A 57,671-nucleotide genomic window follows, 5' to 3' on the forward strand; every position below is an offset into this window, starting at 1 on the left:
GGACTATAATAGATAGACTCAATTGGATTTAATCGGTTTTTAGTACGCATAAATAAACACCAACTTTAATGATTTATAAGTCTATTATAACTCATTATTACCGTTGGTGTTATTTATTCCGTGTAAGAAAAAAAAAGAGAGGCATGAACTCCTCTCTTAATAAATCATTCTTCTTCTTCATCCATCATTTCATCAAAGGCAGCGGAAACTTTATCAAATTCCTCATCGTTTTCGATGGCGGTGAAATCACCATCTTCATCTACCTTTAAAAAGAAGATATCGATATCTTCCTCCGTTTCTTCCTGTCTAACGTCATCGGCAAATGCAACCGCAACATAGTCATTTCCTTCAATCGTCATAACACCTAATACTTCTACTTCCTGCTCTTCGTTACTTTCATCACTAATGGTAAAGATTTCGCCTACTTCAATTTTGCTCACCTTAAACTCCCCTTTACTAAAAAAATAAATACTTAAGACAGTATCTCATAAAAGCATGTCCATACCAAATTGTACCCATTTTTATGGTAGTATAAAAGGTATTGAGCATTGATTTAAAAATTTATAAAAGCTTTGAAGGAGAAATACTAAAATGAATTCAAAAGAATTAGAAGAAAAAATAATTCAGCACTACCAAGGTGAAGAAAAAATGATGATTCTTGTTTTTGCCCAGTGGTGTGTGAATCATGACCTAGATCCCGAAGAATTATATTTAAGAGCTTATCCGAACCAATCGTCCAATCCGGCATTAAGTGAGGCGATCGAATTGACAGTACCAAAAGAGGAAGCAGGGGAAATTGCTGACCAAACACTGCTTGGTGTACTCTCATTATTCGGAAACGATGATCTTGCCTTTGTCGTTACAGAGGAAATACAAAAGAGGAAATAATGCTCAAAAATACCCTCAAATTTCAATTTGAGGGTATTTTTTTAATTTCTTTTATCATCTATACTAAGTCAAACATTCTAACAGCTTGGGTAATAATGAATGGGATGAAGATGGCGATGACGGTTGGAATCAGAAAGGCTAAGAACGTCCATTTCTTACTTTTCGTTTCTTTAAAGATATTTAATAGCGTAGTTCCGCATGGATAATGGAGAAGGGAGAATAACATCATGTTAAGTGCGGTAAGCCACGTCCAGCCATGGTCTAGGAAAATTTGTTTTAAATCAACTAAATTATCCACTTCCGTTAACGAGCCGGTTGATAGGTAGCCCATTAATAGGATTGGAAGAACAATTTCATTGGCGGGAAGCCCTAAGATAAACGCCATCATGATATAACCATCAAGACCAAGCGTTTTTCCAAACGGATCTAGAAAATTCACGGCGTACATAAGGATACTAGTGTCCCCAATATAAATGTTGGCAAACACCCAGGTCAGAATGGCCGCTGGAGCAGCGACTTTAACCGCACGCATTAAGACGGACCAGGACTTTGTTAAAGAAGAACGGATTACCGTATCCAAGATTTTAGGTTTTCGGTAAGGCGGCAGCTCTAACGTATAATGAGTAGGTATTCCTTTAAGGGCTGTTTTAGACAGCGCCCAAGAGACAAAGAAAGTCACGATAATCCCAAATAAGACAATCCCTACGATTACCCCGGTGGTAACCAATGATTTTAACCCTCCTGTAAAATTGGCAGCCATAAATAATGAAGCTAATACAATCAAAGTTCCCCAGCGTCCATTACAAGGAACAAAATTGTTGGTTAATATGGCAAGCATTCTTTCCCTTGGTGATTCTATGATTCTAGTCGAGATGACGGCGGCAGCGTTACAGCCAAACCCCATGGCCATCGTTAACGATTGCTTCCCGTGAGCTCCGACCCGTTTAAAAAGTCGATCCATATTAAAAGCAACCCTCGGCAGATAGCCATAATTCTCTAATAACGCGAAGGCTGGGAAAAAGATTGCCATTGGCGGCAGCATCACACTAATTACCCATGTTGTTCCGCGGTATAAACCTAACACTAAGATACCGTGGAGCCAATCTGGTGCATGAATTGCATGGAAGAAGGTTGTTATTTGCCCTTCAATCCACCCAAATAATTCTGCAAGCAAAGAAGATGGAATATTCGCTCCAGCAATGGTTAAGTAAAATAACACACCTAACATAGTAATCATAATCGGGAAGCCAAAGATAGGCGAAGTGAAAATGCTGTCAAGTTTTTCTGTCCGGGTATCCTGCTTGGATTTTGTATAGGAGATTCCTTCATTGCATAATTGACGGCTGCGATCATATAGCTGCTCGACAATGTCGTCACGCAATTTGGACGTCGATAAGGCCTGTGCCTCTGTATAAAGCTCTTGAATACTCATGTCTATACTACCTCCGGCACCAATCGTTTAGTGATTTCTTTTAAAAGTGTCTCATCTCCATCTAGTAATCTTAATGAAACCCAGCGAGAAGATATGTGATTGCCAACCAATTCACGGACCTTTGGTTCAATGATGTTTATCTTTTCTTCAATTTCATCCGGATATTTCATCTGTAAGGGATTGCATTCGATTTTTCCTGTTACTATTCGATCAATCGTATCAAGTAACATAGGAAAGCCCTTTTTATTTCTGGCCGAAATTTTTATCACCGGAACTCCTAACCGGTTAGTCAACAGCCGTTCATTGATGTGAATTCCCTGCTGCTCTGCGACATCAATGAGATTAATGCAAATCACAACATTTTTCGTCATTTCTAACACCTGCAAGGCAAGATTAAAATTCCGCTCCAATGAGGTTGCATCCAAGACCACAAGAGTAACATCCGGTTTTTCGAAGACTATATAATTTCTAGCAACCTCTTCATCTGTTGAATTTGAAAACAGGGAATAGGTCCCTGGCAAATCAATTAAATGGAAGATTTTATCCTTAAACGGAACACTGCCTTCCGCAAGGGTAACCGTCTTCCCTGCCCAGTTTCCAGTATGCTGTCTAAGACCTGTTAATGCATTAAATAAGGTGCTTTTCCCTGTATTCGGGTTACCTGCTAAGGCGATTCTGTATTCATTCCCCATTTGACAACAGCTCCCCTTCAATTCGTGAACTTTCCTCTTTCCGGAGGGCAATCGTCGTCTGGCTGACCCGGAAGGCAATCGGATCGCCCAATGGACTTTTCCGGACCACTTCTACTAACGCCCCTGAAACAAATCCTAAATCTAATAATCTTCTTCTCATGACACCTTCTATGTTTAAGGACGTAATTTTAATTACATTTCCTTTTTCCCCATTCACTAATTTAATTTTTTTAGGTTTATCCATCTCTCTTTCCCCTTTTCTAAAGTTTTTCCCGTGCGCAACTTTTTCTTTAATTATATGAGAATTTTAAGAATAATGTCACGAAAAATATAAAAAAAAAGCAGCCTTTTTTTGGCCGCTTTAAAACGTTCATTATATAATCCTAAATTGTCTCCATTCACTTGGCAATAACTGTTGATACTGCCTATGCAAGAAACGGTCATCGACTAAAACAATCGTCCCGTGATCCTGTTCAGAGCGAATCAATCTCCCGCCTGCTTGTAATACCTTATTGATCCCCGGATAGACATAAGCATATTCATACCCGTTTTTCCCCTGGGAGGAAAAATGATCCTTGATCATATTTCTTTCAAAACAAACCTGTGGTAAGCCAACACCAATCACCACTACTCCATTTAAACGATCACCCACTAAATCAACACCTTCTGAAAAAACCCCGCCTAGAACGGCAAATCCAAGCAATGTCTCTGTTTGGTTCGGCTTAAATGCTGCTAAAAAGTCTTCTCTTTTACTCTCCGTCATACTTGGTTCTTGAATGAGTGTCCGCGTGTTAACATCGATCTGTTTAAACTGTTCGTAAACGGCCAGTAAATATTGATAGGATGGAAAGAAAATCAGGTGATTACCTGGCTTTTTCTTTAGCATGGATTGAATAACGGAAATAATCTCATCCCTTGTTCGCTCCCGATCACGGTACCGTGTTGACAATGATTTGATCAAGACATCCACCTGCTCTTCATTAAAAGGAGAGGGAATGCTTAGTAAATAATCCCCTTCACTGCCGCCAAGAATATCTTGATAATAGGCCATCGGCGAAAGAGTGGCGGAAAAAAAGATCTTGGCGCGGTAGCCTTTACCCATTTGACGAAGGAGCGACGAGGGATCAATGCAAAACAACTTAATTTTTAGATCGTTTCGATCTTTTTCTGCATAAATGACAAAATGTTCATTGAGCAGTTCAGTTATTTTTAAAAATTGATTGACCATAAAATACGTTTCTAGTAATAATGGTGAGGTTTCTAATTGGAGAACTTGTTCTGCTGTTATGGCAAATTGGCGAGTTTGTTCTAAAAAGGCATCCTCCAGCTGTTCCAACACAAACTCCTTTTGGTTCTCGTTCATCTTCTTCATTTTAATAAACCAGGCATTTATATTGCTGGCAGTATCGTAAATGGTTGGGTTAACTCCCTTAAAGTCTTTTTTTAATTGAAGGAACGGCTCCTTATTTAAGGAAGCAGAAAACATCTCCCTGCCGCGGTCGACAAGATTGTGTGCTTCATCCACTAATAAAGCAGTTGATTTCTTTTGCTCTTCTAACAACCGTTTTAATGAGACCCGCGGATCAAAGAGATAATTATAGTCACATATAATTGCATCCACCGAATAGGCGAGATCGATGGAATATTCAAATGGGCAAACTTTATGCTTCCGTGCATATCTCTCGATCACCTCACGTGTAAGCTGATTATCATTTAATAAAATATCGAGAATCGCTTCATTTATCCGATCATAATAACCATTCGCAAACTCACAAAATTCTTTTTGACATTTGGTTTCCTCTTGAAAACAAACCTTGTCCTTCGCCGTAATGGTAACCGTCTTGGCAATTAATCCGCAGGAACCCATCCGGGCAAACGCTTCTTCCGCTGACGTACGGGTAATGGTTTTGGCAGTGAGATAGAAAACACGGTTTAACTGCCCTTCTCCGATTGCCTTCATAGCAGGAAAGAGTGTGGAGATCGTCTTTCCAATCCCTGTTGGGGCTTTCGCAAATAAGTTTTTATTGTCGACGATCGTCTTATAAACGGCTCCAGCCAATTTCCGCTGCCCATTGCGATACGATTTAAATGGAAATACTAGTTCTTTACAGCTTTCATCTCGTTCCTTACGATGATTGTGAAGTAGTTTGGCGTAGGGAAAATAGCCTTGGACAACCTCCCATGCAAAGCTCTCAAGCTCGGAAAATGTATAGTTTCGGATAAGTGATTTTTTTTCTTCCGTATCAACGTGGACATAGGTTAACTGAACATTAATGTCTTTAAGTTCCCTATCCATTGCCACGATATAAGCATACATTTTGGCCTGGGCCCAGTGTACAGGGTAGCCTTCTGGTTCAAGTTGATCAAGCGGCTGGGAAAAAGATTTAATTTCGTCTATGATAACTTTGTCATCGTGGAATAAAAGCCCGTCACATCTGCCTTCAATTAAGAAAGTGAGACCTTCATACCGAATCCCGGTGCTTAAAGTTACTTCCTTTTGGTCACCCTCTTGATAGGTCTTTTGAATTTTTTGATGGATCCTTGTCCCATCAATCATTGCAGTTGTTGAGCGGAAACGGGCATCTATACTGCCGCTCTTGAAAACATGTTCTACAAGTGTTCTTACTGATATTTGAATGTCTTCTGACACAAATTCACCAACTTACTATATGAGAATATATGTTTGTATTTAATTATACCAGAAGGTCAAAAAAAAATAGCGCATTTCTGCGCTATTTGCTAAAATTTATGATCTGATTTGACCTGTTCCCCGGACAATAGCCTTCGTGGTTGTTAACGCCTTAAGACCCATTGGGCCGCGGGCATGAAGTTTTTGTGTGCTTATCCCAATTTCTGCCCCATAACCAAATTGTTCTCCATCCGTGAAACGAGTCGACGCATTGTGATAAAGTACGGCTGCATCGATAGCTTGGAAAAATAAACGGACATTTTCATCATTTTCACCAATGATGGCTTCAGAATGCTTCGTTCCATATTGGTCAATATGAGTAATCGCTTCTCTAACATCGCTAACTTGTTTCACTGCTAAAATAGGGGCTAAAAATTCACTGGCCCAATCTTCCTCGGTTGCTGGTTTTACATACGAATAAGCTGAAACTAACGAATCATCACCGCGCAGCTCTACTCCTTTATCCTGTAAACGAGTTAATAATTCTGATGTATAAGGCCAGTTTTCATGAACTAAGACTGTTTCGGCAGCATTACAAACGGATGGACGATGTAATTTTGCATTGATGGCAATTTCAATCGCCATTTCTTTGTCGGCGGTTTCGTCAATAAAAACATGGCAGTTTCCAACACCTGTCTCCAATACAGGTACAGTCGCATTCTGAACAACTGTTTGAATCAATCCCGCCCCGCCGCGTGGAATGAGCACATCAAGATATTCATTTAGTCTAAACATTTCAGCAGCTGTTTCGCGGCTGGTATCTTCCAGCAATTGAACAGCATCCTCTGGAATCGCCGTCCCTTTTAAGGCGTCACGCATTACCTGAACAAGGGCCTTATTGGAATGAATTGCTGAAGAACTACCCCGCAATAGCACAGCATTTCCCGCTTTTAGACAAAGACTTCCGGCATCCACCGTAACATTTGGACGTGCCTCGTACACCATGCCTACCACTCCAAGCGGGACACGAATCGTTTCAATCTGTAACCCGTTTGGCCTCTCCCAGGCTTCTATTGTTTCTCCGATTGGATCATTTAACTGAACTAATTGCCTCACACCATCCACAATCTGTTCAATTCTTTCACCTGTTAAAAGCAAGCGATCAAGAAGGGATGATGAAAGTCCTCTGTTCTTGCCTGCCTCAATATCCTTTGCGTTTTCGCTCAAAATGAATTCTTTTTCCGTTAAAAGATGATCCGCTACTTTCAATAGTGCATCATTCTTTTCAACCGTTGATATCATTCCTAATTGTTTTGACGCTTTTTTTAATTTCTTTGCTTTTTCCAACAGTTCGCCCATTCCCCAATCACTCCTTTGGTAATTTAACCCAATTGTCTCGATGGATCACTTCAGCTTTTTTATTAATAGAAAAACTTTTCGCTTGTTCACTAGGTAAGCCTTTGACACTAATTAAATCCTCAGCTGAATAAAAAACCTGTCCTTTACCGACTAATTTCCCTTTTTGATTTCTAACTTCCACGACATCCAAGGCATTAAAGTCCCCATTCACATTCGTTACTCCGACAGGTAATAAACTTTTCCCATGGAAAAGAATTGCATTTTCCGCCCCATCATCGATTTCAATCACTCCGCCAACTTGGGAATGATAAGCAATCCACTGCTTCCTCATTTGCATTTGGGTATGGAAGGGTCCGCCAATATAGGTACCATCCCCTTTACCTGCAAGAATATCAGCAAGCTTTTCCTTCCCTTTCCCTGTACCAACAAAAACGCTGACCCCGAGGGATAGAGCCTTTTTAGCAGCCAGCAATTTTGATTTCATGCCGCCAGTGCCAACGGATGAACCACTTTCCCCAGCAAAACTGAGAAGCTCATCCGAAACCTCCGGGATGAAATTAAACTTTTTAGCATCCTTTGATACGTTGGGATTCCCATCATAAAGCCCATTAATATCTGTTAATATAATCAAGGCATTCGCATGTAAAAAGCCGCTGACGAGTGCAGATAGCAAGTCGTTGTCACCAAAGGTCAATTCCTCAATGGAAACCGAATCATTTTCATTGATAATCGGCAAAACGCCCCGCCCGAGCAGCTCATGAATGGTAGAAAATAGATTTTGAAATCTTGTTTGGCTGTAAAAATCTTCTCTCGTTAATAACATTTGTGCTGGCATCATCTTAAACTCTTTAAAAAGTTCAATGTAATGCTGCATTAAAAGCCCTTGCCCGACTGCAGCGGCCGCCTGTTTCCCAGCTGTCGTTTTGGGTCTAGTCGGATAGCCTAGTGAGCCAAATCCTGCTGCAACTGCACCGGATGAAATCAAAATGACTTCATGTCCTTGAGCTTTTAGGCAGGCAAGTGCCTCGACATGATCACGCATTTTTTCTTCGGAAATGGTTCCCTTAGCATTTGTTAATGAACTGCTTCCAATTTTTACGACCACCAGCTGTTTTTTCATTTAAGTACGACCTTTCATTTTTAAAAATAAAAAAAACGATTCTTCTGTCCTTAAAAAAGGACGGAAAAATCGTTTCCGCGGTACCACCTTCATTGATGCAAGTGCATCCTCTTCAACCCGTAACGAGGGGGACGGCTTATGTTTGCATAAGCAGCTTTCAAGGGCAGGTTCAACCATCTTTCCGTGAGAAACCTTTCAGCCTGTGGGTTTCACTCTCTAACACATTCCAATGATTTACTAGTCCCATACCATTTACTATTTTTATTTATTTGATTATCTATAGAAAAGGGCAAATTGTCAAGAAGGAAAACGAATATAAGCAAGATATTTTTTATTTTTTCAACTATTATGAATCTACCTTTTCGGCATCGTTATTTTTATGATTTAAAACTTTTCTGATTGTCGATGGTTTAAAAAGGATAGCTGCTGGACTTACTAGATTTGTAACCTTTACTAGATCTTTATAGATCAATTTATTTTTTGACGACAGTAAAAATATCTTTTTCACATACCATTGTAGAAACTTTAATCCTACTGGTTTTTTCCCTTTCACCCCATCAAATCGAAAATCCTCACAAAGGACCATAAACCAAGCAGGTGCAATGATTTTTGCCAATTGTTTCTGTAATTTTTTCAATTGGCTCGATGGGGAGGTTGAAGCAATGTAATCTCTAATTGCCAATGCTTCTATTGCTGCAATACTCATCCCTTGTCCAAACACTGGGTCAATGCGGCAGAGCGAATCACCCGCAACTAATTATCCAGCAGGTAGATTTACTCGCTCAAAATGGCGCCACATGATTTGAGGAACTTGATAAATTGCGGTTTCAGATTCAGAGGTACCTTTTTGTAATGCTTGATAGATATCAGGTAGTGGTAACATGGCCGTCTTATTAATAAAGCCCTGTACATCTTTTAGCTCAGCAGGATTTAAGCTATTTAAATAACCATTGAGCGTCACAATACATTGATTGTTTTCGACCATTGACAAGGTACCGCCAATTGTTTCCTTGCCGGGATTTGGGTAAATAATTTTTATTTTAAAATCATCTGGAGGCTCTGGGAGTGTAAATTTTCGTGTGGCATAACAAAGTCCTATGTCAACCTTTTCCTCAGGTACCGTTTGCCCCTGCTTCTCCAGCCATCCTTGCGTAAATGAAGCTGAGCCACTAGTGTCAATCACTAAATCTCCAATTAATGTTTTAATTTTATTTTCTTGCAGAACTTCTACACCATAGACGTGTGCTTGATCGTCCGCTAATAAAAAGGATTGTACCTTTGTTCCATATGTGTAAGTAATATTTGCAATTTGGTTTACCCTTTCCTCGACATAGGTTTCGAGCAAAGGTCTTGTCTGTAAGAGTGTTGTATCACCGCTTTTAAACCGCAATTTCCAAACCCCATGATGAAACCACGCAAGATCCCGAAGTGAATCTATTTTAATCGATCCTCGTTTTACCATATCTTTTTGAAACCCGGGAAATAATCTTTCTAATGCATGGTCACCTGCATGCAGGAGAGCATGGATGTGGTGGGCCTGAGGAACACCTTTTCTAACAGTGCTCTTATTTTCAGGCTGAGGATCCTTCTCCAAGATTTGAACATGATGAAAATAGGGGGATATTGCCGCGGCAATCAATTTCCCTGCCATTCCCCCGCCGATAATAATTACTTGTTCACGCTTCAACTTTCTTCTTTCCCCTTTTTTGTCTATATTTTTACTATAGCAAGTGGATCATTACTCTTTCGTTATAATTTGGTTTAAAAGATAATTAGAAACCTTCACCGACTCAAGTCTTGCTGCCACGTAGGGCGGCTGGATTTCCTTGGCTCCTTCTAACGGCAGACCCAGCCATAAAAGAGCCTCATCGATTATGATAAATGGAAACGGAAAAGTCTCAACAATTCTCTGCTCAGGCTGCAGGTTTTGCCATTGCTCGTTTGAAACCACGGTTAATTTTACTGATTTACTTCGACTTTTTAGCTTCTCTTCCCATACTGCGGTAAGTCTAGTTTGTGCTGGCAAAGATAGAACGATTGATTCCCTTACAGAATCAAGATCCTGGAAAACTTTTTCTAGCCTGCGAGCGTGCATCCATTGTAATTGAGGATGCTGATGTCTAATCCACGTTCCAATATCTTTTGTTTCCACCAATTGCTGTTTCTTAACCTGATGGTCCACAAGCTGTCTCAGAGTTTTCCCTTGAAAAACATGCCTGCGGATAAAGGACTGATTGCTGACATGGATGAACTTCCCTCTTGTTCGAGTAATAGCAACGTTTATTAACCGTTCACTATCCTTACCTGTTACGAGCATGCCTGCCCGAGTTTGCGGCGCCCCCTCGACTGTATCAAAGATCATAACATCCCGCTCGCTGCCCTGAAATCGATGAACCGTGGCAGCAATAATATCCGCGAGTCTACGCTCTTTTTCATATAAATCTTCAAGAATCAAGTCCATTAACTGGGCTTGGGCGCGATACGGAGTCACATAACCAATCGACCGCAGCCCACTCACATAAGACTCGTGAATTAGCTGAAACGATAACAACGACTGCCATATATTCATCCTTGATTGCGAGGTCCTCTCCGTTATACAATGTGCCCCTGTTAAACTGGTGTCAACCAGAGTCGAGGAACGGTTTGGGAATGGTGCACTTTCAACAATTTTATTCCGGCTCTTCCAAACACTTTCATGATCGCCAACTAGTGATTGATAGATATATTGATTAGTGAAGGCGGAGATATCTGGATGCATCCGGCGTTGTTCTTTCAGTAAGAATAAATGGGGGTGCAGCTTACCATCCTTTACCCAGTCCACAATACCCGCGCGGTGAAATATATCCTCTTTCAACCACTCCTTTACTAGAGGGTCTCTTGAAGCTGCAATTGGCGGAAGCTGCTTAAAATCACCGCAGATAATCACCCGTTTTCCAAGTGCAGCAGCAAATGCTGCCTGTGGGACATAAGCCATACTCGCCTCATCAACGATTACCACATCAAACGTTTTTTCAAAGATCGCTGGATCACTAGCAGCTTTGGCAAGAGTTGTCCCAACTACAAAGGCATCTTCAACAAATTGGATCTCCTTTTGACGTATCTTTTCAAGCACCCTGGCAATTTTCGTTTCAAGCTCTAATAGTTGATTGGTATCCCTTTTGCTGAATGAGCGTGCTATGTCCTGCTTTAAATGCTTCCGCTCTTCGAGTAATGTCACCTTCTCTTCGGCAAGACCCGGATCTTGCTTTTCGAGTAATTCGCTTGTCGTAACAGCTTCCCGATCGGCAAACTGTTCACTTGTTCCAAACCCATAGCGAAGGACATCGCCTTCTCGAAACCGATTTTTCTTTTTAATAAAATCGGATAGTTCACCAATTAGAACATCCACTGCCTGGTTGCTATGTGATAAAATAAGAACCCGCTTTTCTTGAAAATATCTATTTGCAGCCGTTCTGGCGAGTGTATAGGTTTTGCCAGTACCAGGCGGCCCCCATACAAAGGTGACCGGATTATATTTGGAACGCAGAACTAGCTCATGGACGGTGCTCTTAATTTTTTCAACAGGATGTGTGGCTGGCATAGAGGGATCTATTAATTTCTTAACTCGCAGCCGCTTTTGTTTATCTTTTTTGATTTCATCAAGTCGTTCTATCAACTGCTCCAGCAATTCCCACGGATCATGATACAAAGTGGCTTCTGAAATTAAGTCGCCAAACGATTGTTCCAGCGCTATGATGACCCCTATTCCTTCTGATGACAGGATCCGTCCATTTTGGGAAATCCCACCCCACTCGAGTCTAATAGTAGAACCAACTGGTATCCGTAATGATGACGATGTTTCAAAATAATAAGAAAAAGAACCATCCGTTGATAACAGCCGGCCATTGCTAACCAAGTATTTATTGCTGCCGAACTTTTTTAAATAATTGATTTCATTCTGGAGGGCTTGCTGCCACTCCTTTAGATAAGAAACTACTGTGGTCATTATTTCTCTTCCTTTAAGGGCAATTCCTTTAGATACTATAGCATGTTAGTTTGAAAAAGAAAAAAGCATCCGAATCCAAAACGAATGCTTTGATAGATTACAAGTTAAATGTCTGCCTTCAAATAATAATTCGCAAGGGTAATGATCATCGCACCCATTCGTTCATTTTCTGGTGCTAGAACGCGGTCAATTCCTTCTTCCGTAAGGGCTTCTAAAGTTACTTTTCCAACAGCAACGGCTAGTGTTTGATCCTTAAAAGCTCCAACGATTTCTTTATAACTATTAGTTTTCCTAGCATAATCGAAAAGGGAACGAACCTGAACCGCAGTTGTAAAACAAACGGCGTCACACTCCTCAGTGATAAGCTCCTTGCATAAGGTCTTGACGGTTTCCACTTCTGGTTCAATATGTTGATATGGCAGTATTTTTTGAACCACTGCACCTTGGTCTTCAAGGAATTGAGTTAGAACAGGTGCCGTTTCTCCATGAAGCTGAACCATGACTCGTTTTCCGCTAAAGTCAACTCCTTCAAAGGCACGAACTAAGCCTTTTGTTGTCCCGTCATCAGATGCAGCAAGCGGTTTGATTGTTAATTTTTTCAGAGCTGCCAGCGTTTTATACCCACGAGAAGCAACCTTTGCATTGCGGATTTTTTCGATAAAAGCTTCTTCTAATCCCAGCTTCGCTGCAATATTAACCAAGGTGTCTATCCCAATTCCTGTTGTAAAAATAACCCAGTCAGCACCGTTTTCGATAAATTCAAGCACATCCGGCTCAACTTCCTTTTCAGCTAAAAATACGGTCCCCTGCAGAGAACGTATAATAGGTATACCGCCTTGTTTTTCAATTATTGTACTCATTTCTTCAAGTTTGCGTGTACCGCCAACCACAATTCGTTTTCCTGATAGACCCTTTTCCATTTCTGTACCTCACAATTTTTTTTATTATAATGTAACATAAAAAATGAAGGAGAAGTGGCTCTCCCTCATTTTTTCTTCCACTAGTAATCAAATTTCCACAACTTGAAATTTCTAGGTTTTAGCCTCATTATGTTCTACCCTCATTTTTACATTTCTTTTAACAAAAAGGAAGATAAACAGTAACATCAGCTGTAAGATAAGTCCGATAATATTCCAAGTATAGAAAGAAAAACGTAAAAGATCCATGGTATTCTTAAACATTAAGATCGATAAATACCCAATAATAAAGGCAATAGGAAATAAGAACTTATTCGTGTTTCCCTTGTAAAGATAGCTAAAGCAGTGATTGATTGCATAAAGAAGAAAAGCAACCTTCGTAAAAATCGTTGGGAGCCACACTACAGTGATTACCAAATCGAGCCGATCAAGAAAATCGGTAATATTAATTTGTTGAATAAGCATAAGACTTGGATAGGTAGATTCGCGGATGATTCTTGTTCCTAAAACCGCCAAGGCCGAAAACAGTACTACAAAGAAAAGAAATAATCCAAGCCCTGTTCCAATAATGACAGCTCGTCGTGCTCTTTTAGCTGGATTGATGTTGGAAATAATGATTAAAAAAAATAAAATTTCCCCCATCCAAGAGAAGGTGACATAAAAGGCTCTTAGAATCGCCGGAATAGATTCCCATCCGAACAGGGGCTGCAGATTTCCGAAATTCCATTCATTCAATAGTAAGAAAGGCAGCATGGCCACAATGATAAATAATATTGAAAAAGTGATCCCGGTGACTCTAGCTACCACCTCAAGCCCAGAAATTGCGATATAAACAATTACTAACATGGACAGAACCATTAAGATATCATTTGGTGTCGTTGGTAAAAGGACTGTTGCAACAAAGTCTATCATTCCTCTTAAATCCCTGACGATGGTGAAAATAACAAACAGAAGGAAGAACATGATAAAGACCTTTTCAATCCATTTACTTTTACTACCAATTAAAAGAACGTTTTGTAACCATTCGATATTTTTGTTTTTCCCAAAAACAATAAAAATCAAAGATATTAATATGGGATACATGATAATCGGCACTATCCAAGCATTTTGATCACCTTGTTGTAAAATAATTTGTGGCAGGCTTATGACAGGCCCGGCAAAGATTAAATTGGCAACCAAGAGGGCCAATTGGACATCAGATATTTTTTGTTTCATAATTTCACAACCATTCTCGAAATGCCTTCAAATGTTACATTTAAAAATGTAGTGACGGTACTGAGTGATAGGTGAAATAAATCCAAGATGGACATAGCAAAAGCTATACCCACCCATAAGTAAACCCATTTTCGTTCTTTTTTACTGATAATTTCTTTTTTAAAGACAAATAAAACATAGAGCATGAGACATAACCATACAACAATCATCCCTATTTTCATACTGTCATTCCTTTTCAATGATTCCTATATTCGTTGTTCTTTGGATATCTGCATCTACTTTCACAGTTACTTTTAAGTTTGGCAGAGTTTTTGGCCAGTCATTCTTCCAATTATGTTCCCACTCTTGATGTTTATTTTTAAAAAGATACCAGCCGAACCCAAAAACATCTATACCTTGTGAGTGAGCATGATTTAAAATTGCTTGAATTTGTTCTTTGATTTGACTCTCCATTTTACTAATAATCAATCGATACGTTTTGGGATCCTCGATTCGATAGTTTGGCTCATTTTCAAATAAAACGCCTGCGGCCCTGACTGTCAGGAGGAAGGTGGGTTTTCCATCGACAATCTTCAAAGTGGGTTCCGTTTGATTCTCAAATATCTGCACCGAAATCTCCTCATTCTTTGCGACCGGAAAAGAGGCAGATTTCTTTTGCATTTTTTCAAATAACCATAATATACCTTCACTTTCATTGGAATTGGAAGAAAAGGCAAGCTTGTCTTCTTTAAAAACTGCAAAGCTCTCCATTTGAACTTCTTTTTTGTTTTTATCGTCCTTCGTTGTACCAGCAGCATTAACGATTGGAATGACTATGTCTTTCCCATCCCGATACAAATCTTGTAGAGCTTCTCGAGCTGTCATATTAATACTGTTTTTAGACATTTCTCTCATACCTTCACCCGAATATTGTTCCATTCTCGGCTGTGTCTTCAATAGTTTCACGGCATCACCCTTAGAGATGAGCAAAAAGGTTGAAATCCTTGACCGGGGCTGTGTAAAAATGGCATTTAAAGACTTCTTAATCCCCTCTTTAGCAAGCGAATCCCCGATAATATGAACTCTTCTATGTCCTAAATAAATCCTCCTGGACAACTTAGTTTGTATTTCCTCAATCCCTTGCCGTTCATTACCACCATTTCCTTGAGCGACTAAGTAGGGCCCTTCACCGCTTGTTCCCCCGCCACCGCCGCTTGATCCTGCCCCGCCCATAGAGCTAGGGAGCGGAATTTGTACGGAATAAAGGAATTTGTTCTTTTCCCCTTTATCTACACCAGTGGCGACAACAAATGCAATATCGTTAATCTCTGAGCGGTCCCAACAGCCTGTCAATAAAATGAGCGCGGTTATGCAAGGTAATAACAGACGGATTAATTTCATGACTCATCCCCTTCTTCGCTTCCTTTTCCGGGGCTTGGTTTTAAACCTTTCCCTTCTCGTGTCATATCCACTTTAACGGTTTGATTCGGACGTTGATTCATCGACCACCATGGAACCCGTATAAATACATCCTTGAGTCCTTTCATCGACATTGGAGATACGGGAGATAAATAAGGAATACCAAAGGATCTTAATTTGGATAAATGTGTTAGGATAATCAAGATACCCAAGACAATCCCAAATAAACCGAACATTCCTGCAAGAACAATAAATGGAAAACGCAGGAGCCGAACAGAAATCGCCATATTGAATCTTGGGATAGTAAAAGAAGCGATACCCGTTAAGGAAACGACAATAACCATAGGAGCCGAAACAATTCCTGCCTCAACAGCGGCCTGCCCAATCACAAGTGCTCCCAGGATACTTACAGCTTGACCAACAATTTTAGGCAGCCGTACCCCTGCTTCCCGGAGCGCTTCAAAGGAAATCTCCATTATCATAGCCTCGACAAAAGCTGGAAATGGGATGGCTTCCCTCGCTGATGCAATACTAAACAGCAGGTTAGTCGGAATCATCTCCTGATGATAGGTAGTCACGGCTACATAAATACTTGGTAAGGTAAGAGCAATAAATACAAAGATGATACGAAGCAAACGAAGAAAAATAGATATATGATAACGATGGTAATAATCCTCACTGGCTTGCATGAACTGCCAAAAGGTAGCCGGCATGATGAGGGCGAGCGGGGTCCCATCGATAATAATCGCCACTCTTCCTTCTAACAGATTGGCTGCAATCGTATCTGGGCGTTCAGTATTTTGGATTTGCGGAAATACACTCCAAGGGTTATCCTCAATTAATTCCTCAATATAACCACTTTCCAAAATACCATCAATTTTGATCCGATCGAGCCGTGCCTGAACTTCCTGTAAGAGTTCGGGTGATACCAAACCATCGATGTACATAATCGCAATTCCAGTTCTTGTTTCTTCTCCAACATCTTTAGAAATCGCCTTAAGTCGATTAGAGCGGATCTTATGTCTGACAAGGGCGGTATTCACTCTTAGACTTTCAGTGAGACCTTCACGGGGTCCACGGACAACGGACTCTGTTTCCGGCTCTGATACTCCTCTACGCTGTCCTCCCTTTGCATCAATGATAATTCCGGTTTTCACTTTATCAACTAAAAGGACAGTATTCCCTTTTAATATATTAGTGACCACATCATCAAGCTTGGTTATTTCTTTGACTGAGCTGGCTGAAATAATTCTCTCCAATAAAAAGTCCGCCGTAACCCGATCTTTTTCTACTTCTTTAAGAATCTGGTTTATTCCATGCAACTGGATGCTGTTGGCATCAATCAGACCATCTACAAACAATAGGCAGGCTTCCACCTCTCCAGCAATAATCTGCCGAAAGACGATATCAGAGCAGTCCGCAAAGAGGTGCTTTAATCGATCGATGTTAATGGATAAATTCGCTTCAATTTCCTTTTCCGTTTCTTCATTAGGTATTGACCTTTGTTCGTCTCTAAGTAATTTTTTGAATTTTTTCATCGAAAAACTCCGATTGGGTAAATTTTTAACATTCAGTTTCCAAGATTTCTTATAATAATTTGCTCCAAGGATTGAAAAATATTCCTGTTCTCCCTGAATTTTGACTTGATGTGCTTGGACATACTGATTAGTGTAGAAAAATTTATCGGCTGAAGGAGTGGAGTTAATGTCAGGGCAATTTAGTAATTTTATTAATGAGGTATCTATTCAAGCAAAGATGGAAAATATATGGGGCTTTACATGCAGGTCCTGGGAAAATTGCAATCAGGATACGATTCAATCATTTCTCTCTCAATGTATGGAATATAACATTGATCCGCAATACTGCATGAGCTGGGTAGAACAACATAGAGAGGAAATCCCTAATTGGCAGGAGGTTTCTGAAACCTCACTTGGCTGGGTGAACGAACATACATCGACGGGGTCAGCTATTTCAATTTCAGAACAATCACTAAGTTAGGTATCTATACACTCGGGCATTTGACAAAAAAATCCTAATCAGTCTACAAAGCTGATTAGGATTTTTTGTCTTCCTCCCCTATCGCGCGGGTTCTGAGGCTTCTACCAATTTAAATAAGAAATGATAGATTAACTGGAAGGACTCACCCATTGTCATATCCTCTCGAAAACCTTCTACATAATTCAATGCAAAGTTTAAATTCCATAACCCGTCATCATTACTAAACATTAAATCAAATTTTGCTTCCTCACCTGATAAATGCGTATTTAAATATTCCTTAAGCTGCTTCTCATATTTCTTCTGAAACTTTAACCCGAGCATGACGTCATAGGTTCCGAATACATCATCCACTTCAAGCGAGATCGCATCCACATTGACAAAATCAAACCATCTCGATTCGAAATAAATAAACTCATTTTTATGCTTCTTAAGATAATCAAGTGGTTCAGACAAAAATGCTGATGTTTCATTCTTTAACATATTTTCCGTTTCTTTATCACAACGTTCAATATAAGCGTCATCAAAACGAGTATTTGCATCCTTTTCGACTAAATGACTCTCACCTGCAAGCTGGTTTTGTTCTGCGAATTCTATTTCCTCTCTAAAGAGAACAACCCCTTCAGCAGTTGATTGGCTTTCTTTTTCCAATATGTACTTTTTTATCTTTTCTTTTAACATACTTACCCTCCTATTAGCTACATGTGTTAATATTAAATCACTTTTCAAAAAAAGCAAACTGCGAGAATCATCAAATTAAAGAGGACATAAATGAATGAACCCCCTAGTCATCAGCGGATTAGGGGGTCTTAATAATTCATATTATCTTACAACACTTTTTGAAACATCCCATATAACAAAGTATTTAGAATACTGTCTTGTCAACACGATTGCTTCATTCTCGTCCTTTAGAAAAATTAATCCCGAACCCATCTGCTCCTCAAATTCCCACCCTTTTGACTTCATAAATTCCTTAACTTCGAAAAGTGGGTTCTTTCCTTGGTTCGCGGCTAAATACATGCTCTGTTTTTCTGAATTAAGAAATTGAACGTAGTTAGAATCGGTAGTTTTCAATTTAAGGATAGATACTAGCAGGGGTACAGGGTTACCTTCCTGAAATAAGACAGGACCAAAGAACCCAATAAAAAGTCCAGCAGCGAGTGTCAAACTAAACATCAAAGTGATGATCATTTTTTTCAGCCAGCTCATCCATTTCCCCCCTGTAAAAACCTTCAATACATATGACGATCCAGGGGTGCAATTGGTTTCATTTGGAAGTATTACATTTTTATTACAATGGCTCCATTCTTTTTAAAAAGGTGAATCCACTATCATTCTACTAAATCTTATTTCTTTAAAAAACTACCTGGCATGACGACCGCAATTACTTCTCCACGAGCGCAAAGACCATTATTTGCAAATACTTCTGCCACTACTTTAAATTTCTTTGGATGAATTTCCTCAACCGTTCCTATTGCTTTTAACTGGACATCATGTGGAGTCGGCTTTAAGAACTCTACATTTAAGGAAGCGGTTACAAAACGAGGCGGTTCCTTCCCTTCACCCGGTTCAAAACCATTTTTCCGGTGTAAGGCCAAGGAAGCAGATCCTGTACCATGACAATCAATTAACGAAGCAATAAGTCCTCCATAAACAAATCCAGGCAGCGCCGTATGTTCCGGTTTCGGTGTATAAACCGTTACGGTTTTATCTTCTTCCCAGCCAGTTCGGAAATGATGGCCTGCACCATTTAGGCGGCCACAGCCATAACACCAGGCAAAATCATCTGGATACTCATCTTGAATTGCTTTTATTACTTTTTCCTCCATTGTCCAACCTCCCTTTTTAGTAAATTATAACATGTTTGATAACTTATGTTAAAATTTATAAGGGTGCTGCTAAATCTCTAGCAGCATCCTATACTTTTATTTTTTTATAAGACTTTGATAGGCTGCTGATGTTCTAATTTCCACCGTTAATTTACCTTTAGCGTATATCGTTTTAATTAAAAACGGAACACCGGTTGTGTTTTTAAAACGGAAATCTGGACCACCAAAGGATACCGTTGCATCTCTTCCCTGTGGAACATAGCCAACAGATAAGGAATGATGATGCTTTTCGACATAACTAACCCCAACCTGGTCAACCGCATTAAACAGCGTCGACGATGTCTGACAGATTCCGCCGCCAATGCCCATCACCATTTTTTTATTAACAATTTCTTTTGCCGGCTGGTAACCATGGGCAGCATCACTTGGGCCGACCGTTGTATTAAACGAAAAAATGTCGCCTGTGCCAACAATAACATTATTAATCGCATTTGCAGACAGCTCGATATTTTTTGAACGGCCCACTACTCCGCTGTTAAAATAAGTCGTAAAGGAACCTACTACCACTTCATTTAAATGGGCAGTGTCTTCCTGCTTATAGCCGCTTGCTGTTATAGTTATTGGAAGTTCGACATCGCCGCCCATAGCTGATGCGGTCATCACTCGATTCACTAATTCCGCTTCATCTAAAATGATCAAGGGCTTTCCTTTAACAATTTGTCCATTTGCATCGATTTTATCAAGGACCATCCGTTGATCATATCCCGCTGTTTTATCTGTTCCTCTTGCTAGCTCTTTGGCCCACTGCTCTATTTCCTGTTTATATGAATCTGGATTACTTGCATACCCTAAATCTTCTGGTAAAAAAGTTTTAACAATGCTTTTGGTATTGGGATCCATGACATTGACAACAACTGGTTTCCTATCTTCTTCCTTTTGCGATTGCTCCTGTGGCTTCTGAACTGGCTCCTTTTGTGATTCTGTCACTTTTTCTTTTTCATGGTCTGGCTTTTTAGTGGCTGCCTTCTCATTACATCCTGCTAAACCTAGTAAACTCCCAATTAATAAAACTAAAATGGCCCATCTTCTCTTTACCATGTTTCCCAACTACTCCTCTTTTTCTAAAGTGATTCAGTCAACTTCGCAAACGGATTGCCTCCATTCACCCATTTTATTCTCCTGAAGACAGCATTATTACTGGTTAGAAGCTAGTAAAAGAGAAGATTATGAACAAAAGCGCAAGCGCCTTGAACAGCCCCGACAAGCATAAGACGCTCAGGGAAAGAAGGCGTTCTTTGCCTTCATTCCCTGAGTAGCTGTAGACCATCGAGGGGATAGGCGCTGGAGCTGGACGTCGATAGTCTATTTATTAAGAGTTATCCGCAAGCGAAAATTTTATAATTTCTTTAACTATAAAAAAGCAGCCCTGAACCATTGTTCAAAACTGCTTAAAGGATTATTTATCATCTTGTGCCAGTTTTCGCCATTGGCTTAACAACCTTTGCCTCTGTTAAAACCGGCAGGTATTTTTTATAGGTATGCCAATAAGCCATCGCAATAAATATCGTACCGCCAACGGCATTGCCTAAAAAGACTGGGATAAAATTATGAATATATTCTATCCATGTAAAATGTCCTGCAAAGATGGCCGCAGGAATGACAAACATATTAGCCACAACGTGTTGGAATCCGATGGCAACAAACGCCATCGTTGGAAACCAAATACCTAAGATTTTTCCAGACATGTCATTTGCACCATATGAAAGCCAAACAGCAGATGCAACCAGCCAGTTACAGCCAATCCCGGAAATAAATGCCTGGAGAAAGGTTGCTTCCAGTTTGTGATCTGCAATACTGATGGTTTTTTCTAAAAAAGGAGCTGCTTCCGTTAAGCCGACAAGATGTCCAAAGAAGTAGGCAACAAAAATGGATCCTAAAAAATTACTGATGGTTACAAGGAACCAGTTATATAGTACCTTTCCTGTACTGATCCTATTTGCCATCTTTGCTAAAGGCACCGCCATCATATTCCCAGTCAAAAGTTCACCGCCTGCCAGTAACGTCAGAATAAGACCGATCGGAAATACGCTCGCACCAATCAAACTTCCTAATCCTTCTAAATTGCCGGTTAACGTAGCGGTTACACGGATAAATAACAGATAACCAAGGGCTATAAATGCTCCTGCTTCAAATCCTAATATGATGGTTTGAAGTGGTGCATACTTGGTTTTTTTAACTCCGTTTTCGACCGTAATGGCCATGATTTGATCAGGTTTACTAAAACCCATATTCTTTACACCTTCAATTTCTATTATTTGTGAAATAATTAACATACTCTTATTTTATAGCATTTTCATCCAGAAACCTGTGAATATTTCTTTAATAAATACGAAGCGCTTTCATTCGACAATTTTTTCGTCATGCCGATTTTACTGTCACATTTTGCGGTTAATTATGTGTTATAATATATACATGTGTTAAATTTCACTAGTAAAACACTTATCACCATCGCTTAATCCTATTTGCTTTGGTTTCATGATATAGTAATTATTAATTGAATGGATGTGTTACCATGGAAAATACAATTGAGACGGTTTATCGATTAGAAAATCCGGAGAAAAACATTATTAAATTTGCGACTGGCACACAGCTTCGTTATGAGGATGTTATTAAAGATGTTTTTGGCGTTGCTTGTATTAATGATTTACACATGATGCTTCAATATAACAAAAACTTTCAGACAAGCATCTGTAATAGCTATGGAATCAGCGAAAAGAAAATCACACTAGATAAGGTCATCCGCATCGCATCCAAATCAGATATGCTCACCTTAAAACAACATTTAATCTACGAAAAGAGCCATAATGACCTACAGGACGAGGATGCTCATCCTGCAGAAAACATTAACCATGTCAACCGCCCTTTTGACACCATCATCAAACTCCAAGAAGGAATCTACCAATGGGACGACAGCAATTACTCCTACAACGCTGTTACAAGTGGTGCCTGACACCAAGAGCCAGGTTCTTTTGCAACCTGGCTCTTGGTGTATTAATACATTTATCTTCTTTTTTTGTTATTATCTTTGTTAGATTTGGTCAATCGGCCTAATAAGAACGCTCCTGCTGCGACACCAATAATAGTGTTAGTTTTCTTATTAAATACTTGTTTAGCCACAAGATTTAAATTTTGTGGTCTTTCGGCTAAACGTCTCATAAAATATCCAAACCAATCATTTCCAAAAGGAACATAAGTGCAGAAATTATATCCCTCACTGGCTAAACTTAATTGAAGTTCATTCCTAAATCCGTACAGCATCTGGAACTCAAACTTGTTTTGTGGAATATTGTTTTGGTTAACAAACTCTTTTACGTGATTAATAATCCGATGGTCATGCGTCGCAATCGAAGTGAATTTCCCATTCAAGAGATGCCATTCAATCAATTTAATAAAGTTTGAATCAATATCCTTCTTATCTTGATAAGCGATTTCTTCTGACTCTTTATAAGCACCTTTTACAATCCGGATTCTATAGTTTTGATATCTTTCCAGGTATTCCAACGCTTTATGAAAATATGCCTGAATCACTGTACCCACATTATCATATTCAAGTGACATTTCATCCAATAGTTTAAAGGTCAACTCCAAATGTTTGAAATCTTCCATATCAATATTGACAAACATATCATATCGGTTCGCCTGCTGGACAATCTCTCTAATATTATTTAAACAAAAGGAATAATCGATATCTAATCCCACTTGTGTTGGCTTTAATGAAATATGTGCATCCACTTGATGTTCATGAATGGCTTCAATAACCTTAAGAATTTGTTCTTTTGCAGCTGTCGCCTCTTCTTCTTTAAAGACAAATTCCCCCAAATTGTCAACGGTACATGAAATACCTTGAGCATTAAGTTCCTTAATGCTTTTGATTACTTCCGGTATATTAGTCCCGGCGACAACACTTTGTGCCCCCATTTTTAGTCCATACTTTTTAGCGGCGTGATTTAAAAATTCATTTTGTGATAAACCGATGAAAAGATCCTTCAACATTCCGATTTCCCCTTGCTGATGTTTTATTTTCATTATAGCATACGCTTTCATTAAAAGTTATTTTGTGAATTTTTCGAAATAAAACGCTAACATTTTTCAATTTACCTTTCATTTTCGAAAACTTCCTAAATAAAAAAACTCATTTCTCCTAAAAGAAATGAGCACAAACAACGTATTTATAGCACAAATGGTGTCAGGCACCTTAGTTTTCTGCAAGTTTGGGTGATATCTTCTTATCGTTAGGTTTTGCTTGACTATTTTCTTCAAAGTCTTCACCTTGTCTAGAGCGTTTGATAAAGAAGGATAACACAAGTGCGATGGCTGCAATAAACGTTGCGATTAAGAAAGAAAAGTTAATACCATTTAACATCGATTGCATCATGATTTGCTGTTTCATTTCTGCTAAAGCGGCCTTTGATGGCGGCGCAGTTAAATGCTGCATGGCTGCCTTACCTAGTTCTTTAGCCTCTGATTCAGCACGGTTTGACATAATCGTAACCATTAATGCTGTTCCGATGGCACCAGCAACCTGGTTTAATGTATTGTTCATGGCCGTTCCATGCGGATAAAGACGTTTTGGAAGCTGATTTAGACCATTTGTCGATACCGGCATCATAACCATCGACATTCCTACCATCCGTACAGAATAGATAATAATCAAATGTGTATAGGTTGTATGGAGGGTTAACTTGCTGAAAGCATAGGTCGTCACAACAATAATCGTTAGACCAGTGACAGCTAAAATTCTCCCGCCTATTTTATCAAATAGTTTCCCTGTAAGAGGTGACATGAACGCCATCAAGATAGCCCCAGGCATAAGCAATAATCCTGCATCCATTGGAGAAATTCCCCGCAGGTTTTGTGTATAAATAGGCAGAAGAATCATCCCGGAAAACAAAGCCATGTTTACAACCATAGAAATGACTGATGATAAAGCAAACATTGGATACCTATAGATACGGAAATTTAACAGTGGTGCTTCTTGCTTTGTTTGGCGCCAAATAAATGTGAACAAGGAGATAATCCCAACCATAATCGTCCCATAAACTTCAGGGCTGTCCCATCCTTTACTTCCTGCAGAACTAAAGCCGTAAAGAATTCCCCCAAACCCTATACTTGAAAGAATCACGGATAAGAAATCTAAACGAAGATTAACCTTTTCCTTTTTATCTTTAAGCAAGAATAATCCAATCAAGAAAACAATAATCGCAATTGGTGTAATAAAGTGGAAAAGCATTCTCCAGTCATAATTCTCGACAATCCAGCCTGATAAAGTAGGACCGATCGCTGGAGCAAACATTAGAATTAGACCAAAAACTCCCATTGCCGCTCCTCTTTTTTCAATTGGAAAGCTAACGAGCATTACGTTCATTAACAACGGCATTAAAATTGCAGAACCAGAAGCCTGAAGCATCCGTCCGCCTAACAACACCGGAAAAACATGGGCAAATCCAGCGAGGACAGTTCCGGCGGTAAATAACCCTAAAGCTGCTAAGAAAATACGACGAACGGAGAATTTTTGAATTAAATAGGCACTAATCGGGATTAAAACTCCGTTTACAAGCATAAAGCCTGTTGTAAGCCACTGAACCGTCGCTGCCTGAATGTTTAAATCTTTCATTATTGAAGGCAGTGCAATGTTTAGTAACGTATTATTTAAAAATGAGATAAAAGCACCCACCATTAATACGGCAATAATACCGTAAGGTGGACGATTTGTATGTTTTTGTTTGGTTTGTTCCATTTAGTTTCCCCCTTGACACTTTGTTTGTCATTTTGTACGTTAATTCGCATAAAGTATATCTTATACTTTTAGTTCAATTAAAGCAATTGAAAAATACTTATTTTTCAAGAGTTTGTATCGTTCAAATCTTCCGTAACAATAATTTTATACATTGAGTACAACATCTCGACATCAATTATTTATCCATTACCCTTAATCAAAAACCTATTTTATAAATATTTTACATCTAAAACAGGCTAATTAATCGTTATTTTAAAATGATTAAAATAATCCATATCAGAACGCTATGTCGTAAGCATTAAATGATCACTCACAAAATAAAACACTCCCAATTCAAATAATATGAATGAGAGTGTTTACTATAAACTATCGTCTTCTATTCCGATTACGTAAAAATGTTGGTATGTCGAGTGAGTCCTCTTGTACCTGAGATGAACCATCGTAACTATGTTTTGGCTCATCGTGGTAATTTCTTTGTCCGCTGTGCTCCTGCTGAACTGCTGGCTCAAACCGTTCTAGTCGATTTTGCTGTGATACAGTTTCCTTTACAGGAGATGCTGCTGGTCTTTGGGACGGACTATATTCATCTGTAAAACCTGTTGCAATGACTGTAATCATAATTTCATCTTTTAAATTATCATTAATAATAGAACCAAAGATCATATTTAATTCATGGTCAGATGCTGATGCAACTAAGTCAGCGGCCTCTTGGACTTCAAAAAGACTTAAGTTACTTCCGCCTGTGATATTCATTAACACGCCTTGAGCCCCATCAATCGACGTTTCGAGTAATGGACTTGAAATCGCTTTTTTTGCTGCTTCAACGGCACGGTCTGGGCCTTTGGCTACCCCAATTCCCATTAAAGCAGTCCCTTGGTTCGTCATAATCGTTTTGACATCGGCAAAATCCAGATTAATTAGTCCTGGTACAGCAATTAAGTCAGAGATCCCTTGAACACCCTGACGAAGAACATTGTCTGCTTCACGAAATGCTTCGAGCATTGGCGTTTTTTTGTCGACAATTTGCAATAAGCGGTCATTGGGAATAATTATTAATGTATCAACAGCTTCTCTCATTAAATCAATTCCAGTGGCAGCATTTACAGCACGCCTTTTTCCTTCAAATCCGAACGGCCGTGTGACTACCCCAATCGTTAAAGCACCAAGTTCACGGGAAATTTCCGCAATAGCAGGTGCAGCCCCAGTTCCGGTGCCGCCACCCATACCAGCGGTGACAAATACCATATCGGCTCCCTCTAAAACCTCTTGCAGCTGCTTTCTACTCTCTTCTACTGCTCTCCTACCGACTTCAGGGTTCGCCCCTGCGCCCAGTCCTCTTGTTAATGTGGCACCAATTTGCATTTTAATCTCCGCCTTTGAAAGATTAAGAGCTTGTGCGTCCGTATTAACAGCAATAAATTCAACACCTTGGATTCCATCCTCAATCATACGGTTAACAGCGTTATTTCCTCCTCCGCCAACACCAATAACTTTTATTCTAGCAATTTGATCTATATTCATGTCAAGATCCCACATTCACTTTTCCTCCTAAACCACTATTACTTTATAATACAGAAAATTAACTTTAATGCAAAAAGTACTTTTTTCCCAATTATTCTACTTAATATTTTAGCAAAATAATAGGCTGGTTTGTATAGTACGACGTATTCATTTCAACAAAAAATTTTAAAGAAAGCTCAAAAATAAGGACATTTTCTAGCTATTTTGAACTTTTTTATACTGCGGTCTTTTTGGGTATATTGGACTATTAGCAGGTGAAAGGCTAATTGTGTCGAATTATGAGATGTTTAAAATATAAATGCAAGTGGGAGAAGAACGATCGCTATCGATCCAATAGCAATTATAAACCTTGTTGCTATCACTATGCTATTTTCGAGCTTCTCTATAGATATGACTGAGTTTTACTATCATTTTATCGAATGATTCTTCCATTCTTTCCGAATTAAACGGGGCCTACTACTTAAACAAATCATTTTATATTAAGATCTATTTATTTAAGTATTTGTTTTAAGAGTTATTGACTGTATTATCACTTTATGTCACTTTAAAAAGTATAAACATGACTTCCTATATACGAGGAGATTAAGACCATGAAACGAAAAATCATTGCTTATAACTTTGAATTAACCGAAGCTCTTGAAAAACTTAACGAACAGTTTGAGGTACAAGTATTTGATTGCATTAATCCTAAAACAGATCCTGTTTTTAAACAGGCACTAAAAAATGCGGAAGGGATTGTCGGACTCGCTCTTCCGGTCGATAAAGAACTACTTGACCAGGCGCCAAATTTAAAAATTGTATCGAATAATTCCACCGGCTATAATAACCTTTCCATTGAAGAGATGACAAAACGCGGCGTGATGGGAACAAATACGCCCGGCGTCCTCGAGGATACTACAGCGGATGCTATTTTCGGAATCCTCTTAGCCTCTGCCCGCAGGATTGCTGAATTGGATCACTTTGTGAAATCTGGAAATTGGAAAGGCCATTTAACTACTGCAGAATATGCGATAGATGTTCATCATAAAACTCTTGGGATCATTGGGATGGGGAAAATTGGATCTGCTATTGCAAAACGTGCTAACTTAGGATTTGATATGAAGATCTTGTACCATAATCGCAATCGAAATTTACAGGCAGAAGAAAAATATAACGCCAGTTATTGCGACCTTGACACCCTGCTAAAAGAATCAGACTTTGTCTGCCTCATGACACCGCTCACACCTGAGACGGAAAATTTAATGGGCGAACGAGAATTTAAACTAATGAAAAAATCTGCTATTTTTGTCAACGGATCACGTGGTAGAACGGTAAATGAAACAGCATTAATCCAAGCCCTAAGAAATAAGGAAATTCATGGAGCGGCTTTAGATGTTTACCAAATTGAGCCAATTAAATTGGATAATCCCTTGCTTCAGTTACCAAATGTTGTCACGACACCACATATCGGCTCATCTACCTATGAAACCGAACTTAAAATGGCTGAGCTGGCCGTTGAAAATTTACTTGCAGGCCTAACAGGAAAACGTCCTAAAAACTTGATTAATCCTGAAGTGCTGAATTAAGATGAATGAGAATATTACTTTAATCATAATCCTGAAGGAGTACAAACCATGGCCGCCCCGAAGAGTATAATTGAAAAATTAAACTTGCAGAAATACAAAAACAAACTTATCCTCCATAAACCAGAGCAAGTCAATGAATTTCAAGAACTAGAATATGATTCGTCGATACAAAAAGACAAATATGATCTTATCATGAGTTTCATTTTTAGCTTAGAGGAATTCATAAATGAACTACAAAATGTAATTAAGAACCAACTGTTAGAGGACAACGGCTATTTATACTTCGCTTATCCTAAAAAGAATAATAAAGTATATAAAGAATACATAGACCGAGACAGTTTTATTAGCGCCCTGCCTTCCGCTGAGGATGGTTATGTACTTAACAGCAATATCAAGTTTGCAAGAATGGTGAGCTTAAATGAAGTCTTTACGGTGGTTGGTTTAAAATCCACTCCAAAGAAATCGCAAAAGTCTTCTACTAATAAAAGCAGCCAATGTGTGGATGACTACATTAACAATATTGAAGATATAAAGCAATACTTGCAAAAAGATGAAGAACTTTTAAATAAATACAATGATTTAACTCCGGGCTATCAAAAAGATTGGGCTCGTTACATCTATAGTGCCAAAAGAAAAGAGACACAAGAAAAACGGCAGATGGAAATGGAGACAGTTTTAAGCGAAGGCTATAAAACAATTGAATTATATAAACAGGCTAAAAGATAATTCGTTCAAAAAAAAAGATGCCCGGTTGTAATAATCAACCAGACATCTTTTTATGTCTATTTTAAGTTTACATAATATTATTATATAGTAATTTTAATGAACTTCTGGTTATAAGGCTGGAGCTTCCATGCCAACCTGGCTCCATTCTTCTCTTGCCGGACCATATATTCCCGGAACCTTTAACCCTGCTTGACGCATTAAGACAGTCATTTGGCCGCGATGATGAATAATATGCTTAATTAATAGTGAAAGAGTGACCGCTTTAGGCATATTCATCCCAAACACATTTTGAATTTCCGTTAATGACTCATCTGTCCACTGCTTCTCTACCTGTTCCACAACATCCGCACTGACCTTTCTAAAAGTCTCAGCAATCTCTTGTGCAGAGACAGGTGTTGTGTCTGCGTTTTCCACATTGTTCATCTTAATGCCAAACTCATTGATCATGCCAGGCGTACTTGTCACGATATGCCAGGCAATCCTCCCTAATGTCCTGTCTTCAGAGGAAACTTCTTGTTGGAGTGACGCGTCCGTTAAGGCATCCAAAACTTTTTGGGTAGACGCCGCTTCTTGGTTCCATTCCTGGCTAAATTCATTAATAGAAGTAAACATTATATACTTCCCTCCGATTTCTTTAATCTTGTCCATACCTCGCCAAATTTTGGCAACTAAAGTATATCATGCACATCAATAAAGACAAAGTGAAATTAAAACACGATCCTCGTGAGGGTCGATCCAATTGATTCTTGAATAACAAAGGTATTTGGTGCAAAATCGTAAGGTGTATCTCCCTTATTAATGATAATGATCGGCACACCGGCACTTTTATATTGCGGGAAGGTGGAGAAAGGTGTTACTTTTAAACTGGTTCCTAATACCAGTAAACAGTCTGCTCCGCGAATCAAGTTAAGAATATGGTTAAAACCTTCCATCGTAAACCATTCACCGGTATCCCCAAACAAAACAACATCCGGTTTAATAAAGCGGTCCTCTTTCCGCTTTGTCTCACAATGATTACACAAGTAAAAGTCTTCCAGGGTTTCGATACGATTAATCATTTCACTAGTAGAATATCTCTTTCCACAGTTTTGACACGTGGCTGTTTTTATTGTTCCATGGAACTCTATCACATTTTTGCTGCCTGCTTTTTGATGAAGCCCATCGATATTTTGTGTAATAATAGAGCCAACCCTGCCTTCTGCCTCCCACTTAGCGAGAATTTGATGTCCTTTATTCGGTACAGCGTCAGGGTGGTATAAATTTTCAATTGCAAACTGATAAAATTCCTTTGGGTGTTTATAAAAATAATCGAGAGAAAGTATGTATTCTGGTGCATGTTCATAAATCCCTGTTTGCGAACGAAAGTCTTTGATTCCAGACTCTGTACTTATACCCGCACCAGTCAACACAACAATGTTCTTGGCATGTTTTAAAATTTTGGTACATGTTTCTAGTGTATTATTTTCCATGTAAAATTCCTCCTTCCAAGGCTCCCATACAGTTGCTAGAAATTTATATTAAACGATGTAAATATTATATGTCCTTTTAGAATTTTTCAACTAATATCTGGGATATTAATCTTATAATGAACGATTTTAGAAATAAACTAAAGGATGTTGAAAAAATGATTGAAATTCCAAGAAACCTATATTGTGAGCAATGCCAAAAGGAAACCGAACATATGGTACGTGAAGATACCCTAGAAATAGAGTATACCTGTACGGTATGTAATAAACATGAAGAAATTGTCAAATCGTTTTTCTAATGAGCTTAATGGAGACAACAAAAAAACTGAAACCTAGTGGCTTGAGTTTTTTTGTTGTTATTTCATTAGATTCCTTTATATGCTAAGCGATAGATTTCTGCTAATTCAGTTACTAACGGAAGCTTAGGATTTGCTGTTGTACATTGATCTTCAAATGCTCGATCTGCAAGTAAGTCTACTTTACTTTCAAATTCTGCTTGATCAATACCATTTGCGGCAAGACTCATCGGAACTTCCAATTCTAGGGCTAAGCGGATAATCGCCTGAACTAAGCTTTCTACACCTTCTTCAGTAGTAGCAGCAGGTAATCCTAAAGTTCTTACAATCTCTGCGTAGCGCTTGTCAGCTTTGAAGTGATTGTATTTAGGGAATGCAGTAAACTTCTTCGGTTTTGTTGCATTATAACGAATGACATGCGGTAATAGGACAGCATTAGCACGTCCATGTGCTATATGGAACTCAGCTCCCAGTTTATGCGCAAGGCTGTGGTTAATTCCTAAGAATGCATTTGCAAAGGCCATACCTGCAATGGTTGACGCGTTATGAACTTTCTCACGTGCTTCTTCATCATTTCCATTTCGATAAGCTCTAGGCAAAAATTCAAATACCAGCTGAATCGCTTTCATGGCTAAGCCATCTGTAAAATCATTCGCCATACAAGATACATAAGCCTCAATTGCATGAGTTAACACGTCTAAACCAGTGTCAGCCGTAATATGTTTTGGAACAGTCATAACGAACTGCGGATCAATAATGGCAACATCAGGTGTTAACTCATAGTCAGCTAACGGATATTTAATATTGGCTTGTTTATCTGTAATAACAGAGAAAGATGTTACTTCAGAGCCAGTTCCTGATGTAGTTGGAATCGCAACAAATTGTGCTCTTTGACCTAAATGAGGATATTTTACAATCCGTTTGCGAATATCAAGGAATTTTTGTTTTAAGCCAAAGAATTCGGCGTCTGGGTATTCATAGAACAGCCACATTCCTTTTGCAGCATCCATCGCAGACCCGCCGCCTAGGGCAATAATCACATCTGGCTCAAACTTAGCCATCATTTCCGCGCCTTTCATAACGGTTTCGATAGATGGATCTGGTTCTACATCAGAGAAAATTTCACAATGCACATAATCCGGACGTTTACGAAGGTAGTATAGCACTTTGTCTACATATCCTAATTTCACCATGCCTGGGTCAGTAACAATGAAGGCTTTAGAGATTTTCGGCATTTTTGCTAAATATTGAGTTGAGTTTTTCTCAAAGTAAATTTTAGACGGAACCTTGAACCACTGCATATTCACATTCCTTTTAGCTACTTTTTTGATATTAATTAAATGTACAGCCCCTACGTTCGTAGAAACAGAGTTACCACCATATGTGCCGCAGCCAAGTGTTAAAGATGGCATATAGGCATTGTAAATATCCCCTATCGCACCTTGTGATGATGGAGCATTAACAATAATTCTTCCTGCCTTCATCCGTATGCCATACTTGTTAATAACGGTTTGGTCGTTTGTATGGATGACTGCAGAGTGTCCTAACCCGCCAAATTCAAGCATTTCTTCCGCTCTCTTAATACCTTCATCAGTAGAGTTCACCTTATAGCAGGCTAAGACTGGGCTTAATTTTTCCCTAGATAGCGGATACTTAGGACCGACGCCCTTCAATTCTGCTACAAGGATTTTTGTGCCTTCTGGAACAGTCACTCCCGCCTTCGCAGCAATTTTATAGGCGGCCATACCGACAATTTCAGGATTAACCGCACAAGAATGTTCATTAATGACTAACTTTTCTACTTTTTCTTTTTCCTCTTCATTTAAGAAATAACAATTGTTTGCGATCATCTCATTTTTAACATCGTTGTAAATTTCTTTATCGATAATAACGGCTTGTTCAGAAGCACAAATCATACCATTATCGAATGTTTTTGAAAGAATTAAATCATTCACCGCTTGTTTAAGATTTGCTGTTTTTTCAATGTAGCACGGAACGTTTCCTGGTCCAACTCCTAGAGCTGGTTTTCCTGAGCTATAAGCGGATTTCACCATGCCCGCTCCGCCAGTGGCAAGGATCATCGAAATTTTACCATGATTCATTAATGCTTGTGTCGCCTCTAAAGAAGGTGTTTCTATCCATTGAATGCAATTCTCTGGAGCTCCTGCTTTAATAGCTGCATCCCTTAATACTCTGGCTGCTTCACTGCTGCATTTTTGTGCAGATGGATGAAAGGCAAAGATAATCGGATTACGTGTTTTAATGGAAATTAGTGCTTTAAACATTGTTGTCGATGTTGGATTAGTGACTGGTGTTACCCCTGCAACGACGCCCACAGGCTCAGCAATTTCAATCATGCCTTCATGTTCGTTTTCGTTAATGATGCCGACTGTTTTGTTATATTTAATGTTGTGGTATACATATTCGGTTGCAAACATGTTTTTAATAATTTTATCCTCGTAAACGCCTCTTCCTGTTTCTTCGACAGCAAGTTTTGCTAACGGCATATGCTGATCAAGACCTGCTAGTGCCATTTGCTTAACAATTTCATCAATTATTTCTTGCTCAAAGCCTCTAAATACCTCTAATGCTTTTAAACCTTTTTCAACTAAGCCATTAATCATGTCTGTTACATTCTGTTTTTCTTTTACTGACTTTTCTACTACTGCCATGATATTCCCTCCAATTATTATATATGTGAAGTAATTCACATAGATTTGTAAAAAAATTAGATTTCCGAATTTAGCATAAATTGAAATGCTATATTGTGAGTAATTTCACAAGATTATTTAAAAATCAATGAAATGACTATTCACACACTGGATTGCGCGGGATTTTTTCAAATAAAATTTCTGTTAATACTTTGGAGTATTTTTTAACAATGACTACATAATTTACTGTCCAAATACAACTTGGAATCTCCTCATTTTCTTTCATCAGCATGACTTCAAATGGGTCACCAACTATTTCTTCGAAGAGGTCTTGGGTATAAGTTTCAGCATCTGTTGAGAAGGTTTGCCATTCACAAATCATCATGTCTTATCGCTCCTTGTTTCTTTATGGTTACATCATAACACGGAAAAACGATAATAGTTTGTGAAATATTGAACAATCTTTGAACATTAGTTACATTTACTATTTTTAGTTCTATAGTACTAACTAATCCATTTTTCGATACCAAACAATACCTTAGAGTTTTAATACCTGTAAACGTTTTCAATCTAAATATTATATTAATATATCAATGTAAAAATTGACTACTATAAGCATATTACTTATATTATTAAAGATTTTTGGTTAAAATTCTAATAGAAATGGAGGAAAATCTATGTTTCGTTTTCTAACGATTATAATTGCTATTTTTTTAATACATTCTTCATGGCCTTTTATAGAAAAACAATTTGACAATACCAGTCTTTCCAATAGTATTTCCGAAGTGAAGACTTTAAAAGACAACCCTGAAGTCAAAACAACCATTCAAACCATATACACTGAAATCCAAACTGCCTTGAAACAGCTTGGCGTTCTATTAGATGATAGTACTAAACAGAAACAACAATCAACTGGATCAAATAATGAGTCAAAGGTAGAATTAAATACACCTGCACAACAGGACTTCTCTATTTTTAACATTGAATTGGGCGATAGTAAAGATGACGTTATCGAAAATCTAGGGACGCCTAACCGTTCTACCTTTAATGAATATGGGACCACTTGGAATACCTATCATGATAATTACCAGAATTTCTTCATGGTCATGTACGATAATGAAGATAAAGTGGCTGGCTTATATTCCAACCAAGACTTAATTGCCTCCAAAAAGGGAATCAAATTAGGGACAGCAAAAGAAACAGTTCGTAACCTGCTTGGAAATCCCCTAACCAGTATTCAAAAAGGGCTTGTCCTTTACAAATTACCTGAACAGGAGGACTATGATATTTTCTTGAGAGATAATACCTATGTCACCGTTTTTTATGATAAACATGAAGGCAATACTGTTACAGCAGTTCAATTGATTAGCAAAGACCTAGAAAATAAGAAAGTAGACTTTTATACAAAACCAAGCTCGCAGTTAAAAGAAGGCTTTGAGTATCAGTTATTTGACTTAACCAATGCTGCCCGGGTTGAACACCAGCTTCCGATCCTTACGTGGGATGAGCATGTACAAGGAACCGCCCGAAAGCATAGTTCTGATATGGCCGTTAATAATTATTTTGACCACACCAATCTAAAGGGGCAATCACCGTTTGACCGGATGGCAGCGGATGATATCGTGTATCAGCTGGCGGGTGAAAACCTGGCTTATGGCCAGTTCAGTAGTATTTTTGCCCATGAGGGATTGATGAATTCACTAGGGCACCGGGAAAATATCCTGCGTAAGGGGTACACGTATCTCGGTGTAGGCGTTGCCTTTAATAATGAGTCACAGCCATACTATACGGAAAATTTTTATGCAAAATAAGTGATAAGAACAAAAGCGCAAGCGCCTTAAACAGCCCCGGGCAAGCATAAGACGCTCAGGGAAAGAAGGCGTTCTTTGCCTTCATTCCCTGAGCGTCTGTAAAGCATCGAGGGGCTAGGCGCTAGAGCTGGACGTCGACAGTCCTTTTTTAACAGTTATTCACAAGCGAAATTTATATAATTTTCTAAATGCAAACAAACACTCGCTGAACATTTACTTCGGCGCGTCTCTTTTGTTTTGGTGAACTTTAGACCTATTTATTTTGTGATTTTTTCATTTATTCAAAAATTTGCAGTTGGTTTCCCTTGTATTGATACGGAAAATTTGCTATATTAATAGTAATTACATATTCTCTTACTTCAATACCTTTTGAAGTGAGGATAGAGGCGCAAAGACCATCAGTACACTTTTTGAGGAAAATGAGGTCCTATGATGATTGTGGAAAGGGGAATTTGCCGAAGCGGATAGAGTCTCATTGATCTTGAAGCTGGTTCTGTGTTGAATAAGCACAGAATTGTCATATAGGAAACTATATGGAGGGCTATCTCACGCATAGGAACTTATATTTTGATGTTTCTACAGCAGTAGCGACCCTCGTTGCTGCTTTTTTGCGTTGACATCAGAATGGCCTTACCCCTCTAATTTACAAAAAATTACAAAGGGTGAGAAAAAATGAATTTTGGCCAAGTTTTAACCGCAATGGTTACACCATTTGATCAAAATGGTGATGTTGATTTTAATGCCGCAAGATTGTTAGTTAACTATTTAATTGAAAATGGTACTGAAGCGTTAGTTGTGTCCGGTACAACTGGTGAGTCCCCTACCTTAACAACAGAAGAAAAAGTTGAATTATTTAAGTTAGTTGTGGAGGAATCAGCCGGCCGAGTTCCGGTTATCGCTGGTACGGGCTCAAACAATACACGTGCCTCCATCCATTTAACAAAACTAGCTGCTGAAGCTGGTGTTGATGGTATTTTACTAGTTGTTCCCTATTACAACAAACCATCACAAGAAGGAATCTATCAACATTTTAAAGCGATTGCTGAATCAACCGTTCTACCAGTGATGCTGTATAATATCCCTGGCCGCTGTGGCGTAAATATGTCTGTTGAAACCGTTGTTCGTCTCTCAATGATTCACAATATCGTGGCCATTAAAGAAGCGAGCGGCAACTTAGATGCGATGGCTGAAATCATCAGTAAAACCCCAGATCATTTCTCTCTTTACAGCGGGGATGATGGGTTAACTCTTCCAGTTTTAGCCATTGGCGGGACTGGCGTGGTTTCTGTTGCTTCGCACATTATCGGCAATGAAATGCAGGACATGGTCACAAAATTTAAAAATGGACAGCTTGAGGAAGCAGCGGCTGCACATCGCAGCCTCCTTCCGCTAATGAAGGGATTATTTGCTGCCCCTAACCCAACGCCAGTTAAAGCTGCCCTAAATATGACGGGCATCCGTGTCGGTGATGTACGATTACCATTAGTACCATTAACCGATGAAGAAATAAAAACATTGGAAAAGCTGCTGCCAGCTGACAAACTTGTAAGTGTAAGTTAAAAAAATAAGGCTGCCTTTTAGGTCAGCCTTATTTTTTTAGGTCATTTCTATGCATATCTTTCCTTTATGCATTTTTAATATTAGATATGGGCCTTGAAAGGAGAAGCGGAATGAATGGAAAAACAGCAATAGTGACAGGCTCGTCGAGCGGCTTTGGTTTACTGTGTGTAATTGAACTGGCATTAAAAGGATTTACAGTGATTGCCACCATGAGGAACTTAAACAGAGCGAAAGAACTCTTAGAACTGGCTAAAGAAAAGCATGTAGATCATTCTATACATATCACTTCACTGGATGTTACCTCAACCGAATCTATTCATGATTTTAAAATATTCCTAGAAAATTATTCTCAAATTGATGTGTTGGTAAACAATGCCGGGTTTGCGGCTGGTGGTTTTAGTGAAGAGCTCTCTATAGATGATTTTCGGCAGCAATTTGAGACCAACTTTTTTGGCGTGATTGCCGTGACCAATGCCGTCCTGCCGATCATGAGGGCTAGAAAACAAGGCAGAATCATAAATATGAGCAGTATTAGTGGAAGATTTGGTTTTCCGGGCTTATCCGCATATTCTGCATCTAAACATGCACTTGAAGGCTATAGCGAGAGCTTAAGGCTTGAGCTCCGTCCTTTTGGAATTGATGTTTCATTAATAGAACCAGGATCTTACCAAACTAATATTTGGACTAGTGTTGATCAACTCGAAAATAATCCGGAATCACCATATGCATTGTTTAGGGATAGCCTTTTAAAAGAAATTAACAATGGAAAAGCAGATTATGGCGACCCTAGTGATGTAGCTAAACTTGCTGCCCAGATTGCCTCTGACCCAAGTACACCTGACCTTCGTTATCCAATTGGCAAGGGCGTAAAGATGAATCTGTTCCTTAAAAAGACGCTGCCGTGGAAACTACTTGAAGCAGCGGTATTAAAGAGGCTTAAATCTAAATAACTAAGTAGGATGAAATCCGTTTTGGTTGATTCTTCCATCCTAAAGAGACTATACTAATTGTTGAATTAGTGATAAGGAGGAGAATACATTGAACAGTTTACAGTCTAGTACTACCCTACATAATGGTGTTAAGATGCCATGGTTTGGCCTTGGTGTCTACAAAGTACCTGAGGGTCAAGTTGCCCTTGAATCAGTAAAAATGGCGATCAAAGCTGGTTACAAAAGCATTGATACGGCTGCACTTTATGAAAATGAAGAAAGTGTTGGTCAAGCAATTAAAGAGTCTGGTATTCCCCGTGAGGAACTCTTTATCACAACAAAAGTGTGGAATGAGGATCTGCGCAATGATTCCGTAGAAAAGGCATTTGAAACAAGCCTAAGGAAGCTCGGCCTTGACTATGTTGATTTGTACTTAATCCACTGGCCAGTAAAGGATAAATATAAAGATGCTTGGAAGGTTCTCGAAAAGTTATATAAGGAGAAACGTGTTCGGTCGATCGGGGTTAGCAATTTCAACATCCACCACATTGAAGACTTGATGTCTGTGGCCGAAATTAAGCCAATGGTAAATCAGGTCGAGTTACATCCTCTCCATTCGCAGCCTGAGCTGCGAGACTACTGCCAAAAACAGCAGATTCAAATTGAGGCGTGGGCGCCGCTTGGACAAGGCAGACTGCTTGATCACCCTGTTTTACAAGAGATTGCTTCTAACCATCATAAATCAATTGCCCAAGTGATTTTACGCTGGGATATCCAAAATGAAATCGTGACGATTCCAAAATCGATTAGAGAAAGCCGCATTAAAGAAAACGCCAATATCTTTGATTTTACGTTATCTTCAAGTGATATGGAAAAAATTAATGCCCTTAATGAAAATCAACGGTTTGGTGCTGATCCGGATAATTTTAATTTCTAAATATCGGTAAGACTGTCCTAGCTGGGACAGTCTTTTTATATTTATTTGATTAATGATAGTCGATCAAGGGTAGAGTGAATAATGAAAAATAAATGTACGAAGGTGAAGAGTTTGGTTCATTCCAGAAGCAGTAAAGATCTTTCAACTCATTTGAAGAAAAATCTCTGGTCAGGGGTATTTTTTGGAATTGGGCTCGTCGCATTTATTGATGAGACTGTATTCCATCAGCTCCTTCATTGGCATCATTTTTATGATAAAGCTACGACCGCAATAGGTTTGGTTTCTGACGGATTTTTTCATGCGTTTAGTTGGTTCTTAACGGTGGGTGGATTATTTATGGTGGCAGATGTCCGGCGCCGTAAGGTCTGGCAGCCTCAGAAATGGGTCGCCGGGGTCCTCCTTGGCGCAGGCGGTTTTCAATTATATGATGGGATCATTCAGCATAAATTGATGCGGCTCCATCAGATCCGCTATCATGTAAATATTGTCCCTTATGATATGGTTTGGCATATTACCTCTGTTCTGATGGTGCTGATCGGCATTGTTCTTTTAATTCGTTTTGCTAAGAAAACAGGAGCTGTTTCGGAAAATGCACAATAGTCATCATTTATGGTATAGTTTCAGTTTCCACCTCCTCTTAATGGTGCCGTTTATTTTTGCCTTATTGGCTTATCTTATGGCAGTAGTTACGATTATTCTTTCAGGAAAAACATGGCCACTTTACCGTGTGATCTTGTGGGTACTAGGTGTATTCTGTGCTCTTGCTGCCGTAACGGGACCAATAGGCGCACGTGCCCATGCCGATTTTACAGTACATATGATCGGACATTTATTGCTAGGTATGCTAGCGCCTCTACTTATGGTTCTAGCGGCACCGATGACGTTGATTTTACGAACAGTTAATGTGGTGTTGGCCCGCCGTCTGTGTTTGATTTTAAAAAACAGATTTTTTCAGTTTATAGGCAGCCCAATGATTGCTTCTGTTTTGAATATTGGGGGTCTATGGGTGCTTTATTATAGCAGCCTGTATAATGTGATGCAGGAAAATGTTTTTTTACATTTGCTGGTGCATATGCATATTTTTCTGGCTGGTTATGTCTTTACAGCATCTATCATTTATATTGATCCTGCTCCACACCGTACAAGCTACTTGTATCGAGCGATTATGTTTGCGACCGCTTTATCAGGGCATGGGATTTTGGCTAAATATATATATGCTCACCCTCCAGCTGGAGTGGGTGCAGAACAGGCGGCAGTGGCAGGGATGGTTATGTATTATGGCGGAGATGTTATTGAGCTTGTTTTGATTATTATCTTTTGCTATCAGTGGTATAAGTCTTCAAGACCATTTAAGGCTGTGGATCAATCCTTCGGAGCCCGATGAATCGGTGTGTATTCCCTTGCCGAGATGAGAGTTTATTGACCGCTTGGATAGCATCTGCTCCCTGTCGGTTAATGAAGTTAGGTCTCATTGATCGTCCTTAGTAAAAACTCTTTCTCTTGGGGAAAGACAGACCGTCACATTGACTGTCCTAACCCAAAAATCTCATGCACGTGCAATAACAGACCGATTCATTTTAATTCCACAACAACCGCAGCTGCTCCCTAATTCCGTCAATTAAATCCAAAGGCCCTACACCATAACTAGAAAGCAGCACGGACCTCTCTTCCCCTGCTCTCGCATGCAGATAACTTGCAACAATCATCGACTCAACAGGAGAAGCCCCCTGCGCTAAAAACGAAGCAATCATCCCCGTCAATACATCACCGCTTCCACCCTTGCCGATCGCATCATGGCCATGCGGATTAATAAACACAGCTCCATCCGGCGTAGCAATAACTGTTCGATGTCCCTTTAACAACAAATAAACGCTGTAATCTTTCGCAAAAGTCTTCGCAATCCCTATCCGGTCCTCTTCGACTTCTTTAACCGTCTTATTTAACAACCTTGCCATCTCGCCAGGATGCGGCGTAAAAATGACATCCCCTTTATATTCCCGTACCAAATTCAACTCGTTCCGAAGCAAATACAAGGCATCTGCATCAACCACAACCGCCTGGGTGGTCAATAACGATACCAATGATTTCATCCAAGCCTCACCACCAGGAAATCGGCTTATTCCCGGACCCACCGCCACACTCGTAAATTGATGCAGTAAAACTGAAAGTTGATCAATCGCCTCGATTGAAAAATGTCCTTCCTCGTCCCGCAACGGCAAATATAATGACTCCGGATTTTGTGCAGCAGCCATTGGATAGATACTCTCCGGTACTGCTAATGTGACTAGCCCTGCACCAGAATTGAGCGCTGCTTTAGCCGAAAAAATCGGTGCACCAACATAGAACTTGGATCCCCCAACAACCAGAACATGACCAAATGTCCCCTTATGACCATGCTTGGGCCTTACCGGAACCGAGTCAGCAACCAGATCCTCTGTAATTAAACGTGGTAATTTTATACCCAAATCATCAACTATTGAAAGCGGCACGGAAATGTCAACCGCCTTCCATTCACCAACAAACTTTGGACCTTCCTCTAAAAAGAACCCCTTTTTAGGAAAAACAAACGTTACTGTCATTGAAGCTTTGACTGCTGTCCCCTCTACCCTTCCGCTATCACTGTTAACACCAGAAGGAATATCAACAGAGACAATTAATTTTTTCCCTGCCTGTTCATTTATCATGGATATGATAGCTCCAAAAGGTTCCCTAACAGGCCCACTTACACCAGTCCCTAAAAGTGCGTCAACAATCACATCGGCCTGTTCTATTTCCGACTGAACCAATTCAAGCGTACTTTCATGTAAAAAAAGAATGGGTAACTGCCGGTTCTGATAGACGTCAAAATGTACCTTCGCATCCCCTTTAATCTTATCTGGGGGTACTACCAAACCTAACTGCAAGTCATATCCCAAATCACACAGTCTTCTTGCAATAACAAATCCGTCCCCGCCATTATTGCCGCCCCCTGCGAGCACTAAAATACGCGTATCCTCACAAGGAGAAACCGAAACAATTTCCTCTACTACCCTTGCTCCAGCATTCTCCATTAAGACGATTCCAGGCAAGCCAAGCTTGTCCATTGTAAATTGGTCCATTTGCTGCATTTCTTTCTGACCTGCTATAAACATTATCCTCGCTCCTTCTTCCGGCCCTTTTCACTTATTATAAACCATACCCAAGCTCAAGACAGTTTAGATCCATATGAATTTGAAAAAACAAATAGGTTAAATTATATACGAGCAACTGTTTAGTTGCTCAAAAAATCGTCGGGAGTGATGTATCATGGGTAGAAACAAACTTTTGGTTCCTGGTTCAGGCGATGTCCTTAATCAAATGAAAGAGGAAATTGCCAACGAGTTTGGAGTTCAACTTGGTGCTGATACGACCGCACGAGCAAACGGCTCAGTCGGCGGCGAAATGACCAAACGTTTAGTCGCATACGCTGAGCAAGCATTACGAAATCAGCAAGGTCAATAACCTATGCGATTTCAAAAGGGTGTCCTTATTTGGACACCCTCTTTTATCAACATTTAATTGGCAAACAGAATTTTAATTTCGCTCTCCGCCTCCACCATCCTGCCAAACCGGTATCCTTCAATCAGCACATGTCGTTCATGGTCGGTTAAACGGCGGTTCCATTTTGTTTCTAAATACATAATGACTTCGTTATAAAAAATTTCCGGATAATCAAAAGGGGTATTCATCAAATTCTTCTCCTCCTTTTCTCAATCGCCTTTGCCTTATCCATCATGTCCAAAATCTCGACTATTTAAAATAGGATGACCGCAAACACGGTGAAAAATCATAAACGAGATTTGGAATAATCCCTTTTATAATAGATTATGCAAGCGCTTAAAATCTGTATAGTCCAACATAATAGGCAAGAATCATTATTTTATTAAAATAGGGAACACTAGATGTGAAACTGGTTGTAAACTATGTAAACTGACAGAAACCGGTTTATGATTATTATATTATGGGAAAGTGGTGAACGTGTTTATGAATCAGGATTTTTCAATCACTCATGAACAGATGCCTAACTTTAAAAGTCACGAAGAAGCACGCACTTATTTCAAAAACCTTTACGGCGACCGTTTTTTACTAAGAGGAACAGATATCCGTGAGGGAACAAAAGTCACCATGTATCATCTTGTTAAAAATCCCGAGGTATATCAGCCATATATGGAAAGTTTTTCTCATGAGGTGAAACATGAAATTACAAACATGGATGTCTTTAAAAGCTATAATACGATTGAAATTGATGAAAATGGTAACGTTCATTTTCAATCTTAACGAAAAAAAGGGAGCATTATAAGCGTAACGGGTTCCTAACCTATCGTAATACGTGAACTTGTACCTGAAAATATAAAATGCAAATGAACTTGCACCACAAAATGTGGTGCTTTTTGAATGTGAAAATAAAATAGCCCAGTTATAATTGAACTTAGCTGCTTGTAAAATTGAATATCCAAGCTTTCTTTTACTAACGCCTCCGTAAGTTTAAAAAGCCTCTCCTATTTTACTGCATTTAGTTGGAACCGTTCACATTAAAATAAGTTTTTTATTTTTACGTTCTTTATTCTCCTTTATTCCATACGCTTATTAATGGGGAGTGAAAACTAATGGAAAATGAAAAGTTTGATATCGAGATACTTAAATTAATTGAGAATAAACTTGATTATATTTACTCTATAGCTAAATCTAATTACAATGATTACCCCGAATTAATGGACACTATTGAAAATTTAGCTCAGGTGGCAAATATCTTTGCAAAAAGTAGAATTCAAGAATTAAAAGGCCGTGTCATAACCTCCAGTCCACAAGGATCCATAGTGTCTAAAATAGCTAACTCATATTCAAGAATGCAAAATTATGAGAAGCAAAAAAAAAATATTAACGTTCCGCCTTGGAAGCTATAATGCTTCTTTTTTTGTTCTATAGACCATAACTTTTTATACATGTCCCCCACATTCTGAAATTCAAGCACAAAATTAAGAAAACTTGAAATAATTATTGTTGAATTAAAAGGAAAAAACATCCTATATGTCGAAAATATTATAGATAAAGGGGATGACCCAATGAATAAAGTGGATTTACTAAAAAATCTTCGCAATGCCAGTCGAGGTAATTTTTTTTCAACAGAGATTCCTAAGGCTTCAAACGAGAATGAAAAAAAGATTGAAGAATGGGTTGGAGAATTAGAGAGTGAAGGAAAAATCAAGTTAAGAGAATGTGTACAGCGGGAAGACTCAATTTATTTACACGGAATAATTAAGTATGCATCGGAATAATCCGGTGCTGCTGGTAAGATCGGACTTAATGTCATAATAGCATCAAAAGAAAAAGCCAACAAAAGTTGACCTTTAACTTTTTTATCATTTATTTTCATTGCTTATCAAAAAATCTATTTGTTTTTGTGAAAGTTCCTCACGATCAATCTCAATATCTTTTCCGCTGCCAATCAAAACAAGATCATCGTGACTTGATATCGGTTTTCTTCCTCTTGGTACAGATTCTGTATATTTCTTCCACTCACCATCAATCTTTGCGAGTGAGACATCACCTCTTTTCATCAACAAACCATCTATACTTTTCGGCATCTTCAAACCTTTGATAAATTGTTTATTTGAAAAATAAAAATCTTCTTCCATTTTTTCATCTCCTTATTAGTTATAGTATAACCCATTATTTTAAAGTGCCTTCCCTCTTCAAAAATTACATGGTAGTCTCTTTTCCAACTAATTTTCGAATGAAATGAATAAGGAAGGTACTTAAGAAAATTCCAATTAGGATACTAAAAAACACAAATTCATCCATATGGAATCCAAAAGCCGAAACAATCATTTTCACCCCAATAATCGCTACAAGGATAAAAGCCGTTGTCTCGAATTCGGGCACTTTTTCGATAAGGGCAAGAAAAAGGTGCGCGACTCCCCGCATCATCAAAATTCCGATGACTCCTCCAAGCAATAAAATCCACTCTTGATTTGAGACACCAAACGCGGCAATGACACTGTCAAAACTGAAGGCAATGTCCATCAGCTCTACCGTTAACACGGTCCGCCAGAAGCTTTTCTTTCGACTTTGAACTTCGTCCTCCTCTTCATTTTTAGTTAAAAAGTTTTGAAATACAATCCAAAGCAGATAGTGACCCCCGATTATTTTTATCCAAGGGATAGTTGTTAGTGTTACGCCAATTCCGATTGCTATTATTCGAAAAAAATAAGCCCCAAATATCCCATAAAATAAGGCTTTTCTTTGCTGTTTCTTCGGAAGATGTTTGACCATTACCGCTAAAACAAGGGCATTATCGGCTGACAGCAGGCCTTCTAGGATAATCAAGGTACCAATTACTCCCCAGCTGGCTGGATTCATAAATACCTCTTTAAAGGCCTCCAGTGAAAAAATGGTACTGTAACTATTTAATATTCCTTGTAAGAAGTCCATCTGGATTTATTTCTTCCTTTCTCATTCCAGTAATGTTTGTCCAAATTAGGCAGGTTTGTCTCCTTACTTAAATGTATGAAAGCCATATGAATATATGACTGGCTTTCTTTAACACACAAAAAAAGCCTGTACTCCCTCGAAACAAACGGAGTACAGGCTTTAGTTCTTATTCTTTAATTAAGTCAATAAACCGATTAACGACCTCATCAACAAATTTAACTGTTGCTTCATCTGTTAGGCGGCCTGTTTTCTCATCAAATTTAGCCATAGCTTGGTTTATGAGAATCTCATTGCCAACTGGCGATAAAAGCTTTACTTGTAATGCAGTTAAAATTTGACGCAACTGAAGCTGAGCACGTAATGTTCCCATTACCCCGGTCGCAGCCCCTGCAGTCATAACTGGTTTGCCAATTAGTACCTTATCGACACGTGATAACCAATCAAGTGCATTTTTTAAGACTCCTGGAATCGACCAGTTGTATTCCGGAGTAATGATCATCACAGCGTCCGCTTCTTTTACCTTCTGTTTAAACTTCAGTACAGAATCAGCAGGATTGAGTTCTTCATCCTGGTTATAATGCGGGAGCACTCCAAGATCTAGTATTTCTAAATCAAATTTATTAGCGAAACGCTCCTGAATCGTGTAGGCCAATTGCTTGTTATATGAATCTTTCCGTAAACTACCCACAAGTGCTACGATTTTCATTGTATTCCACCTTTTTCCTATGTAATAAGTCGATTATAGAAATAATAATTTATAATTTCAATTTTCTTGCTTACTCTAGAAAAAACCGATTTCTTAAGAAACCGGTTTTTTAATCATTTGAAAATAGTGGCGACAACCTGGTCATATGTCATCTTACTGTCAACCACGAAAACTCCTGGGCGTAATTTGTTTTCCAGCCCTTTAGCCTCGATATCCTTTGAAAAATCAAAGGCGTTCTTAACGATATTCGCGGATACAAGGATTTTACCTACATCAATACTAGTCATGCCGTCTGCTACATTAATGACAACACGTGTTTCCGTTTTAGTTGCGTCGGTAGCTGCCGCAGGGACGGCTTTTGTTTGGACTGATGCCTTGGCATCCTGCACTTGTTTATCATTTTCGACCTTCGTTTGAACGACATAGCCCTTTGCTTCCAGCTGTTTTTTCATTTCATCATCAGATGGCTGAACCTTCTCAGCTGAAGTAGTGACTGATGATTTAGCAGTTGCATTGGCAGCATCATTTTTTCCAGAAAGATAAATTGCACCGCAAATTGTGGTGGTGATCAGCATACCGGTTGCAAAGCTGCTAAGTAAATTAATTTTCATTTGCAACCTTTCTCCCTTCCTTTAATGTCCGGTAAGGAGCGAGCATTTGTTCAATCTTCTCTACACTTACTTGTTTCATATCGGCAATGCTTTCAGTTGAGTAATTGCGGTTCGCCAAATCGAGTACTTCACGCATGAAGACTTTCTCTTCAGAAGTAAGTTGAACTCCTGCTTCCCTCATGACGACTTCAATATCAAGTTCAATGTTCCTAATTGAATCTTGGATAGCATTGATTTCCTTCATTGTAGAAATATGAATTAAATCAATTTGCTTATGTTCTGCCTTTGATGCTTGAGATGTCCTGTAAATTGAAATCACTAGTAATAAAACAGAAATCCCGAATAATCCGGCTAAAGTCCAAACCATCATTTTTAATACCCTCCAATAGTTTATAACAAATATATATTATACAACCAATCTAGTTTTTTTGCCTATTTTAACTGCAAAATACGGCTAAAGTCGTAGAAATTTGGCATATTACGGAGAACTAGGAAACATTTATTTCTAATAATAGGAATACACGGAAATTAATTGTGATAACGAACAAAAACGCAAGCGCCTTGAAACAGCCCTGACAAGCATAAGACGCTCAGGGAAAGAAGGCGTTCTTTTCCTTCATTTCCTGAGTAGCTGTAGATCATCGAGGGGCTAGGCGCTGGAGCTGGACGTCGATAGTCCATTTATTAAGAGCTATCCACAAGCGAAAATTTTATGATTTCTTTAACGATAAAAAAGTGATGAGACAAAAATCTCATCACTCATTATTTAAGATTGGAAAATTTGGTCAATTTCATTAATTTCATCTTTGGTTAACTGGATCTCCAATGATTTAAGATTATGGAGTACTTGTTCTTCCCTTTTTGCTCCTGGAATGATAACATCAATAGCCTCGCGGGTCAAATACCAAGCAAGAACAATATGTGCTACTTCTGCCCCCTTTGCATTGGCAATTTTGCGAATGCGCTCCACTCTTTCAAGTGTATCCTCGAAAATCTCCTTTTTGAAAAACTTCCCGCGCTTTTCTTTAAGATTTGTATTCTTATCATATTTACCGGTCAATAAACCAGAGGCAAGAGGGAAGTACGGAATAAAGGAGATTCGATTGTTGTTGACGTAAGGAAACAATTCCCTCTCGGCTTCACGGCTTAGTAAGTTGTACTCACCTTGGTACACATCTACATATCCATCCTTATTGGCCTCTTTCAACTGCTCGATGGAAAAATTAGAAACCCCGATGGCTCTAATCTTCCCTTCATCTTTCAATTGTTTTAATGCACCTACCGCTTCATCCTTCGGTGTGTCTTGGTCGGGAAAATGGATATAAAATAAATCTATGTAATCTGTTTGCAGCCGCTGTAAGCTCTCTTCGACAGCTTGTTTTAAAAAGGCTGGAGAATTATCAATGACGATGTCTTTTTCGACGAATTTATGGGCAGCTTTAGTAGCAATGACAATCTCCGAACGACCGCCGTTTTCTTTTACAACTTCCCCAATAATCTCTTCAGAACGTTTTGGGCCGTAGATAAAAGCGGTATCCAAGAAATTAATCCCGTTCGCGAGTCCGGTACGAACTAATTCTCTGCCTGCTTCTTCGTCAAGGTTTGGGAATAGATTGTGACCACCGACAGCATTGGTGCCCAGACCAATCGGATTGACATATAAATCGGTTTTTCCAATACGAACTTGATTTGACATTTACCAATCATCTCCTTATTTTACATATTTTCATGATAACAAACATTGGATAAATAGACTAAATGAAAGACTTTTAAAAAATCAGACTTCTTAACTCAGCCTCAGTATATTTACCCTTAATGCCTTGTTTATCTTGAAAATAAAGGTAGATTTCTTCATTGGAATAATCCTCTTTTAAACCTTTTATTATCGTTGCTAAATAAGCATGTGAAGGCTTTTTCCATTCAACATCATTGACACCCCACGATGCAGTAAACGTAAAAATTGGATAACCTTTTTCCTCCCCTAAATACAAAATATTCCCGTACCAAGCATTGCGGCGGAATACTTTCGAACCGTTTTTGATAACCTCATTTAAGTCAACCATAAAATCTATTCCGTTATTTTCCTGACTAACCACATCTATAAACTGCTCCATAGTGATTAAGTATTTCTTACTATATGTAACATAACGTGGATCTTGGGTTAACCCAATAAACGCCACCCCTTGTGATTCCCATTTTGCTGCCTCTTTTGCAAAGTAAAGGGGAAAATTCATGGTAAAAGTGGACGAAGCTACTGGAAGTGAGGGATCTTTGCATCCTGTCTCCATCTTTGTAGAGCCTTCAGGTTTTCCCCCTTTTATGTAACAAAAAAAACGATCAGTATTAATATTTGACCCATAACTTGCATACCAGACATAATTTTTGTTCACTATTATCCCACCTTTCTTCCCTTTTTCCTTATATTGTAACACTAATCGGGCTGTACGATATTGGCTCACAGCTTATGATTACTCACATATTTGCTAAAACTACTTATAATAATTCCTTTTCTATTAGGAGGACAACATGAAACTAACCGATACACTTGTACAATGCTTAGAAAATGAAGGGGTTGAATACATCTTTGGAATCGTCGGCACAGAAACACTCGATCTAGCCGAATCCCTTTCAAAATCAACAAAGATACAGTATGTGAATGTCAGGCACGAACAAGGCGCCGCCTTTATGGCTGACGTCTACGGAAGACTATCAAAAAAAGCAGGCGTCTGTTTATCGACACTTGGGCCAGGTGCTGCTAACCTCGTCACAGGTATTGCCAGCGCACAGCTTGACCATTCCCCGCTAGTGGCCTTAATTGGCCAGGCTGGGATTGAGCGCCAGCATGGTGAATCACATCAATATATGGATATTGTCAAACTACTAGAACCTGCAACAAAATGGAGTACACAAATTCTTGATTCACAAACGGTCCCAACAGTTATTCGAAAAGCTTTCAGACTTGCCCTTATGGAGAAACCAGGTTCTGTTGCCATCACCCTTCCAGAAAACTTCGCGGCCCAACCGATTGCAAATACACCTATACCGATTACGCCAACCCCTGTAACGGTTCCAGATGCAGAATCACTAAACGCAGCAAAGGAACTTATTCAAAAATATACTAAACCTTTCATTATTATAGGAAATGGTTTAATCCGACAAGAGGCTGTCCAAGAGCTTATAACCTTTATCGACCGCCTTCAATCCCCTGCCACACACAGTTTTATGGCAAAAGGGATTTTACCACCAGAACACCAACAGAATTTTTTCACATTCGGATTCAAAGAAAACGACGCTGTTCTTGCTGGTATAAATGAAGCAGACCTTTTAATTGTCATTGGTTTTGATTTTGTTGAGCAGCTGCCAAACGCTTGGAATAAAAACAAACTCCCAGTTTTACATATTGATCCATTGCCAGCAGAAGTAAATGAATATTACCCGGTTCAGTGTGAGCTTGTCGGTAACATAAAGAAAACGCTTGAAGCCCTAAACCAAGCAGAGTTAACGGTCAAATCATGGCTGCCTTCAGGTGACCTGCAAGCTCAAATAAAAACAACCTATCAAATAAACGAAAACCAAAAAGAATCACTTAACATAGAGAATGTTGTCCACCTAATTGAGAAATTTTCTCCCGAGAACACGATTGTCATTTCGGATGTCGGCGCCCATAAAGTATCAATCGCTAAAACTTATCAGCCTAAAGAACCTAACCGGTTAATCGTCTCAAATGGGCTGGCCACCATGGGGATTGCCATCCCAGGTTCAATCGGGGCAAAACTGGCCTGCACTAATGACCCTGTTATATGTATTACCGGTGACGGCGGCGCTCTTATGAATTTTGCTGAACTCGAGACTGCTAAGCGTCTGGGCCTCTCGTTTACCATTATTATTTTGGACGACTCGATGTTAAAGCTTGAAGTAAAACAAATGAACAATAAGTTTGGAAACACCTACGGAGTAACCTTCGAAAACCCCGATTTTGTCCAGCTCGCTCAAAGCTTCGGGGTAAAGGGAATTAGGCCTAACACATTAGCCGAACTGGAAACCATTCTTAAAGAACCGCAACAAGAAATCGTGCTTATCGACCTTGTCACACAAAGTCCAGGGTAAGCTAAGAAACGAAAATGGCCTTCTTCCCAGAATATGTAGATAGTAAGTCTTATTTTAGGGAGTGTAACTTTTTATGTTTTGAAAAGTTTCAAAACAAATCTACAAGAAAAAGGCAGTACTTATAACGACATTGGTTATAGGTATTGTTTTTTTCTTGTTATAGTACAAAGTAAACTGTACTATATCAAAAGTTTTAAAAATTGTAACTGATTCCTCCAACTTACTTACTTTTCTTGACTTTATCGCAATGAGGAGCCTGTTACATTTTTATAATAAAAATTCTGTTGTAACTAATTTTGCATCCTGTTACAATGTAACCATAGAATTTATAGAATATTTATAAAATTCTAATTGTTAATGTTCTAAACGATTGGAGGAATGCTTGTTGTCAAGATTACCAAAAGTGAATGAATTAGGTTTCTTTGAAATCCGACTTGAATCCATTGGCGGTTTAGGAGCCAATTTGGCCGGAAAGATGCTTTCTGAGGATGGAGTTGTTGGAAACGGACTCAATGGAGTCGGTTTTTCATCATATGGATCCGAGAAAAAAGGATCCCCTGTAAAAGCACACATTCGTTTTTGTGATCCAGAAACGAACATACGTGACACCACACCAATCGAACGTCCACATGTAGTCGGCATTTTCCATGATGCCCTTTTCAAAACCATTGATTGTACCAGTGGGATTTACCCCGATAGCACCATCTTAGTGAACTCACAAAAAACTCCTGACGAACTCAAAACTGCAATGAAAATCCCTGGCGGAACCATCGCTATCGTTGATGCAACAGGGATTGCCCTCGAAGAACAAACAAAAGCCAACACTGCCATGTTAGGGGCACTGTACCGAATCTTAAATTTCTTAGACCCAGAGTCGATGAGACAGACCATTCGCCGCACCTTCGAAAAGAAATACCCACACTTAGTCGAACCAAACATTCGTACTTTTGATCGCGGTTTTAATGAAGTTGAATTCCAAACCTACTTAGTAGATGAAAAAACAACGCTAAAACCATTTAAACGCGCAGAACCATTGCTAGGTTACGAAACTCAGACAATTGGCGGGACGATCATCAATCCTGGTAACAGTATCTTAAAGGACCTAAGTATTTCTCGTGCCGGAATGCTGCCCCATTTTCATGAGGAAAAATGTATTAATTGTGCAGCCTGCGATACCGCTTGCCCTGACTTTTGTTTTGTTTGGGTAGAAAAGGCCGATAAACGGGGCCGGCCGCAAATGTTCCTGCAAGGGATTGACTATCAATATTGTAAGGGCTGCTTAAAATGCGTTCATGCTTGTCCTGTTGACGCTCTATCAAGTGAGCGGGAATATAATGACGGCTACGCAGACAAAAACCGCGTGCCGCATTTATTTGATTTAGCGATTCGAAACTAAGGAAAGGGGCGGGAATTTATGTCCATCGAAATAAACCAAGAAAATAGAACTGTTCCAAAAGGAACAATTGAACAAAGTATCGTGTTTGAATCTGGTAATGAAATGGCGGCCTATGCAGCCCATCAAATAAATTATCATGTAATGGGCTATTATCCGATCTCTCCTTCGACCGAGGTTGCACAGTTCCTTGATGGAATGAAAGCAAAAGGTGAACATGATATCGTGTTAATTCCTGCTGACGGTGAACATGGCTCTGCAGGTATATGTTACGGTGCGTCAACTGGGGGCGGACGTGTATTTAACGCGACGAGTGCGAATGGCTTTTTATATATGTTAGAACAGCTCCCTGTTCAATCCGGTACCCGTTTTCCAATGGTATTGAATTTGGTCAACCGCTCTGTGTCCGGCCCTTTAAATATTCATGGCGATCATTCGGATCTTTATTTTGCCTTGAATACAGGCTGGCCGATTTTAATGGCCCGTGATCCGCAAATCGTCTATGACATGAACATAATTGCTATTAAACTAGCAGAAGATCCTGAAGTTCGCCTTCCGGTCATCGTCTCTTTCGACGGTTATTTCACCTCTCACCAAAAACGGCGGGTTCAGGTCATGAAGCACAGAGCGGATGTTCAAAAATTTATTGGCGAGCCGCCAAGGAACTTCCCTCATGCGTTGGACCGTGAGAATCCTGTCACAATCGGCCCGTATATGAATGAACCTGATTATATAAATAACTGCTATCAACAGTCAGAAGCGATGTATAAGGCAGAGCAGGTTTTCGAAAGAATTTCCCACGAATATTCGGAGTTAACCGGCCGGGAATATCCTGTTCTAGATTTGTATCGAATGGATGATGCGGAGGTTGCCGTATTCATGCTGAACTCAGCTGCTGAAGTATGTAAAGATGTGGCTGACAAACTTCGTGCACAAGGAATCAAAGCCGGGGTCATCTCCCCTAATATGATTCGTCCATTCCCGCAGCAAAAGTTAGCGGAAGCATTAAAAAATGTTAAAGCGGTTACAGTTGGTGACCGTGCAGATTCTTACGGAGCACATGGCGGGAATATGGCCCTTGAAGTAAGAGCTGCACTCCAAACCGTTGGAAACAGCCATACGAAAGTAGTAAACCGTGTGTACGGATTGGGCGGCAAAGACTTCTATGCAGATGAAGCTGAAACTTTTTTCCAATTAGCTCAAGAAGCTGCCGAAAAAGGTTTCGTTGAGAAGCCATTCGACTATTTTGGCCATAATCCTGGTAAACCGGAATTTGCACCAAAACGAGTCTTAAATCCTATGAAAAAAGAAGATTTGAATACTGGTTTAATCACTGTCACTCCTGATGAAAAAACCGGAGAATTAAAGGTGAAAATTCCTCCATTAAGAAGCTTAACGAAAAAGCCGAAACGCTTGGCTTCCGGACACGGGGCATGCCCAGGCTGTGGAATATTCTCTGGATTAGAGTTATTTTTCAAAGGAATTGAAGGAGATATCGTCGCGCTATTCCATACAGGATGTGCGATGGTTGTAACAACCGGATTCCCTTACAGTTCTCACAAAGCAACCTATATTCATAATCTCTTTCAAAATGGTTCGGCAACATTATCTGGACTAGTTGAAATGTTCCATGAGCGAAAACGCCGCGGTGAATTAGCTGAACTGGGTCTCTCTGACGATTTTACCTTTGTCATGGTCACCGGTGACGGAGGAATGGATATCGGGATGGGCCCTGCAATCGGAACGGCACTCCGGAACCATAAAATGATTATTCTTGAGTACGATAACGAGGGTTACATGAATACAGGCAGCCAGTTATCTTATTCGACGCCTATGGGTCACATGACAAGCACTTCAAGTGTTGGGAAATTCCAAAAAGGAAAACCCTTCCACCATAAGGACACCGCGCAAATTATGGCTGCGACCCATATCCCATATGTCTTCACGGGAACGGAAGCATTTGACCGGGATCTTTTAAAAAAGGCTGCAAAAGCTCAATGGTATGCTCAAAATGAAGGCTTGGTTTACGGGAAAATTCTGATAACCTGTCCGTTGAACTGGAAATCGAAGGATGAATTAGGTCAGTCCATCGTCGAGGCGGCGGTTAACTCCTGCTTCTTCCCTCTCTATGAGGTTGAGAACGGAATTACGACAATTACCTACGATCCTGAGGTTAAGAACAAACGATTACCTGTAACCGATTGGCTGAAGTTGATGGGAAAAACCAAACATCTGTTAAAAGAAGACAGTCAAGACTTATTGAAAATGTTTGATGAAGAAGTAGAACGCCGATGGATGAAACTAAAGGCGAAACACGAAAGTCCATATCTGTAAACAAAAAAGGTCAACCATATAAATTCTGATATTAGAACAAAAGCGCAAGCGCCTTGAACAGCCCCGACAAGCGTAAGTCGCTCAGGGAATAAGGCGTTCTTCTTTGCCTTCATTCCCTGAGCGGCTATGGTCCATCGAGGGGTTAGGCGCTGGAGCTGGACGTCGAAAGTCCATTGATTAAGATTTTATGACAAGCGAAAATTTTATAATTTCTTTAACGACTAAAAAAATCCCGCTGTGAACTCTCTCACAGCGGGATCTTTTTATTCAAACAACGGACTTACTGCTTTTTCATTATGAATCCGTTCAACAGCTTCCGCTAACAATGGGGCAACAGATAAAGTGGTGATTTTATCGATTCGCTGCTCCTCCGGCATTTGAATCGTATTGGTTACGACTAATTCTTTAATTGGAGAAGACTTAATCTTACTAATCGCATCCGCAGAGAATACAGGATGAGTGCAGCAAGCATAAACCGTCTCCGCTCCTCTCTCCACTAAAGCATTAGCAGCCAAAGTAATCGTTCCACCCGTATTAATTAAATCATCGACAATAATCGCATTTTTACCCTCGATATTCCCAATAACATTCATGATCTCAGATTCCCCGGATTCTTCCTGTCTTCGATCAATTAAGGCAATTGGCGCATCTAATATACTCGCTAATTTTCTAGCTCTAATAACTGCACCATTATGAGGAGCAACTACAACAACATCCTCTAAGCCTTTTTTCTCAAAATAATTTCCTAGGATTGGATTGGCTATCAGGTGATCAACCGGAATGTCAAAAAAACCCTGTACTTGCGGCGCATGAAGGTCCATTGTCAGGACTCTAGTTGTACCGGCTGTTTCTAAAAGTCTTGCAACTAATTTAGCGGTAATGGGCTCACGCGGTCTAGCTGTACGGTCTTGACGAGCATAGCCATAGTAAGGTATAACAACGTTGATCATACCGGCTGAAGCTCTTTTCAAGGCATCCACCATTACGAGAAGCTCCATAATATTATCATTAATGGGTTGTGAAGTTGATTGCACCAAGAATACATCATTACCCCTAACACTTTCTTCAATATTAACTTGAATTTCACCATCACTAAATTGAGTGCTAGAGCTCTTTCCTAGTTCACAGCCCAAAAGCTTAGCCATCTCATTAGCTAACTCACGATTCGAATTTAATGAAAACATTTTAAAGCTCTTCTTCAGTTGATATGTCACCTTTGATCCCCCAAAATATGTTTATTGATTCATTATTAACGCATGTCCATTATCCTATTCTACATGAAGAAATGAAATCAGGGTAGATTTTGTACTTAAAAAATATAGAAAAAAACCAAGGGCACTGAAAAAAGACAGCACCCTTGGGCAAAACAATCTAAGTTTATTTCATTAAAGACTCTGCTAATTCCGCTAGGATTTGAACTTGTTTCTCTGTCAGATCTTTTTCGCCTTTCGCTTTCACCTCATTGATAAAAGCTTGCATCTGTCCATTTCTAGCAATCTTATTTCCTTTTTCCTCTGATGCTTTGGCAGCAGCAAGTTTTGTTTTTATAGAAGTGACGATGTCGGTATTTCCGCCTGCTTCAGTTAGGAACCGCTCTGTTAAGTTTCCTAAATTATCATAGCTAACAAAAACAGTAATTCTAATCGATTTGCTAGACTGGTTACCAGCCTTATCAGCAGCCTCAGCTGTCAAGGAATGGTTTCCTAATCCCAGCTCATAAGCAGGGGCGGATACATCCTTACAGGTAGAAGTGGCAATACCGGATAAAGGATCTAATGCTTCACATTTAACTGTGACTTGCTGGTCAACTCCAATCTCGGCGCCGTCTTTCACGGAGAAGTTAATTTCAGGTCCAGTTTGATCCAAATGAATACTTTCTGATTTCTTCGCCTCGATATTTCCTGCCTTATCAATACTCCAGTACTGTAAAACATGCTTGCCGTCTTTTTCAATTTTCACAGTTGTACCATTCTGTTGTGACGCACCATTTAGTGAGTAATAAGTTGCGCCAATTCCAGAACCGAACTCATAGTCGTCAGCAGACAGATTGACGGTTACAGGCTTATTGTACCAGCCGTCTTTTTCTTCGCCAACCACTTCATGCTCAGTTTCCGGGGCTGTAGTATCTTTTCTCTCCACCACATCAATGCTTGGAACCGGCGGCAGCGCCATACCTTCGCCGATGAAGAAGCTAGCATGCGGCGGCTGGTTATAGCCGATATTTTGCCATGCAACCGATAGTCTATATTGGGGGTCATGCATCAAGGTGTATATTCTATGTTCGGTTTCTTCCGTTGTCATATAAACGCGTAATGAACTGCTATCCTCGGTCCTCCAAATAACCTCTTCTCTCCAGTCACCAAATAAGTCTGCCTGAAGAACAGGATTTCCCTTAGTTGAGTTATTCGAGAGTGTTCCATCTGCCGTAAGCAGATTGACTAGTTTATTATTTCTATAATCCCATTTATCAATTGTACCCACACCAGTGCCTTTGTCTGCATCCCATTTATGGTCCACTAATTCACGTTGTAGGTCACCGTCCCACCAAATGGCGAAGTTGCTCGTTGGGATGTTATCGGATATTTTTTCACCTTCTGCGGAATAAAGTCCACCTACACGACTGTTCCATTCACCAGAAATGGCCCATGCCTCTTCCCCTTTATATCTAGGGTCGATGTCAGCTGTAAGACCACGGCCTGTATCCTGTCCCGTTTTGACTCCCCAAAGGATTTGTCCGGTTTCAGCATCACGCATATCATAGCCATATGGGGCGTCTGTATGTTCTTGGACTCCGAAAACTTCAAGCCCAGGACGATTTGGAAGTAAATCCCCGACATGAAGGGCGTCGCCATGACCTAAACCAGTGGTATAAAGGCCCTTTCCATCATCATCGACAACCATTTGACCGTAAACAATTTCATCCTTACCATCCTTGTCAATATCAGCGACACTTAAAGTATGGTATCCCTGACCGGCATAATCGCCGTTACCTTCATCATTGGAATCGAAAACCCATTGCTTCGTCAGCTTTCCATTTTTCCAAGTATAGGCAGCAAGAACAGTTCGTGTATAATAACCGCGTGCCATAATGAAGCTTGGATGTTCACCATCTAAATAAGCCACTCCTGCCAGGAAGCGATCGACACGGTTTCCATAGGAATCTCCCCAAGAAGCAACATCACCACGCGGCGGATCATAATCAGTTGTAGTCAATGCTTTTCCTGTTTCTCCTTCAAAGACAGTCAAATACTCAGATCCTTGGAGAACATAACCGGTGCTATTGCGATGATCCGCATCTGCTCTGCCAATAACGGTTCCTTTTCCGTCTATGGTTCCATCGGCTGTTTTAAAA

At 39.5% G+C, this 57,671-nt stretch carries 57 protein-coding genes and 1 riboswitch (1 of these 58 running past the window's edge); of the genes, 19 read left to right on the forward strand and 38 right to left on the reverse strand.

Annotated elements, in window-relative coordinates:
• Positions 1 to 164 precede the first annotated feature (164 nt).
• The gene (locus M3226_RS21340; protein ID WP_251570449.1) at positions 165 to 440 is read right to left on the reverse strand and encodes a DUF1292 domain-containing protein; all 276 of its coding nucleotides are present in this window, start codon (positions 438 to 440) and stop codon (positions 165 to 167) included.
• Positions 441 to 591: 151 nt separating this feature from the next.
• Between M3226_RS21340 and M3226_RS21345 the strand changes: the two genes are divergently transcribed.
• Positions 592 to 888 (forward strand): hypothetical protein, encoded by a 297-nt coding sequence (locus M3226_RS21345; RefSeq protein WP_251570450.1) that lies wholly within the window; start codon positions 592 to 594, stop codon positions 886 to 888.
• Positions 889 to 946: 58 nt separating this feature from the next.
• Here the strand turns inward: M3226_RS21345 and M3226_RS21350 are convergent, their stop codons facing one another.
• The 14 genes from M3226_RS21350 to M3226_RS21415 all read right to left on the reverse strand — a co-directional run bounded on the left by M3226_RS21350 (position 947) and on the right by M3226_RS21415 (position 17,173).
• Positions 947 to 2,320 carry a nucleoside recognition domain-containing protein gene (locus M3226_RS21350; protein WP_251570452.1) on the reverse strand — a complete coding sequence of 458 codons (1,374 nt, stop codon included), beginning with the start codon at positions 2,318 to 2,320 and terminating at the stop codon, positions 947 to 949.
• 2 nt (positions 2,321 to 2,322) lie between these two features.
• Positions 2,323 to 3,012 (reverse strand): FeoB small GTPase domain-containing protein, encoded by a 690-nt coding sequence (locus M3226_RS21355; RefSeq protein ID WP_251570453.1) that lies wholly within the window; start codon positions 3,010 to 3,012, stop codon positions 2,323 to 2,325.
• Complete coding sequence (locus M3226_RS21360; protein ID WP_251570454.1) at positions 3,002 to 3,256, reverse strand: FeoA family protein; 255 nt, start codon at positions 3,254 to 3,256, stop codon at positions 3,002 to 3,004. Before M3226_RS21360 ends, M3226_RS21355 begins: the two co-directional genes overlap by 11 nt.
• 129 nt (positions 3,257 to 3,385) lie before the next feature.
• Positions 3,386 to 5,662: an ATP-dependent DNA helicase gene (locus M3226_RS21365; protein ID WP_251570455.1), complete on the reverse strand. Its 2,277-nt coding sequence runs from the start codon at positions 5,660 to 5,662 to the stop codon at positions 3,386 to 3,388.
• 96 nt (positions 5,663 to 5,758) lie between these two features.
• Positions 5,759 to 7,000, reverse strand: a complete 1,242-nt coding sequence (locus M3226_RS21370) for a glutamate-5-semialdehyde dehydrogenase (protein ID WP_251570456.1) — start codon at positions 6,998 to 7,000, stop codon at positions 5,759 to 5,761.
• Positions 7,001 to 7,007: 7 nt separating this feature from the next.
• Entirely contained in the window at positions 7,008 to 8,120 is a 1,113-nt protein-coding gene (proB, locus tag M3226_RS21375; protein ID WP_251570457.1) for a glutamate 5-kinase, read from the reverse strand.
• Positions 8,121 to 8,466: 346 nt separating this feature from the next.
• The gene (locus M3226_RS21380; protein ID WP_251570458.1) at positions 8,467 to 8,826 is read right to left on the reverse strand and encodes a hypothetical protein; all 360 of its coding nucleotides are present in this window, start codon (positions 8,824 to 8,826) and stop codon (positions 8,467 to 8,469) included.
• Positions 8,827 to 8,877: 51 nt separating this feature from the next.
• Entirely contained in the window at positions 8,878 to 9,807 is a 930-nt protein-coding gene (locus M3226_RS21385) for an FAD-dependent oxidoreductase (RefSeq protein WP_251570459.1), read from the reverse strand.
• 51 nt (positions 9,808 to 9,858) lie between these two features.
• Positions 9,859 to 12,105, reverse strand: coding sequence for an AAA domain-containing protein (locus M3226_RS21390; RefSeq protein WP_251570460.1), 2,247 nt, complete (start codon positions 12,103 to 12,105; stop codon positions 9,859 to 9,861).
• Between the two features lie 104 nt (positions 12,106 to 12,209).
• Entirely contained in the window at positions 12,210 to 13,025 is an 816-nt protein-coding gene (locus M3226_RS21395) for a uroporphyrinogen-III synthase (protein WP_251570461.1), read from the reverse strand.
• Between the two features lie 111 nt (positions 13,026 to 13,136).
• Positions 13,137 to 14,237 carry a GerAB/ArcD/ProY family transporter gene (locus M3226_RS21400; protein WP_251570462.1) on the reverse strand — a complete coding sequence of 367 codons (1,101 nt, stop codon included), beginning with the start codon at positions 14,235 to 14,237 and terminating at the stop codon, positions 13,137 to 13,139.
• Positions 14,234 to 14,458 carry a hypothetical protein gene (locus M3226_RS21405; protein WP_251570464.1) on the reverse strand — a complete coding sequence of 75 codons (225 nt, stop codon included), beginning with the start codon at positions 14,456 to 14,458 and terminating at the stop codon, positions 14,234 to 14,236. The genes M3226_RS21400 and M3226_RS21405 overlap by 4 nt, the downstream gene beginning before the upstream one ends.
• Before the next feature lie 4 nt (positions 14,459 to 14,462).
• Positions 14,463 to 15,617 (reverse strand): Ger(x)C family spore germination protein, encoded by a 1,155-nt coding sequence (locus M3226_RS21410; RefSeq protein WP_251570465.1) that lies wholly within the window; start codon positions 15,615 to 15,617, stop codon positions 14,463 to 14,465.
• Positions 15,614 to 17,173 carry a spore germination protein gene (locus tag M3226_RS21415; RefSeq protein ID WP_251570466.1) on the reverse strand — a complete coding sequence of 520 codons (1,560 nt, stop codon included), beginning with the start codon at positions 17,171 to 17,173 and terminating at the stop codon, positions 15,614 to 15,616. The genes M3226_RS21410 and M3226_RS21415 overlap by 4 nt, the downstream gene beginning before the upstream one ends.
• 166 nt (positions 17,174 to 17,339) lie before the next feature.
• On the opposite strand from M3226_RS21415, the gene M3226_RS21420 reads away from it, so the two are divergent.
• Positions 17,340 to 17,633: a hypothetical protein gene (locus M3226_RS21420; RefSeq protein WP_251570467.1), complete on the forward strand. Its 294-nt coding sequence runs from the start codon at positions 17,340 to 17,342 to the stop codon at positions 17,631 to 17,633.
• 78 nt (positions 17,634 to 17,711) lie between these two features.
• Here M3226_RS21420 and M3226_RS21425 read toward each other — a convergent pair whose 3' ends face one another.
• The 5 genes from M3226_RS21425 to M3226_RS21445 form a co-directional block, all read right to left on the reverse strand.
• Positions 17,712 to 18,311 (reverse strand): branched-chain amino acid aminotransferase, encoded by a 600-nt coding sequence (locus M3226_RS21425; protein WP_251570468.1) that lies wholly within the window; start codon positions 18,309 to 18,311, stop codon positions 17,712 to 17,714.
• A 141-nt stretch (positions 18,312 to 18,452) separates the two neighbouring features.
• Positions 18,453 to 18,839, reverse strand: a complete 387-nt coding sequence (locus tag M3226_RS21430; protein WP_251570469.1) for a hypothetical protein — start codon at positions 18,837 to 18,839, stop codon at positions 18,453 to 18,455.
• Positions 18,840 to 18,976: 137 nt separating this feature from the next.
• Positions 18,977 to 19,459: a PaaI family thioesterase gene (locus tag M3226_RS21435; RefSeq protein ID WP_251570470.1), complete on the reverse strand. Its 483-nt coding sequence runs from the start codon at positions 19,457 to 19,459 to the stop codon at positions 18,977 to 18,979.
• A gap of 96 nt (positions 19,460 to 19,555) precedes the next feature.
• Entirely contained in the window at positions 19,556 to 20,557 is a 1,002-nt protein-coding gene (locus tag M3226_RS21440; protein WP_251570471.1) for a VanW family protein, read from the reverse strand.
• A 365-nt stretch (positions 20,558 to 20,922) separates the two neighbouring features.
• Complete coding sequence (locus M3226_RS21445; protein ID WP_251570472.1) at positions 20,923 to 21,747, reverse strand: formate/nitrite transporter family protein; 825 nt, start codon at positions 21,745 to 21,747, stop codon at positions 20,923 to 20,925.
• 284 nt (positions 21,748 to 22,031) lie between these two features.
• On the opposite strand from M3226_RS21445, the gene M3226_RS21450 reads away from it, so the two are divergent.
• Positions 22,032 to 22,469, forward strand: a complete 438-nt coding sequence (locus tag M3226_RS21450; RefSeq protein ID WP_251570473.1) for a hypothetical protein — start codon at positions 22,032 to 22,034, stop codon at positions 22,467 to 22,469.
• A 50-nt stretch (positions 22,470 to 22,519) separates the two neighbouring features.
• Here the strand turns inward: M3226_RS21450 and M3226_RS21455 are convergent, their stop codons facing one another.
• From M3226_RS21455 to ftsZ, 3 genes are all read right to left on the reverse strand, one after another.
• Positions 22,520 to 23,512 (reverse strand): proline dehydrogenase family protein, encoded by a 993-nt coding sequence (locus M3226_RS21455; protein ID WP_251570475.1) that lies wholly within the window; start codon positions 23,510 to 23,512, stop codon positions 22,520 to 22,522.
• A 202-nt stretch (positions 23,513 to 23,714) separates the two neighbouring features.
• On the reverse strand, positions 23,715 to 25,256 hold the full coding sequence (locus tag M3226_RS21460) for a DHA2 family efflux MFS transporter permease subunit (RefSeq protein ID WP_251570477.1): 1,542 nt from the start codon (positions 25,254 to 25,256) through the stop codon (positions 23,715 to 23,717).
• Between the two features lie 366 nt (positions 25,257 to 25,622).
• Positions 25,623 to 26,792, reverse strand: a complete 1,170-nt coding sequence (gene ftsZ / locus M3226_RS21465; RefSeq protein WP_251570479.1) for a cell division protein FtsZ — start codon at positions 26,790 to 26,792, stop codon at positions 25,623 to 25,625.
• Positions 26,793 to 27,367: 575 nt separating this feature from the next.
• Here ftsZ and M3226_RS21470 point away from each other — a divergent pair.
• Positions 27,368 to 28,342 (forward strand): 2-hydroxyacid dehydrogenase, encoded by a 975-nt coding sequence (locus M3226_RS21470; protein WP_251570481.1) that lies wholly within the window; start codon positions 27,368 to 27,370, stop codon positions 28,340 to 28,342.
• 48 nt (positions 28,343 to 28,390) lie between these two features.
• Positions 28,391 to 29,068, forward strand: a complete 678-nt coding sequence (locus tag M3226_RS21475) for a YdeI/OmpD-associated family protein (protein ID WP_251570483.1) — start codon at positions 28,391 to 28,393, stop codon at positions 29,066 to 29,068.
• 108 nt (positions 29,069 to 29,176) lie between these two features.
• Here the strand turns inward: M3226_RS21475 and M3226_RS21480 are convergent, their stop codons facing one another.
• Both M3226_RS21480 and M3226_RS21485 read right to left on the reverse strand, forming a co-directional pair.
• Entirely contained in the window at positions 29,177 to 29,680 is a 504-nt protein-coding gene (locus M3226_RS21480) for a DinB family protein (protein ID WP_251570485.1), read from the reverse strand.
• Positions 29,681 to 29,775: 95 nt separating this feature from the next.
• A complete protein-coding gene (locus tag M3226_RS21485; protein WP_251570487.1) occupies positions 29,776 to 30,537 on the reverse strand; it encodes an NAD-dependent protein deacylase in 762 nt (253 codons plus the stop codon).
• Positions 30,538 to 30,653: 116 nt separating this feature from the next.
• On the opposite strand from M3226_RS21485, the gene M3226_RS21490 reads away from it, so the two are divergent.
• Entirely contained in the window at positions 30,654 to 30,833 is a 180-nt protein-coding gene (locus M3226_RS21490; protein ID WP_251570489.1) for a hypothetical protein, read from the forward strand.
• Positions 30,834 to 30,898: 65 nt separating this feature from the next.
• On the opposite strand, the gene adhE is transcribed toward M3226_RS21490, so the two are convergent.
• The gene (gene adhE, locus M3226_RS21495) at positions 30,899 to 33,502 is read right to left on the reverse strand and encodes a bifunctional acetaldehyde-CoA/alcohol dehydrogenase (protein WP_251570491.1); all 2,604 of its coding nucleotides are present in this window, start codon (positions 33,500 to 33,502) and stop codon (positions 30,899 to 30,901) included.
• 136 nt (positions 33,503 to 33,638) lie between these two features.
• A complete protein-coding gene (locus M3226_RS21500; protein ID WP_251570493.1) occupies positions 33,639 to 33,866 on the reverse strand; it encodes a hypothetical protein in 228 nt (75 codons plus the stop codon).
• Between the two features lie 292 nt (positions 33,867 to 34,158).
• On the opposite strand from M3226_RS21500, the gene M3226_RS21505 reads away from it, so the two are divergent.
• The 6 genes from M3226_RS21505 (at position 34,159) to M3226_RS21530 (ending at position 40,102) form a co-directional block, all read left to right on the forward strand.
• The gene (locus M3226_RS21505) at positions 34,159 to 35,292 is read left to right on the forward strand and encodes a CAP domain-containing protein (RefSeq protein WP_251570495.1); all 1,134 of its coding nucleotides are present in this window, start codon (positions 34,159 to 34,161) and stop codon (positions 35,290 to 35,292) included.
• Between the two features lie 373 nt (positions 35,293 to 35,665).
• A riboswitch (Lysine riboswitch) is annotated at positions 35,666 to 35,844 on the forward strand.
• A 120-nt stretch (positions 35,845 to 35,964) separates the two neighbouring features.
• On the forward strand, positions 35,965 to 36,852 hold the full coding sequence (dapA, locus tag M3226_RS21510) for a 4-hydroxy-tetrahydrodipicolinate synthase (protein ID WP_251570496.1): 888 nt from the start codon (positions 35,965 to 35,967) through the stop codon (positions 36,850 to 36,852).
• A gap of 110 nt (positions 36,853 to 36,962) precedes the next feature.
• On the forward strand, positions 36,963 to 37,802 hold the full coding sequence (locus M3226_RS21515; protein ID WP_251570498.1) for an oxidoreductase: 840 nt from the start codon (positions 36,963 to 36,965) through the stop codon (positions 37,800 to 37,802).
• 133 nt (positions 37,803 to 37,935) lie between these two features.
• The gene (locus M3226_RS21520) at positions 37,936 to 38,718 is read left to right on the forward strand and encodes an aldo/keto reductase (RefSeq protein ID WP_251570596.1); all 783 of its coding nucleotides are present in this window, start codon (positions 37,936 to 37,938) and stop codon (positions 38,716 to 38,718) included.
• An 81-nt stretch (positions 38,719 to 38,799) separates the two neighbouring features.
• Positions 38,800 to 39,318 carry a DUF2243 domain-containing protein gene (locus tag M3226_RS21525; protein ID WP_251570500.1) on the forward strand — a complete coding sequence of 173 codons (519 nt, stop codon included), beginning with the start codon at positions 38,800 to 38,802 and terminating at the stop codon, positions 39,316 to 39,318.
• Positions 39,308 to 40,102 carry a cytochrome c oxidase assembly protein gene (locus M3226_RS21530; RefSeq protein ID WP_251570502.1) on the forward strand — a complete coding sequence of 265 codons (795 nt, stop codon included), beginning with the start codon at positions 39,308 to 39,310 and terminating at the stop codon, positions 40,100 to 40,102. Before M3226_RS21525 ends, M3226_RS21530 begins: the two co-directional genes overlap by 11 nt.
• Positions 40,103 to 40,295: 193 nt before the next feature.
• Here M3226_RS21530 and M3226_RS21535 read toward each other — a convergent pair whose 3' ends face one another.
• Positions 40,296 to 41,849: an NAD(P)H-hydrate dehydratase gene (locus M3226_RS21535; protein ID WP_251570504.1), complete on the reverse strand. Its 1,554-nt coding sequence runs from the start codon at positions 41,847 to 41,849 to the stop codon at positions 40,296 to 40,298.
• Between the two features lie 154 nt (positions 41,850 to 42,003).
• Here M3226_RS21535 and M3226_RS21540 point away from each other — a divergent pair, with 154 nt between their 5' ends.
• A complete protein-coding gene (locus tag M3226_RS21540) occupies positions 42,004 to 42,198 on the forward strand; it encodes an alpha/beta-type small acid-soluble spore protein (protein WP_098533645.1) in 195 nt (64 codons plus the stop codon).
• A gap of 53 nt (positions 42,199 to 42,251) precedes the next feature.
• Here M3226_RS21540 and M3226_RS21545 read toward each other — a convergent pair whose 3' ends face one another.
• Positions 42,252 to 42,425, reverse strand: a complete 174-nt coding sequence (locus M3226_RS21545; protein WP_186446446.1) for a hypothetical protein — start codon at positions 42,423 to 42,425, stop codon at positions 42,252 to 42,254.
• A gap of 295 nt (positions 42,426 to 42,720) precedes the next feature.
• Here M3226_RS21545 and M3226_RS21550 point away from each other — a divergent pair, with 295 nt between their 5' ends.
• The 3 genes from M3226_RS21550 to M3226_RS21560 all read left to right on the forward strand — a co-directional run bounded on the left by M3226_RS21550 (position 42,721) and on the right by M3226_RS21560 (position 44,012).
• On the forward strand, positions 42,721 to 43,014 hold the full coding sequence (locus tag M3226_RS21550) for a DUF4708 domain-containing protein (protein WP_251570506.1): 294 nt from the start codon (positions 42,721 to 42,723) through the stop codon (positions 43,012 to 43,014).
• Positions 43,015 to 43,343: 329 nt separating this feature from the next.
• The gene (locus M3226_RS21555) at positions 43,344 to 43,640 is read left to right on the forward strand and encodes a hypothetical protein (protein WP_251570508.1); all 297 of its coding nucleotides are present in this window, start codon (positions 43,344 to 43,346) and stop codon (positions 43,638 to 43,640) included.
• Positions 43,641 to 43,799: 159 nt separating this feature from the next.
• Entirely contained in the window at positions 43,800 to 44,012 is a 213-nt protein-coding gene (locus M3226_RS21560; protein WP_144565057.1) for a hypothetical protein, read from the forward strand.
• Positions 44,013 to 44,096: 84 nt separating this feature from the next.
• Here M3226_RS21560 and M3226_RS21565 read toward each other — a convergent pair whose 3' ends face one another.
• The 7 genes from M3226_RS21565 to M3226_RS21595 all read right to left on the reverse strand — a co-directional run bounded on the left by M3226_RS21565 (position 44,097) and on the right by M3226_RS21595 (position 48,875).
• The gene (locus M3226_RS21565) at positions 44,097 to 44,372 is read right to left on the reverse strand and encodes a hypothetical protein (RefSeq protein WP_251570510.1); all 276 of its coding nucleotides are present in this window, start codon (positions 44,370 to 44,372) and stop codon (positions 44,097 to 44,099) included.
• 64 nt (positions 44,373 to 44,436) lie between these two features.
• Positions 44,437 to 45,168, reverse strand: a complete 732-nt coding sequence (locus tag M3226_RS21570) for a TerC family protein (RefSeq protein WP_251570512.1) — start codon at positions 45,166 to 45,168, stop codon at positions 44,437 to 44,439.
• A 166-nt stretch (positions 45,169 to 45,334) separates the two neighbouring features.
• Positions 45,335 to 45,874 carry an NADPH-dependent FMN reductase gene (locus M3226_RS21575; protein ID WP_251570513.1) on the reverse strand — a complete coding sequence of 180 codons (540 nt, stop codon included), beginning with the start codon at positions 45,872 to 45,874 and terminating at the stop codon, positions 45,335 to 45,337.
• Between the two features lie 113 nt (positions 45,875 to 45,987).
• Complete coding sequence (locus tag M3226_RS21580; protein ID WP_251570515.1) at positions 45,988 to 46,485, reverse strand: endolytic transglycosylase MltG; 498 nt, start codon at positions 46,483 to 46,485, stop codon at positions 45,988 to 45,990.
• Positions 46,475 to 46,855 (reverse strand): hypothetical protein, encoded by a 381-nt coding sequence (locus M3226_RS21585; protein ID WP_251570517.1) that lies wholly within the window; start codon positions 46,853 to 46,855, stop codon positions 46,475 to 46,477. Before M3226_RS21585 ends, M3226_RS21580 begins: the two co-directional genes overlap by 11 nt.
• Positions 46,856 to 47,251: 396 nt before the next feature.
• Positions 47,252 to 48,181: an aldo/keto reductase gene (locus M3226_RS21590; RefSeq protein WP_251570519.1), complete on the reverse strand. Its 930-nt coding sequence runs from the start codon at positions 48,179 to 48,181 to the stop codon at positions 47,252 to 47,254.
• 73 nt (positions 48,182 to 48,254) lie between these two features.
• Entirely contained in the window at positions 48,255 to 48,875 is a 621-nt protein-coding gene (locus tag M3226_RS21595) for a hypothetical protein (RefSeq protein ID WP_251570521.1), read from the reverse strand.
• Positions 48,876 to 49,011: 136 nt separating this feature from the next.
• On the opposite strand from M3226_RS21595, the gene M3226_RS21600 reads away from it, so the two are divergent.
• The 3 genes from M3226_RS21600 (at position 49,012) to M3226_RS21610 (ending at position 54,319) form a co-directional block, all read left to right on the forward strand.
• Positions 49,012 to 50,592, forward strand: coding sequence for an acetolactate synthase large subunit (locus M3226_RS21600; protein ID WP_251570523.1), 1,581 nt, complete (start codon positions 49,012 to 49,014; stop codon positions 50,590 to 50,592).
• Between the two features lie 385 nt (positions 50,593 to 50,977).
• Positions 50,978 to 51,988, forward strand: coding sequence for a 2-oxoacid:acceptor oxidoreductase family protein (locus M3226_RS21605; RefSeq protein ID WP_251570525.1), 1,011 nt, complete (start codon positions 50,978 to 50,980; stop codon positions 51,986 to 51,988).
• Between the two features lie 18 nt (positions 51,989 to 52,006).
• Positions 52,007 to 54,319, forward strand: coding sequence for a thiamine pyrophosphate-dependent enzyme (locus M3226_RS21610; protein WP_251570526.1), 2,313 nt, complete (start codon positions 52,007 to 52,009; stop codon positions 54,317 to 54,319).
• A gap of 263 nt (positions 54,320 to 54,582) precedes the next feature.
• Here the strand turns inward: M3226_RS21610 and M3226_RS21615 are convergent, their stop codons facing one another.
• Complete coding sequence (locus tag M3226_RS21615; RefSeq protein ID WP_308211975.1) at positions 54,583 to 55,533, reverse strand: ribose-phosphate diphosphokinase; 951 nt, start codon at positions 55,531 to 55,533, stop codon at positions 54,583 to 54,585.
• 163 nt (positions 55,534 to 55,696) lie between these two features.
• Positions 55,697 to 57,671, reverse strand: partial view of a rhamnogalacturonan lyase family protein gene (locus M3226_RS32295; protein ID WP_374110662.1) — the 3' portion only. It continues 3,104 nt past the right edge of the window; only the last 1,975 of its 5,079 coding nucleotides appear in the window; its start codon lies beyond the right edge, outside the window; its stop codon occupies positions 55,697 to 55,699.

The organism is Neobacillus cucumis, assembly GCF_023715505.1.

Bases quoted from the DNA above. Each gene is read 5' to 3' on its own strand.
- M3226_RS21345 (WP_251570450.1), top strand. From the start codon at position 592: ATGAATTCAAAAGAATTAGAAGAAAAAATAATTCAGCACTACCAAGGT.
- M3226_RS21350 (WP_251570452.1), bottom strand. From the start codon at position 2,320: ATGAGTATTCAAGAGCTTTATACAGAGGCACAGGCCTTATCGACGTCC.
- M3226_RS21355 (WP_251570453.1), bottom strand. From the start codon at position 3,012: ATGGGGAATGAATACAGAATCGCCTTAGCAGGTAACCCGAATACAGGG.
- M3226_RS21360 (WP_251570454.1), bottom strand. From the start codon at position 3,256: ATGGATAAACCTAAAAAAATTAAATTAGTGAATGGGGAAAAAGGAAAT.
- M3226_RS21370 (WP_251570456.1), bottom strand. From the start codon at position 7,000: ATGGGCGAACTGTTGGAAAAAGCAAAGAAATTAAAAAAAGCGTCAAAA.
- proB (WP_251570457.1), bottom strand. From the start codon at position 8,120: ATGAAAAAACAGCTGGTGGTCGTAAAAATTGGAAGCAGTTCATTAACA.
- M3226_RS21380 (WP_251570458.1), bottom strand. From the start codon at position 8,826: ATGAGTATTGCAGCAATAGAAGCATTGGCAATTAGAGATTACATTGCT.
- M3226_RS21390 (WP_251570460.1), bottom strand. From the start codon at position 12,105: ATGACCACAGTAGTTTCTTATCTAAAGGAGTGGCAGCAAGCCCTCCAG.
- M3226_RS21395 (WP_251570461.1), bottom strand. From the start codon at position 13,025: ATGGAAAAGGGTCTATCAGGAAAACGAATTGTGGTTGGCGGTACACGC.
- M3226_RS21400 (WP_251570462.1), bottom strand. From the start codon at position 14,237: ATGAAACAAAAAATATCTGATGTCCAATTGGCCCTCTTGGTTGCCAAT.
- M3226_RS21405 (WP_251570464.1), bottom strand. From the start codon at position 14,458: ATGAAAATAGGGATGATTGTTGTATGGTTATGTCTCATGCTCTATGTT.
- M3226_RS21410 (WP_251570465.1), bottom strand. From the start codon at position 15,617: ATGAAATTAATCCGTCTGTTATTACCTTGCATAACCGCGCTCATTTTA.
- M3226_RS21415 (WP_251570466.1), bottom strand. From the start codon at position 17,173: ATGAAAAAATTCAAAAAATTACTTAGAGACGAACAAAGGTCAATACCT.
- M3226_RS21420 (WP_251570467.1), top strand. From the start codon at position 17,340: ATGTCAGGGCAATTTAGTAATTTTATTAATGAGGTATCTATTCAAGCA.
- M3226_RS21425 (WP_251570468.1), bottom strand. From the start codon at position 18,311: ATGTTAAAAGAAAAGATAAAAAAGTACATATTGGAAAAAGAAAGCCAA.
- M3226_RS21430 (WP_251570469.1), bottom strand. From the start codon at position 18,839: ATGAGCTGGCTGAAAAAAATGATCATCACTTTGATGTTTAGTTTGACA.
- M3226_RS21435 (WP_251570470.1), bottom strand. From the start codon at position 19,459: ATGGAGGAAAAAGTAATAAAAGCAATTCAAGATGAGTATCCAGATGAT.
- M3226_RS21440 (WP_251570471.1), bottom strand. From the start codon at position 20,557: ATGGTAAAGAGAAGATGGGCCATTTTAGTTTTATTAATTGGGAGTTTA.
- M3226_RS21445 (WP_251570472.1), bottom strand. From the start codon at position 21,747: ATGGGTTTTAGTAAACCTGATCAAATCATGGCCATTACGGTCGAAAAC.
- M3226_RS21450 (WP_251570473.1), top strand. From the start codon at position 22,032: ATGGAAAATACAATTGAGACGGTTTATCGATTAGAAAATCCGGAGAAA.
- M3226_RS21455 (WP_251570475.1), bottom strand. From the start codon at position 23,512: ATGTTGAAGGATCTTTTCATCGGTTTATCACAAAATGAATTTTTAAAT.
- M3226_RS21460 (WP_251570477.1), bottom strand. From the start codon at position 25,256: ATGGAACAAACCAAACAAAAACATACAAATCGTCCACCTTACGGTATT.
- ftsZ (WP_251570479.1), bottom strand. From the start codon at position 26,792: ATGTGGGATCTTGACATGAATATAGATCAAATTGCTAGAATAAAAGTT.
- M3226_RS21470 (WP_251570481.1), top strand. From the start codon at position 27,368: ATGAAACGAAAAATCATTGCTTATAACTTTGAATTAACCGAAGCTCTT.
- M3226_RS21475 (WP_251570483.1), top strand. From the start codon at position 28,391: ATGGCCGCCCCGAAGAGTATAATTGAAAAATTAAACTTGCAGAAATAC.
- M3226_RS21480 (WP_251570485.1), bottom strand. From the start codon at position 29,680: ATGTTTACTTCTATTAATGAATTTAGCCAGGAATGGAACCAAGAAGCG.
- M3226_RS21485 (WP_251570487.1), bottom strand. From the start codon at position 30,537: ATGGAAAATAATACACTAGAAACATGTACCAAAATTTTAAAACATGCC.
- M3226_RS21490 (WP_251570489.1), top strand. From the start codon at position 30,654: ATGAACGATTTTAGAAATAAACTAAAGGATGTTGAAAAAATGATTGAA.
- adhE (WP_251570491.1), bottom strand. From the start codon at position 33,502: ATGGCAGTAGTAGAAAAGTCAGTAAAAGAAAAACAGAATGTAACAGAC.
- M3226_RS21500 (WP_251570493.1), bottom strand. From the start codon at position 33,866: ATGATGATTTGTGAATGGCAAACCTTCTCAACAGATGCTGAAACTTAT.
- M3226_RS21505 (WP_251570495.1), top strand. From the start codon at position 34,159: ATGTTTCGTTTTCTAACGATTATAATTGCTATTTTTTTAATACATTCT.
- dapA (WP_251570496.1), top strand. From the start codon at position 35,965: ATGAATTTTGGCCAAGTTTTAACCGCAATGGTTACACCATTTGATCAA.
- M3226_RS21515 (WP_251570498.1), top strand. From the start codon at position 36,963: ATGAATGGAAAAACAGCAATAGTGACAGGCTCGTCGAGCGGCTTTGGT.
- M3226_RS21520 (WP_251570596.1), top strand. From the start codon at position 37,936: ATGCCATGGTTTGGCCTTGGTGTCTACAAAGTACCTGAGGGTCAAGTT.
- M3226_RS21525 (WP_251570500.1), top strand. From the start codon at position 38,800: ATGAAAAATAAATGTACGAAGGTGAAGAGTTTGGTTCATTCCAGAAGC.
- M3226_RS21530 (WP_251570502.1), top strand. From the start codon at position 39,308: ATGCACAATAGTCATCATTTATGGTATAGTTTCAGTTTCCACCTCCTC.
- M3226_RS21535 (WP_251570504.1), bottom strand. From the start codon at position 41,849: ATGTTTATAGCAGGTCAGAAAGAAATGCAGCAAATGGACCAATTTACA.
- M3226_RS21540 (WP_098533645.1), top strand. From the start codon at position 42,004: ATGGGTAGAAACAAACTTTTGGTTCCTGGTTCAGGCGATGTCCTTAAT.
- M3226_RS21545 (WP_186446446.1), bottom strand. From the start codon at position 42,425: ATGAATACCCCTTTTGATTATCCGGAAATTTTTTATAACGAAGTCATT.
- M3226_RS21550 (WP_251570506.1), top strand. From the start codon at position 42,721: ATGAATCAGGATTTTTCAATCACTCATGAACAGATGCCTAACTTTAAA.
- M3226_RS21555 (WP_251570508.1), top strand. From the start codon at position 43,344: ATGGAAAATGAAAAGTTTGATATCGAGATACTTAAATTAATTGAGAAT.
- M3226_RS21560 (WP_144565057.1), top strand. From the start codon at position 43,800: ATGAATAAAGTGGATTTACTAAAAAATCTTCGCAATGCCAGTCGAGGT.
- M3226_RS21565 (WP_251570510.1), bottom strand. From the start codon at position 44,372: ATGGAAGAAGATTTTTATTTTTCAAATAAACAATTTATCAAAGGTTTG.
- M3226_RS21570 (WP_251570512.1), bottom strand. From the start codon at position 45,168: ATGGACTTCTTACAAGGAATATTAAATAGTTACAGTACCATTTTTTCA.
- M3226_RS21575 (WP_251570513.1), bottom strand. From the start codon at position 45,874: ATGAAAATCGTAGCACTTGTGGGTAGTTTACGGAAAGATTCATATAAC.
- M3226_RS21580 (WP_251570515.1), bottom strand. From the start codon at position 46,485: ATGAAAATTAATTTACTTAGCAGCTTTGCAACCGGTATGCTGATCACC.
- M3226_RS21585 (WP_251570517.1), bottom strand. From the start codon at position 46,855: ATGATGGTTTGGACTTTAGCCGGATTATTCGGGATTTCTGTTTTATTA.
- M3226_RS21590 (WP_251570519.1), bottom strand. From the start codon at position 48,181: ATGTCAAATCAAGTTCGTATTGGAAAAACCGATTTATATGTCAATCCG.
- M3226_RS21600 (WP_251570523.1), top strand. From the start codon at position 49,012: ATGAAACTAACCGATACACTTGTACAATGCTTAGAAAATGAAGGGGTT.
- M3226_RS21610 (WP_251570526.1), top strand. From the start codon at position 52,007: ATGTCCATCGAAATAAACCAAGAAAATAGAACTGTTCCAAAAGGAACA.